Source organism: Fundidesulfovibrio putealis DSM 16056 (genome assembly GCF_000429325.1).
In the GTDB taxonomy this organism is placed as follows: domain Bacteria; phylum Desulfobacterota; class Desulfovibrionia; order Desulfovibrionales; family Desulfovibrionaceae; genus Fundidesulfovibrio; species Fundidesulfovibrio putealis.
The window spans coordinates 454,116-511,362 of sequence record NZ_AUBQ01000003.1 but is presented as its reverse complement, the minus strand read 5'-3'; the positions used below and the strand labels follow the sequence as shown (position 1 = coordinate 511,362).

Annotated in this window: 52 protein-coding genes and 1 riboswitch (2 of these 53 only partly in view); of the genes, 21 read left to right on the top strand and 31 right to left on the bottom strand. The window is 63.0% G+C overall.

The window, feature by feature from the left end; genetic code table 11:
• From G453_RS0102410 to G453_RS0102365, 10 genes are all read left to right on the top strand, one after another.
• Positions 1–293, top strand: partial view of a protoporphyrinogen/coproporphyrinogen oxidase gene (locus G453_RS0102410; RefSeq protein WP_027189758.1) — the end only. 1,087 nt of this gene lie to the left of the window's left edge; only the last 293 of its 1,380 coding nucleotides appear in the window; its start codon lies off the left edge, out of view; the stop codon is at positions 291–293.
• 8 nt (positions 294–301) lie between these two features.
• Complete coding sequence (locus G453_RS0102405; protein WP_205620042.1) at positions 302–1,402, top strand: M24 family metallopeptidase; 1,101 nt, start codon at positions 302–304, stop codon at positions 1,400–1,402.
• A 131-nt stretch (positions 1,403–1,533) separates the two neighbouring features.
• Entirely contained in the window at positions 1,534–1,803 is a 270-nt protein-coding gene (locus tag G453_RS0102400; RefSeq protein ID WP_027189756.1) for a DUF4911 domain-containing protein, read from the top strand.
• 277 nt (positions 1,804–2,080) lie between these two features.
• Positions 2,081–2,710, top strand: coding sequence for a hypothetical protein (locus tag G453_RS0102395; protein ID WP_027189755.1), 630 nt, complete (start codon positions 2,081–2,083; stop codon positions 2,708–2,710).
• Positions 2,711–2,831: 121 nt separating this feature from the next.
• Complete coding sequence (locus G453_RS21915; protein WP_235731669.1) at positions 2,832–4,091, top strand: DUF6599 family protein; 1,260 nt, start codon at positions 2,832–2,834, stop codon at positions 4,089–4,091.
• A complete protein-coding gene (locus tag G453_RS0102385; protein ID WP_043643961.1) occupies positions 4,088–5,116 on the top strand; it encodes a DUF362 domain-containing protein in 1,029 nt (342 codons plus the stop codon). Before G453_RS21915 ends, G453_RS0102385 begins: the two co-directional genes overlap by 4 nt.
• 17 nt (positions 5,117–5,133) lie before the next feature.
• Positions 5,134–6,894, top strand: coding sequence for a 4Fe-4S binding protein (locus tag G453_RS0102380; protein ID WP_027189753.1), 1,761 nt, complete (start codon positions 5,134–5,136; stop codon positions 6,892–6,894).
• Positions 6,891–8,153 (top strand): aldo/keto reductase, encoded by a 1,263-nt coding sequence (locus G453_RS0102375; RefSeq protein WP_027189752.1) that lies wholly within the window; start codon positions 6,891–6,893, stop codon positions 8,151–8,153. Before G453_RS0102380 ends, G453_RS0102375 begins: the two co-directional genes overlap by 4 nt.
• 220 nt (positions 8,154–8,373) lie before the next feature.
• Complete coding sequence (locus G453_RS0102370; protein WP_027189751.1) at positions 8,374–8,601, top strand: hypothetical protein; 228 nt, start codon at positions 8,374–8,376, stop codon at positions 8,599–8,601.
• 185 nt (positions 8,602–8,786) lie between these two features.
• Positions 8,787–9,350, top strand: a complete 564-nt coding sequence (locus G453_RS0102365) for a hypothetical protein (RefSeq protein ID WP_027189750.1) — start codon at positions 8,787–8,789, stop codon at positions 9,348–9,350.
• Positions 9,351–9,633: 283 nt separating this feature from the next.
• Here G453_RS0102365 and ldhH read toward each other — a convergent pair whose 3' ends face one another.
• The 5 genes from ldhH to G453_RS29090 all read right to left on the bottom strand — a co-directional run bounded on the left by ldhH (position 9,634) and on the right by G453_RS29090 (position 17,081).
• Entirely contained in the window at positions 9,634–11,769 is a 2,136-nt protein-coding gene (gene ldhH, locus G453_RS0102360; RefSeq protein ID WP_027189749.1) for an L-lactate dehydrogenase (quinone) large subunit LdhH, read from the bottom strand.
• Positions 11,769–12,320: a LutC/YkgG family protein gene (locus G453_RS0102355; RefSeq protein ID WP_027189748.1), complete on the bottom strand. Its 552-nt coding sequence runs from the start codon at positions 12,318–12,320 to the stop codon at positions 11,769–11,771. Before G453_RS0102355 ends, ldhH begins: the two co-directional genes overlap by 1 nt.
• 454 nt (positions 12,321–12,774) lie before the next feature.
• On the bottom strand, positions 12,775–13,407 hold the full coding sequence (locus G453_RS0102350; protein ID WP_027189747.1) for a hypothetical protein: 633 nt from the start codon (positions 13,405–13,407) through the stop codon (positions 12,775–12,777).
• 141 nt (positions 13,408–13,548) lie between these two features.
• Positions 13,549–14,541 carry a polysaccharide deacetylase family protein gene (locus tag G453_RS0102345; RefSeq protein ID WP_051271468.1) on the bottom strand — a complete coding sequence of 331 codons (993 nt, stop codon included), beginning with the start codon at positions 14,539–14,541 and terminating at the stop codon, positions 13,549–13,551.
• Positions 14,542–14,729: 188 nt separating this feature from the next.
• The gene (locus tag G453_RS29090; RefSeq protein WP_084502049.1) at positions 14,730–17,081 is read right to left on the bottom strand and encodes a lactate permease LctP family transporter; all 2,352 of its coding nucleotides are present in this window, start codon (positions 17,079–17,081) and stop codon (positions 14,730–14,732) included.
• A gap of 811 nt (positions 17,082–17,892) precedes the next feature.
• On the opposite strand from G453_RS29090, the gene G453_RS0102330 reads away from it, so the two are divergent.
• The 5 genes from G453_RS0102330 to G453_RS0102310 all read left to right on the top strand — a co-directional run bounded on the left by G453_RS0102330 (position 17,893) and on the right by G453_RS0102310 (position 22,573).
• On the top strand, positions 17,893–19,053 hold the full coding sequence (locus tag G453_RS0102330; protein WP_235731668.1) for an aminotransferase class I/II-fold pyridoxal phosphate-dependent enzyme: 1,161 nt from the start codon (positions 17,893–17,895) through the stop codon (positions 19,051–19,053).
• Between the two features lie 246 nt (positions 19,054–19,299).
• The gene (locus G453_RS0102325) at positions 19,300–20,037 is read left to right on the top strand and encodes a basic amino acid ABC transporter substrate-binding protein (protein ID WP_027189743.1); all 738 of its coding nucleotides are present in this window, start codon (positions 19,300–19,302) and stop codon (positions 20,035–20,037) included.
• A gap of 56 nt (positions 20,038–20,093) precedes the next feature.
• The gene (locus G453_RS0102320; protein ID WP_027189742.1) at positions 20,094–20,885 is read left to right on the top strand and encodes an amino acid ABC transporter permease; all 792 of its coding nucleotides are present in this window, start codon (positions 20,094–20,096) and stop codon (positions 20,883–20,885) included.
• On the top strand, positions 20,872–21,621 hold the full coding sequence (locus G453_RS0102315; RefSeq protein WP_027189741.1) for an amino acid ABC transporter ATP-binding protein: 750 nt from the start codon (positions 20,872–20,874) through the stop codon (positions 21,619–21,621). The genes G453_RS0102320 and G453_RS0102315 overlap by 14 nt, the downstream gene beginning before the upstream one ends.
• A 223-nt stretch (positions 21,622–21,844) precedes the next feature.
• Positions 21,845–22,573 (top strand): TerC family protein, encoded by a 729-nt coding sequence (locus G453_RS0102310; RefSeq protein WP_027189740.1) that lies wholly within the window; start codon positions 21,845–21,847, stop codon positions 22,571–22,573.
• 76 nt (positions 22,574–22,649) lie between these two features.
• On the opposite strand, the gene G453_RS0102305 is transcribed toward G453_RS0102310, so the two are convergent.
• A complete protein-coding gene (locus G453_RS0102305; protein WP_027189739.1) occupies positions 22,650–23,993 on the bottom strand; it encodes a TrpB-like pyridoxal phosphate-dependent enzyme in 1,344 nt (447 codons plus the stop codon).
• A 181-nt stretch (positions 23,994–24,174) separates the two neighbouring features.
• On the opposite strand from G453_RS0102305, the gene G453_RS21910 reads away from it, so the two are divergent.
• Positions 24,175–25,464 (top strand): YihY/virulence factor BrkB family protein, encoded by a 1,290-nt coding sequence (locus tag G453_RS21910; protein ID WP_051271466.1) that lies wholly within the window; start codon positions 24,175–24,177, stop codon positions 25,462–25,464.
• Positions 25,465–25,467: 3 nt separating this feature from the next.
• Here G453_RS21910 and G453_RS0102295 read toward each other — a convergent pair whose 3' ends face one another.
• From G453_RS0102295 to G453_RS0102280, 4 genes are all read right to left on the bottom strand, one after another.
• Positions 25,468–26,916, bottom strand: a complete 1,449-nt coding sequence (locus tag G453_RS0102295; protein WP_027189738.1) for a dihydrolipoyl dehydrogenase family protein — start codon at positions 26,914–26,916, stop codon at positions 25,468–25,470.
• 107 nt (positions 26,917–27,023) lie between these two features.
• Positions 27,024–28,046, bottom strand: coding sequence for an HlyD family secretion protein (locus G453_RS21905; protein WP_051271464.1), 1,023 nt, complete (start codon positions 28,044–28,046; stop codon positions 27,024–27,026).
• On the bottom strand, positions 28,043–28,744 hold the full coding sequence (locus G453_RS0102285; protein ID WP_156920763.1) for an ABC transporter ATP-binding protein: 702 nt from the start codon (positions 28,742–28,744) through the stop codon (positions 28,043–28,045). Before G453_RS0102285 ends, G453_RS21905 begins: the two co-directional genes overlap by 4 nt.
• Position 28,745: 1 nt before the next feature.
• Positions 28,746–29,876 carry an FtsX-like permease family protein gene (locus G453_RS0102280; protein WP_027189736.1) on the bottom strand — a complete coding sequence of 377 codons (1,131 nt, stop codon included), beginning with the start codon at positions 29,874–29,876 and terminating at the stop codon, positions 28,746–28,748.
• Positions 29,877–29,951: 75 nt separating this feature from the next.
• Between G453_RS0102280 and G453_RS0102275 the strand changes: the two genes are divergently transcribed.
• Positions 29,952–30,173: a rubredoxin gene (locus G453_RS0102275; protein WP_027189735.1), complete on the top strand. Its 222-nt coding sequence runs from the start codon at positions 29,952–29,954 to the stop codon at positions 30,171–30,173.
• 120 nt (positions 30,174–30,293) lie between these two features.
• Here G453_RS0102275 and G453_RS0102270 read toward each other — a convergent pair whose 3' ends face one another.
• From G453_RS0102270 to tssH, 6 genes are all read right to left on the bottom strand, one after another.
• A complete protein-coding gene (locus G453_RS0102270; RefSeq protein WP_027189734.1) occupies positions 30,294–30,494 on the bottom strand; it encodes a hypothetical protein in 201 nt (66 codons plus the stop codon).
• Positions 30,495–30,600: 106 nt separating this feature from the next.
• Complete coding sequence (locus tag G453_RS0102265; protein ID WP_043643956.1) at positions 30,601–31,464, bottom strand: PilZ domain-containing protein; 864 nt, start codon at positions 31,462–31,464, stop codon at positions 30,601–30,603.
• Between the two features lie 61 nt (positions 31,465–31,525).
• The gene (locus G453_RS0102260; RefSeq protein WP_027189732.1) at positions 31,526–32,188 is read right to left on the bottom strand and encodes a flagellar brake domain-containing protein; all 663 of its coding nucleotides are present in this window, start codon (positions 32,186–32,188) and stop codon (positions 31,526–31,528) included.
• A gap of 110 nt (positions 32,189–32,298) precedes the next feature.
• Complete coding sequence (locus G453_RS25910; protein ID WP_169725275.1) at positions 32,299–34,881, bottom strand: ATP-binding protein; 2,583 nt, start codon at positions 34,879–34,881, stop codon at positions 32,299–32,301.
• Positions 34,882–35,242: 361 nt separating this feature from the next.
• Positions 35,243–35,941, bottom strand: coding sequence for a CAAX prenyl protease-related protein (locus G453_RS0102250; RefSeq protein ID WP_043643954.1), 699 nt, complete (start codon positions 35,939–35,941; stop codon positions 35,243–35,245).
• 155 nt (positions 35,942–36,096) lie between these two features.
• Complete coding sequence (gene tssH / locus G453_RS0102245; protein ID WP_027189730.1) at positions 36,097–38,739, bottom strand: type VI secretion system ATPase TssH; 2,643 nt, start codon at positions 38,737–38,739, stop codon at positions 36,097–36,099.
• A 148-nt stretch (positions 38,740–38,887) separates the two neighbouring features.
• Between tssH and G453_RS0102240 the strand changes: the two genes are divergently transcribed.
• From G453_RS0102240 to G453_RS0102230, 3 genes are all read left to right on the top strand, one after another.
• A complete protein-coding gene (locus G453_RS0102240) occupies positions 38,888–39,505 on the top strand; it encodes a CBS domain-containing protein (RefSeq protein WP_051271458.1) in 618 nt (205 codons plus the stop codon).
• Positions 39,506–39,535: 30 nt separating this feature from the next.
• Complete coding sequence (locus G453_RS0102235; protein WP_027189728.1) at positions 39,536–40,084, top strand: HPP family protein; 549 nt, start codon at positions 39,536–39,538, stop codon at positions 40,082–40,084.
• Between the two features lie 82 nt (positions 40,085–40,166).
• Positions 40,167–40,255: riboswitch (cyclic di-GMP riboswitch) on the top strand.
• Positions 40,256–40,457: 202 nt separating this feature from the next.
• Positions 40,458–41,411, top strand: a complete 954-nt coding sequence (locus tag G453_RS0102230; RefSeq protein ID WP_027189727.1) for a chemotaxis protein — start codon at positions 40,458–40,460, stop codon at positions 41,409–41,411.
• A gap of 172 nt (positions 41,412–41,583) precedes the next feature.
• Here the strand turns inward: G453_RS0102230 and tssG are convergent, their stop codons facing one another.
• The 10 genes from tssG to G453_RS0102180 form a co-directional block, all read right to left on the bottom strand.
• Complete coding sequence (gene tssG, locus G453_RS0102225; RefSeq protein ID WP_027189726.1) at positions 41,584–42,627, bottom strand: type VI secretion system baseplate subunit TssG; 1,044 nt, start codon at positions 42,625–42,627, stop codon at positions 41,584–41,586.
• Complete coding sequence (gene tssF / locus G453_RS0102220) at positions 42,591–44,324, bottom strand: type VI secretion system baseplate subunit TssF (RefSeq protein ID WP_027189725.1); 1,734 nt, start codon at positions 44,322–44,324, stop codon at positions 42,591–42,593. The genes tssG and tssF overlap by 37 nt, the downstream gene beginning before the upstream one ends.
• Before the next feature lie 3 nt (positions 44,325–44,327).
• Entirely contained in the window at positions 44,328–44,744 is a 417-nt protein-coding gene (gene tssE, locus G453_RS0102215; RefSeq protein ID WP_027189724.1) for a type VI secretion system baseplate subunit TssE, read from the bottom strand.
• A 221-nt stretch (positions 44,745–44,965) separates the two neighbouring features.
• Positions 44,966–45,166 (bottom strand): hypothetical protein, encoded by a 201-nt coding sequence (locus G453_RS0102210; RefSeq protein WP_027189723.1) that lies wholly within the window; start codon positions 45,164–45,166, stop codon positions 44,966–44,968.
• Between the two features lie 65 nt (positions 45,167–45,231).
• Positions 45,232–45,429 (bottom strand): hypothetical protein, encoded by a 198-nt coding sequence (locus G453_RS0102205; protein ID WP_027189722.1) that lies wholly within the window; start codon positions 45,427–45,429, stop codon positions 45,232–45,234.
• Between the two features lie 44 nt (positions 45,430–45,473).
• Positions 45,474–45,617, bottom strand: coding sequence for a hypothetical protein (locus G453_RS27710; RefSeq protein WP_156920762.1), 144 nt, complete (start codon positions 45,615–45,617; stop codon positions 45,474–45,476).
• Positions 45,618–45,803: 186 nt separating this feature from the next.
• A complete protein-coding gene (tssD, locus tag G453_RS0102195; protein ID WP_027189721.1) occupies positions 45,804–46,289 on the bottom strand; it encodes a type VI secretion system tube protein TssD in 486 nt (161 codons plus the stop codon).
• Between the two features lie 24 nt (positions 46,290–46,313).
• A complete protein-coding gene (gene tssC / locus G453_RS0102190; RefSeq protein ID WP_027189720.1) occupies positions 46,314–47,807 on the bottom strand; it encodes a type VI secretion system contractile sheath large subunit in 1,494 nt (497 codons plus the stop codon).
• An 89-nt stretch (positions 47,808–47,896) separates the two neighbouring features.
• Entirely contained in the window at positions 47,897–48,379 is a 483-nt protein-coding gene (gene tssB, locus G453_RS0102185; RefSeq protein ID WP_027189719.1) for a type VI secretion system contractile sheath small subunit, read from the bottom strand.
• Positions 48,380–48,468: 89 nt separating this feature from the next.
• Positions 48,469–48,762, bottom strand: coding sequence for a late competence development ComFB family protein (locus G453_RS0102180; RefSeq protein WP_027189718.1), 294 nt, complete (start codon positions 48,760–48,762; stop codon positions 48,469–48,471).
• A 443-nt stretch (positions 48,763–49,205) separates the two neighbouring features.
• Here G453_RS0102180 and G453_RS0102175 point away from each other — a divergent pair, with 443 nt between their 5' ends.
• Positions 49,206–50,183 (top strand): chemotaxis protein, encoded by a 978-nt coding sequence (locus G453_RS0102175; RefSeq protein ID WP_027189717.1) that lies wholly within the window; start codon positions 49,206–49,208, stop codon positions 50,181–50,183.
• A gap of 284 nt (positions 50,184–50,467) precedes the next feature.
• Here the strand turns inward: G453_RS0102175 and G453_RS27705 are convergent, their stop codons facing one another.
• The 5 genes from G453_RS27705 to G453_RS0102155 form a co-directional block, all read right to left on the bottom strand.
• The gene (locus tag G453_RS27705; RefSeq protein ID WP_156920761.1) at positions 50,468–50,983 is read right to left on the bottom strand and encodes a hypothetical protein; all 516 of its coding nucleotides are present in this window, start codon (positions 50,981–50,983) and stop codon (positions 50,468–50,470) included.
• Between the two features lies 1 nt (position 50,984).
• The gene (locus G453_RS26945; protein WP_084502046.1) at positions 50,985–52,823 is read right to left on the bottom strand and encodes a glycosyltransferase family 39 protein; all 1,839 of its coding nucleotides are present in this window, start codon (positions 52,821–52,823) and stop codon (positions 50,985–50,987) included.
• A gap of 217 nt (positions 52,824–53,040) precedes the next feature.
• Positions 53,041–54,018: a UDP-glucose 4-epimerase GalE gene (galE, locus tag G453_RS0102165; RefSeq protein ID WP_027189715.1), complete on the bottom strand. Its 978-nt coding sequence runs from the start codon at positions 54,016–54,018 to the stop codon at positions 53,041–53,043.
• The gene (locus G453_RS21895; RefSeq protein ID WP_156920760.1) at positions 54,015–55,937 is read right to left on the bottom strand and encodes a hypothetical protein; all 1,923 of its coding nucleotides are present in this window, start codon (positions 55,935–55,937) and stop codon (positions 54,015–54,017) included. The genes galE and G453_RS21895 overlap by 4 nt, the downstream gene beginning before the upstream one ends.
• Positions 55,938–56,305: 368 nt before the next feature.
• Positions 56,306–57,247 carry the 3' portion of a glycosyltransferase gene (locus tag G453_RS0102155; protein WP_027189714.1) on the bottom strand. It continues 240 nt past the right edge of the window, so 942 of the gene's 1,182 nt are visible here — the last part of the coding sequence; the start codon falls outside the window, past its right edge; it ends in the stop codon at positions 56,306–56,308.

Here is a 57,247-nt window from a genome sequence, read left to right as displayed (position 1 = left end):
ACAGCGTGGTCGACGGTCTTGTAAACGTGTCGCTCATGTCCGAAAAGGACCGGGACGCCGTCGTCTCCACCTGGGAGATGCGCCTCGACTACTCCTACCCCATCCCCACCCTGGGCCGCGACGCGGCGCTCGGGGCGATCCAGCCCTGGCTGGAATCACAGGGCATCTTCAGCCGGGGGCGCTTCGGGGGCTGGAAGTACGAGGTGAGCAACATGGACCACTCCGTCATGCAGGGCGTGGAGTGGGCCGAGCGCATGGTCACCGGCAAGGCTGAAACAACGTACGCCCTTTAAGGATTCACGTGACCGACGCACCCTTCACCGCCGACGTGTACGCCGAGCGGCGCGAAAAGCTGCGCGCGCGCCTGCGCGAGGCGGGACGCACCGCACTTCTGGTATCCCATGCGGCCAACCGCTACTACCTGAGCGGCTTTGAACTGCACGACTCCCAATGCAACGAGTCCTCCGGGATGCTGCTCATCAGCACCACCGGACGCGACAAGCTGCTCACCGACCCCCGCTTCCTGGACGCCGCCCGCAGGCTGTGGCCGGAAGAGGACATCTTCATCTATTCCGGCCAGAAGAACGCCCAGGTGCGAGAATATCTGGCCAAGATCCATCCCGGCCCCCTGGCCTTCGAGAGCCGCGCCATGAGCGTGGACACCTGCGAGCAGCTTCGCGAGACGCTCACGCTGAACGCCTCCCACGGTCTGGTTGAAGGGCTTCGACGCATCAAGGAGCCCGAAGAGATCGCCCGCATGGACCGCTCCTGCGCCCTGAACGAGAAGGTGATGCTGGCCGCGCCGGACATCCTGCTCCCAGGACGCAGCGAGGGCGAGGCCGCCTGGCGGCTGGAGCAGCTCTTCCGCGACCTGGGAGCCTCGGAGCTGGCCTTCTCGCCCATCGTGGCCGTGAACTCCAACGCCGCGCTGCCCCACGCCGAGCCCGGCCGCGACCAGATCACCGAGGAGTGCATGGTGCTGGTGGACATGGGCGCGCGCCTGGGGGATTACAACTCCGACCAGACCCGCACCTTCTGGGTGGGCAACCGCCCCCCCGACCACTTCCGCAAGGCCCTGGAATTGACCCAGATGGCCCAGGCCAAGGCCATCGCCGCCATCCGGCCGGGTCTGCCCATCTCCGAGACCTACCGCACCGCGCGGGGCTATTTTGAGGAGTTCGGCGTGGAGAAGGCCTTCACCCACGCCCTGGGCCACGGCATCGGCCTGGAAACCCACGAGGCCCCCAGCCTCTCCCCCATCGCCGAGGGGGTGCTCGAGCCGGGCATGGTCATCACCGTGGAGCCCGGCCTGTACTACCCCGAGTGGGGCGGCATCCGCTGGGAGCACATGGTGGTGGTCACCGAAGACGGCTGCCGGATTCTGGGGCAGGACGGAGCCTAGCTCCGCGCGCAGGCACGGATTTGAACCAACACGGGGCCGTGGCTTGGGCGTGCGCTCAAGCCGCGGCCCTGACTTCATTCCAGCCGGACAGGTTTACTGCCGGTAACCACAGTACAAGGACACGAAGCGAAATGCCCTGCGAACCCCGCCCGCGCAAACGCAAGACCCCCTACCGCGCCCCCCGATGGTCGTCGCGGGTCTACGTGAAGCTCGAGCAGCGCCACATCGCGCTCTTCAAGTTCCTGCTGGAGGCCCACGGGCATCTGGGGCTCATGAGCGTGGCGGACCGTCACGCCGCCATCCTGAAAGTGAGCTATTCGCCCGACTGCCAACGCGAGATGCGCGAATTCCTGGACGAGGCCCGCGAGGCCCTGCCCCTGGAAGTGGTGGCCCTGCCCTAGCGTATCGGGGTAAGAAAGCCTCCGGCAGCCAAAGGGCTTCGCCCTTGTGGAATCCCTTATGGGTTCTGCTGGCTCGCAGCCGTGTCGCCCTGGCGCTCACAGGGCAGGTATCCGAACCGTTTCGATTCAAGAAAGAGGCTGACCGTCAGCCTCTTTTTCTATGTCTGGTGAGCCGCTGCATCGACTAACAAAAAAGTCACTTGACCATCTTCCGTGAGGTTTCTTAAACACTTGTTTAAGAGTACTCCATCCACCGCATCCCGTTGAGGAGGGTCGTATGCCCCGCGCCACGCTCTGCTGCCTGAGCCTGTTGGTCCTCACATGTCTTTTTGCGCCGACCCCGGCCAGCGCGATCAGCCCTCGCGCCCAGGAACTTCGAACCGCAAGCGGCCTCACTCCCTACACGCCTCCCGACGCCTTCCTGGCCGGGTTCTTCCTGGCGGACGAGATGGAACCCTGTTTCCTGTTCGGCTCCGTGAAGGACTTCGCCGCCTCCCTCAAGTGCCCCACGGCCTGGCTCATCGAGGAGGGCGAAAAAGCCCGCATCGCCAAGCCCCAGAAGCCGGACACACCCCTGGAATACACGCTCTATCTTGAAGTCGACTGCCCGGACGCCCCGGGCGGGGTGGCCTATTACGTGTTCGTGGACCAGTCCGCCATGACCCCAAAGCAGTGGATCGAGTGGCGCAAGCAGTTCCACAAGAACAAGGCCGAGGGCGAATACGGAGCCACCCGCGACCGCCTGGAAAAGGCCGTCACCGAGGGAATGAAGGTCGGCGGCGAGCTGCGCTTCATCATGAAGAACGGCGAACTCACAGGCGGAAAACCCCCCGAAGAGGTCCTGCGCCAGGACATGGCCTTTGCGCCGTGTTATGACCTGAAGCAGGGCGCGAAGATATCCAAGTAGCGAAGCGCTCGGCCTTGCGCGCAGGACGGGCAGCGTAGGCCGATTTGCATGCAGGCTTCAGGAGCGATTCCGCCATAGTTTGGAAAACGAGCGAATACCCGGAGAGGATGCCGTACTTTCCATGAGCCAGACGACACGTCAGATCCAGGGCCAGACCCTGGTCCAGCCTTTGGGCCAGAACTTGGGCCAGCCCCCCGGCCAAAGCCCGAGCCAGACCCTGGGCCAAGACTGGGGCCAAACGTCGGGCAGTCTCGCGGCTCACGCCGGGGAGCTGGGGAATACCAGCGCCGGACGGCCTGCCTCGTTGCAGCAGGGGCATCAGGGGCAGCCGGAGCGGCCTGGACGTCCGAAACGCTCCGGCAGGCGACCGGGGCCGGGCGAGCGTCTGGCCGGGTACGCCGTGCTTTCCGTGCTGGCCGTGCTGACGGTCTGGCTGTTTGTGCGCCAGGCCCAGTTCAATCCGGCGGTGGTCGTGGCCATGAACCACCCCAAGGGTGCGGCCAAGCTTGTCTCCCGGCAGCAGGGCGACGTGGCCTCGCTGACAGCGACCTTCCTGGAGGCGCTGGGCGACGCCGCCGCGCTTTCACCGGTGGAGAGCTACAACGCCGAGACGCTCTCGGACAAAATCGACGGCAAGGCCGAGCTGTATCTGGCTTCGGGCTTCCAGGAGATGTCCAACCGGGCGTTCTCGGCTGGCGACGCAGCCGGGGCGCGCGTGGACGTGTACCTCTACGCCATGGAGTCCCCCAAGGACGCCTTCGCCGTGTTCAGCGGCCAGCGCCGCCAGGGGGCGGACCAGCTGTCGCTCACGGCCAACGCCTACGCCACCGACAACGCCATTTTCCTCACCAAGGACCGCTTCTACCTGGAGTTTATCGGGGACCAGGCCTCGCCCCAGCTGCGCCCGGCCCTGGAATCCATGGCCAAGGCCCTGCTGGCTGCCCTGCCATCGGAGGACAGCCAGGGTTCCGGCGCAGACACGGACCTCTTCCCACCCGAAGGGTTGAAGAAGGACGCCGTGCGCTTGGCAGTGTCCGACGCGCTGGGGCTGGAAGGATTCCAGAACGTGTACACCGCCGAATACGTCCTGCCCCAGGGCGAGGCCGCAGCCTTCCTGGCCGTGCGCGCCACTCCTGAAGAGGCTGCCGCCCAGGCCAAGGCGTATATCGATTTCCTGGCCGCCAACGGGTTCAAGCCCGCGCCTGTGCAAAGCCTGCCCGGAGTGACCATCATGGCCATGGACACCCTGGTGCAGGTGGTCATGTCCAAGGGCCGCGCGCTGGCCGGGGTGCACGACGCGGCAAACACGGAAGCGGCGCTGGCCTTGGCTGCGGCGATGTCGCGTTCCCTTGATTCCGCCCAGGAGGCGTCCAAGCCGTGAGCAGCGAGACCAAGCCAGACCATACCCCTGACCGCAACTCCGAAATGGACCGCCGCGACTTCCTCAAGCGCGTAGCCGCCGCCTCGGCCATCGCCGTGGGCACAGGCGGGCTGGGGCTTGCCTTCCTGGACCGGGCCGGACCGCCGCCCGTGCCGGAGAGTAAAGTGCTGCCCGGCCTGGGGGACTTCTCCATCAAGGACCTCCCGGCGGGCACACCCCGCATGGCCGTGGTGCGCGGCAACGACCGCGCCGCCATGTTCGGGCAGGGCGTGCGGGCGCTGGGCGGCATGGAGGCCTTCATCAGGAAGGGCGACCACGTGCTCATAAAGGTCAATGCCGCATTCTCCTCGCCCGCCGCGCTGGGGGCCACCACCCACCCGGACCTGCTGGCCGCCGTTGCCGCCGCCTGCATGAAGGCCGGAGCGGCCAAAGTCTCCGTGACCGACAACCCCATCAACAACCCGGAGAGCTGCTTCGCCATCTCCGGGCTGTCCGAGGCCGCCCGGAGCGCCGGAGCCTCGCTCATCCTCCCGCGCGCCGGGCTGTTCGCTCCGGTGACGCTCCCAGGCGCGCACCTCCTGCGCGACTGGCCCGTGCTGGCCGGAGCCTTCACCGGGGTCACCAAATTGATCGCCCTGGCCCCGGTCAAGGACCATGCCCGCGCCGGGGCCTCGATGCTGCTGAAAAACATGTACGGGCTGCTTGGCGGCAGGCGAAACGTGTTTCACCAGGACATCAGCGCCATCATCACCGAGCTCTCCGTGCTGACCCGCCCCACGCTCTCGGTGCTGGACGGCACCATGGCCATGATGTCCAACGGCCCCACGGGCGGCTCCCTCTCGGACCTCAAGGCCACGGCCACCATGATCGTCACCACCGACCCCGTGGCCGCCGACGCGCTGGGGGCCGAGCTTCTGGGCCGCACCCTGGACGACATCCCCTACATCCGCATGGCCCAGGCCGCCGGGGCGGGAACCGCCGACTACAAATCCCTCAACCCCGCGTATCTGGACGCGGGAGCCTGAGAGGGGCCTCACCCGCCATGCGCATCGTCACTGTCCGGCGCATAAGCCAGGGCTTCTTCCTGGCGCTGTTCCTCTGGTTGTGCGTGGCGGCCACCGTGGGGCCTCAGTGGTGGCAGCTGCGCGGCTGGCCCATCAACTGGTTTCTCGGCCTGGACCCGCTCACCGCCCTGACCACCCTTCTGGCCACCGGGACGCTCTATGCGCCGCTGGCCTGGGCGCTGGCCACGGTGGCCCTCACGGCGCTTTTGGGTCGGGCCTTCTGCGGCTTCGTCTGCCCGCTGGGAGCGCTGAACCAGCTGACGGGCTGGCTGTCCCGACGCGGGGCAAAACCCCTGGAGCGCGCCCGCGACAACGCCCATCATCGGCTCCAGGGCCTGAAATACGTCATCCTGGCCTTCTTCCTGGCCTGCGCCGCGCTGGGCTCGGTGCAGACCGGGCTTCTGGACCCGCTGCCGCTCCTGCACCGCTCCGTGAACCTGACCATCCTGCCCGTGCTGGACGCCCGGACCACGGTGCTGAGCGACGAGCCGCGCGCCTACGAGTCCGCCTGGACCCTGGGCGCGGTGCTGCTGGCGGTGATCGGGCTGAATCTCGTCCGCCCGCGCTTCTTCTGCCGCTTTCTCTGCCCGTTGGGGGCGATGCTTGGCCTGGTGGGACGCTTCGCGCCCTGGCGCGTGGTCAAGGCCGATCAAGGCCGCTGCGGCGACTGCCGCCTGTGCGAGCAGTACTGCGAGGGAGCCTGCCGCCCCTCGGGGGAGCTGGTGCACAGCGAGTGCGTCATGTGCATGAACTGCCTGAGCCAGTGCCCCAGCGGACGCATGGGCTTCGCGGCCCGCCCGTCCGCCGCCGGGGAGCAGCCGGTCACGGACATCTCCCGGCGCGGAGCCATCGTGGCCGTGGCAGCCGGGGCGCTCACCGTTCCCTTGTGGCGGGTGGGGGCGCTGGCCGACACCGGGCGCAGCGCGCTGCTGATACGGCCCCCCGGATCATTGGACGAGGAGCGTTTCCTGAGCCGATGCATCCGCTGCGGCCAGTGCATGCGGGTGTGCCCTTCCAACATCATCCAGCCCTCGCTCTTCGAGTCCGGCGTGCAGGGGCTGTGGACGCCCTCGCTCAACTTCCGCACCGGGCGCTCCGGCTGCCAGGTGAACTGCATCGCCTGCGGGCAGGCCTGCCCCACGGCGGCCATCCGCCCCTTGAGCCTGGAGGAGAAGCATGGCGCGGGCGAATACGCCAAGCTCGGCCCGGTGCGCCTGGGCACGGCCTTCGTGGACCGCTCTCGCTGCCTGCCCTGGGTCATGGACCGCCCCTGCATCGTCTGCCAGGAGCTCTGCCCCGTGAGCCCCAAGGCCATCCACACCCGCACCGTGTTCGAGCCGGTGCGCGGCGGCACGGCCTCGGTTGCCCGTCTCCAGGGGGACGCGCTTGATCTGGCCACGCAGCCGCCCGTGGGCCTGAACCTTGGCAGCGGGGACTACGCGGTGCGGCCTCTTTCCAGGCCGGACGCCATCCCCCGGCGCATCCTGGCCCAGGCGGGCTCGCGCCTGACGCTGGACAGGCCGCCGCAGAACTGGCCGGGGCTAACGCGCGGAGAACGGGCGGAGATCGTGGTGCGCCTGCAGCGGCCCTACGTGGACCCGGCCCGCTGCATCGGCTGCGGCATGTGCGAACACGAATGCCCGGTGTCCGGGCTTCGGGCCATACGCGTATACAGCGAGAACGAATCCCGATCCACCAAAGGACGGATGCTCATCGAGCAACGGAGGACCGAGGCATGAAAGACAAAAATACCGAGTCAGGACTCTCCCGCAGGGATTTTCTCAAGACCGCGAGCCTCACCGGACTTGCGGCCACCGTCGCCCCGGCAGCGGCCCTGGCCGCCACGCAGCCGACTGCAAGCCAGGCATCCGGCCTGACCGCCATCCCCAAGCGCAAGCTCGGCAAGACCGGCGTGGACGTCTCCGTGCTGGGCCTTGGCGGCATGTTCGACACCATCAACAACCAGCTGCTGCTCAAGCAAGCCCACGCCTGGGGCGTCACCTACTGGGACACCGCCGAGGCCTACGGCAACGGCTTGTCCGAGGAGGGCTACGGCCGCTACTTCGGCCGCAACCCCGAGGCGCGCAAGGACATCTTCCTGGTGTCCAAGTTCACCCACAGGCAAGGCTCCGGCGACAACTTCTCCGGCGGCAAAGCCGGTTCCGTAGACAACACCGCCAAGCTCGACGCAGCGCTTAAGCGCCTGCAAACCAGCTACCTTGACCTGTTCTTCATCCACGCCATCGGCAGCGTGGACGAGATGAAGCCCTACAAAGAGTGGGCCGCCGAGATGAAGAAGGCCGGAAAGATCAAATTCTTCGGCTTCAGCACCCACACCAACATGGAAGACTGCATGCTGGCTGCGGCCAAGCTGGACTGGATCGACGCCGTCATGGTCACCTACAACTACCGGCTGATGCAGACCCCCAAGATGAAGCAGGCCCTGGCCGACTGCGTCAAGGCGGGCATCGGCGTGGTGGCCATGAAGACCCAGGGCGGCGGTCCGGTGAAGACCGACACCCCGGAGGAGCTGACCCTGGCCGGACGCTTCCTGGAGCGGGGCTTCACCGACAAGCAGGCCAAGCTCAAGGCCGTGTGGGACAATCCTGAAATCGCCAGCATCTGCTCCCAGATGCCCAACCTGACCATCCTCTCGGCCAACGTGGCCTGCGCCCGCGACAAGACAACGCTTGCCCGCGAGGACGTGGACGTGTTCACCCGGCTGGCCGAGTGCACCAAGGGCGACTACTGCGCCGGATGCGGCAGCATCTGCCAGGGCGCGGTGGGCGGGCTGGTGCCGGTGAACGACGTGATGCGCTGCCTGATGTACTACCGCGACTACGCCGAGCCGGAGCTGGCCCGCGAGGTGTTCGCCGCGCTGCCCGAGGAAACCCGCTTGAGGCTTCTGGACGTGGACTACTCCCAGGCGGAGAAAGCCTGCCCGCAGGGGCTGGCAATCGCGCAGCTGATGCGCGAGGCGAGCACGCTTCTGGCGTAAGGCCGGGGGCGGGGCGGCTGTCCACTGATAATGCCGGCAACATGCGTAACATTCCAATGTTGTCTGGCACATGAGGTGAAGGGAACGTGGCGGCTCCAGACACAGAACGGGCGGTAAGGATTACTTTCATGAAACATGAACATTCGTTCATGAAACTTCTTGCCGCTAGGCTTCGGCTTGGCTAAGATGCCGGAAAACCTTTCGATAGGAGTCTATCGCCATGAAGAAGCTGCTTGCAACCGCCCTGGTCCTTGCCATGTCCCTTTCCGCCGGAGCCGCTTTCGCCGCCAAGGCCAAAGCCCCCAAGGCTGCCCCCAAGTGGGAATGCTCCGTGGGCGACAAGAAAGTCATGACCGCCACCACCAATGACTGCATGAAGATGGGCGGAATCGTCATGAACTACCCCGCTCCCGGCAAGGAAGCCCCCAAGGCCGCCAAGAAGAAATAAGTATTTCTTCCGGTTTGTTTGAATCGGCGGGAGCAGTCCGTGCTCCCGCCGATTTTTTTGGCCTTGCTTGGTCGGCGCATCCCTCGTTGCGGCTTACGCCCGGCGGCACGCCTCTCGTTGACACCGGCGCTGCAAAGAGGCATTTTCATACTACGCTGGAATCATCACCCCCATGGAGGCTCTCTATGATGCGCCGCTTTCCCCTGGCTTCGGCCCTCGCCCTGATGGCAACCTTGCTTTCCTGTTCTCTGGCATTCGCCCAGGGAGGCAGACCCAACGACCTGTCGGAAATGCACGCCGGGTTTCGCGGCATTAACTGGGGACAGAGCATAAGCGACATCCAGGGCAGGGGCATCCAGTTCGGAGGCTTCGAAGCGTCCGGCTCGGCCATCAATGTCCCGGTACAGGGCGGAACGGCCATGAACGTGAACAACATCCCCGTTAAGATGAGCTTCACCTTCATCGACAAGAAATTCGGCGGGATCGTGATCGTTCCCGCTGACGAGAGCAAGGCCAAGGACCTCACCGCGTTCTTCATCCAGCAGTTCGGCGCGCCGGTGTTCATGGACCAGGTGAGCCAGCGCAACGCCTGGCAGGACGACAAGATCACCATCATCATGCGCGAGACCAACAAGGTCATCACCTTCATCATCATGAACAACGACATCTTCAAGAAGGCCAACCTGCCCGTGGAGGACTACGTGGCCAAGGGCAAGCCCCTGACCTCGCCCAAGCCCGGCGGCATTTAAGGGATCAGGATGCGAGTCCTATTGCCCGGACTGAGCCGGTGGGTGGGTGGTTCGTAAGGCTGGAGGACGGGGAAAGTTTGCACGGAGCCTGATCTTTTGGGGCGGGAGCATCGGATTGCTCCCGCCTTCTCATTTGGACGGCCTTCACAGGCAGTCGGGCGTGCCCTCAAAGAGACGGCGGCCCCCGCAGGGCGACCGATTTCCCTGCGAGGGCCGCCATTCGACCGGGAGATATCTTGCCGGACGCTCCGCCGCGATGGCGGAGCGTCCGGTTATTCATTCGTTATTTCAGCTGGTCGGCCAGGAGTTCCACGGTGTGCTTCACGTTCACCCTGGCGCCGTCCTTGTCGAAGCCGCCCTTGATCTGCATGACGCAGCCGGGGCAGTCCATGGCCACGGTCTGGGCGCCCGAAGCCTTGATGTTGCCGAGCTTGCGGGTGAGGATGGGCTTGGAGATCTCCGGGAACTTCAGGGAGTAGGACCCGCCCATGCCGCAGCACATGTCGCACTCGAACATCTCTTCGATCTGGTAGCCAGCCTGGGTCAACAGCTCCCTGGGCTCATTCTCGGCGTGCAGGGTGCGCTTCAGGTGGCAGGAGTCGTGGTAGGTGATGGTGCCCAGGCTCTGGCCTTCCTTGAAGCTCAGCTTGCCCTCGTCCACCAGCTGCTTCACCAGGGTGGAGAAGTCCACGGTCTTGGTGGCCAGGCGGCGGGCCTTGGGCAGCATGTCGCGCCTGCCCACGCTCTCGTAGACCTCGATGAACTCGTGCTTCAGGGCGCAGGTGCAGGTGGGGCAGGCGGAGACAACGTAGTCCACCTCTTCCGACAGCAGGGCCTTGATGTTGTCCGTGGCGTTGTCGGCGGCCACTTCATAGGCGCCGTTGTAGCGCGCAGGCGCGCCGCAGCAGGTCTGATCCTTGGGGAAGGTGACGTTGTATCCGGCCTTGTTCAGGATCTTGACCAGCTTCACGCCCATCTCGGGGTAGGCGAAGTCGATCAGGCAGCCGCCGTAGAAGGCGATCTTCTTCTGGAGAACGGGCTGCTGGATGGTGTCGAACACGTCGCGGAAGGGCTTGTCCGCGATGGCGGGCAGGCTCCTGAACTCGGAGAGCTCGGACAGGAACATGGGCAGGTGGCGGATGAAGCCGTCCTTGGCCACCAGTCCCTGCACCTTGGAGGCGGCGCGCAGCATGCCGTGGAAGATCTTGCGGTTGTTGACCACCGAGAAGATGGTCTTCTGGACCACGCCCTGCCCCTGCTCCTGGGTCAGCCTGCGGCGGATCTCCAGGATGAGGGCCGGGATGTCGATCTGGCCGGGGCAGACCTGCTTGCAGTTGCCGCACTGGATGCACAGGCTCTGGATTTCCTCGCTGCGCTTGAGCTCGTCGAACCAGGCGGTGAGGATGGTGCCGATGCCGCCGGTGTAGACCTTGCCGAACACGTGGCCGCCCACCAGACGGTAGACCGGGCAGACGTTCAGGCAGGAGGCGCAGCGGATGCACTGCAGGGCCTGCTTGAAGATGGGGTCGGCCGCCATCTCGGAGCGCTTGTTGTCCATGAGGATGATGTGCATCTCCTTCATGGAGCCGTCGTCGTTGGGGGTGGGGCCGGTGATCAGGCTCACGTAGCTGGTGAGCTGCTGGCTGGTTGCGCTCTTGGGCAGGGCCACCAGGATGGGGGCGGCGTCGGCCCAGTTGGGCACCAGCTTCTCAAGGCCCACCACGGCCACGTGGATCTTGGGCAGGGTGGTGGTCAGGCGGGCGTTGCCCTCGTTGGTCACCAGGGCGATGGTGCCGGTCTCGGCGATGGCCATGTTGCCGCCGGTGATGCCCATGTCGGCCTGGAGGAACTTGGTGCGCAACTCCTTGCGGGCCACCTTGACCAGCTTGGGGATGTCGTTGGACAGGCGCTCGTCAATTTCCTTGCTGAACAGGTCGGCCACCTCGTCGCGGGTCATGTGGATGGCGGGCATGACCATGTGCGAGGGGGTCTGTCCGGCCAGCTGGATGATCCATTCGCCAAGGTCCGTCTCGTTCACCTGAATGCCCTGCTTGATCAGGTGGTCGTTCAGGTGGATCTCCTCGGTGGCCATGGACTTGGACTTCACGATGCGCTTGACGCCCTTCTCGCGGCAGAGATTGGCGATGTACTCCTTGACCTGCTGGGGGGAGTTGGCGCGGAACACCTTGGCGCCGCGCGCGGTGGCGGCCTTGGTGAACTGCTCGGCCAGCTCGTCCATGTGTTCGGCGGCGTAGCCCTTGATGGCGGCGACGCGTCCGCGCAGCTGTTCGAAGTCGATGCCTGCGTAGGCGTTCTTGCGGGCCACGGCGTAGGCTTCGGAGAAGCGGCCGAGCGCGCCGGTCAGGTTGGCGTTTTTAAGCGCCTTGTCTACCGATTCCTTAAATTCAGTGCTGGCCATTAGTTCGCCCCTCCCAGGTCGTCGATGCAGACAATGATCAGTCTCTCAGGGCCGTGGACGCCGATGGTGAGCACGCGCTCGATGTCAGCGGTGCGGCTCGGCCCGGTGATGAGGGCCAGATAGGCGCAGTCCTTGGGGTGCACGGTCTCCAGAAGCGCGGGCATGTCGGGCAGGATGTTGGCCGTGCCCACGATGGCCACGTGAATCCAGGACAGCGAGGACGCCAGGCGCTCGGCGGCGGCGGTTGAGTTCTGGGCCACGGTGCCCGTGTTGGCCAGGCCCCACTGCATCTGGGTGACGCCGATGTGGGACTGCTCGGCCAGGTCGCGGGTGACGTTGAACTTCAGGCCGGGAAATTCCTTGGCCATCTCGTCCTTATCGACGCCTTCCAGGATGGGGCAGTCGGTCCAGACGGCGTACTTCTTGGGCTCGTCCGCGATGCCTTCGGTACGGAAGGTTTCCTTGATGAAGGCCAGCCCTTCGCTCTTGGTGGCGAAGCGGTGAACCTCGGCGCTGACGGCCTCGGCCTTTGCTTTGAAGAGATCAAACATGTTCGGTCCTCCAGGGTGGGGGGCGTCCGGTCGGTCCGCCCGTTTCCAGCGCGGCTCCAATGGTGGCGCGCCGCCTTGCAGACTCTGCTACGCCTTCCGGCAAAAAAAAGGAAAAAAAAATTCAACCAGCCGGATTCGGCCCTGAATGGCATGTTTTCGCGGTTGAAACGCGATTGCGGACCGCACTGGTCAAGAAAGCAAATATAAAACTTTAATTCCAGCACGTTAAATTATCGCGCAAAGTCAAATGGCGCGATTTTGCACCTCGTCGCGCCGCTATTTGCGCACTGGAGCGAGGCTTTCAGCCACGTTTTCCGGTGTGCGGCCCATGAGCCGCACCCGGCGGGGAGGCCTGCGCGTGCAAGGAGCAGGAGCGCCCTATCGTCTCACACAGGAAACAGGACGCTTGCCGTATGGAGCCCGCCCTGGTCTCCCAAACGCTCCAAAGGCCGCATCAATCGCCGAAGTTGAAGCTGAAACCTGAAATGGACAAGGTAAAGCCATTGTTGGTGGTGGTGTTCACCGAGGACGCGCTGCCCTGAAGCGCCGTGACCGGTTGCAGGGCGCTCAGGTTGTTCTGGACGCTGGTCTGGAGGCCCGCCCAATCCTGGCCGGAAGTCCCGGACGCAAGCGGCGAGAGGATGTTCTGGATGGACGAGGAGAAGCTCGGGGCCAGGTTCAGGTTCTGCTGGGAAAAGAGCTGCGACAGCGACGGCGTGCTGCCGGACGTGCCACTGGACACGGCGCTGGCCAGCGTGCCGAAGAGCGACTCGAACAGGCTGCCCAGCGATCCCGTGTTCGCCTGGGTTGAAGAGAGGTCCAGCGTGCTGGAGCCCGGATTGAACAGCGAGGACACGAACCCGGACAGGCTGCTGGATGTGGAGGACGCCCCGCTGCCGATGGCAATGCTGGGCGCGGACACGCCGGAGACATTGTTCAGTCCGCCAAGGGAGATACCACCCAGTAAGCCAAGCGCGTCCTGGATTGATTCGTCGCTCAGGGACAGGCTCCCCGATTGGGCGCGGGCCTGAACGCCTGAGAAGCACAGCATGGCCAGAACGGCCAGGACATAGATCAGACGCGGCATGACGGCACCTCCAGCGATTCGGGATAAACACGAGCCGCCTGCAAGGAACGTCCTGCCGACGACTTCTGCATGCCATACCAAGCGGATGCGTACCTGACAACAATCAGGACGGATTTCCGGCCCTTCTCATCACCCGCGCGCTTACTTGTTTCGCCGATGCACGGTACCGTCCCCGAACAGGACGTCGTACACGTCCGTGTCGCCGGGGCGCGAATCATAACACTGTGCAGCGGTCACGGCGCGCCCTGCGTCCAGCAGCGCGCTCACGGTGACGAACCGATAGCCCTTGGCGCGCAGGGCCGGGACGATCAGCCGCAGAGCGTCCGCCGTGGCGTAGCCGAATCCGTTGGCATGCCCCAGCACGATGGAGCCGGGCTTTACGCCGCGCTCCACGTCCCTGGCCACGGTCTGGGCGGTGCGCGTCTTGGCGGCGTCCATCATGTTCACATCCCATTGCACGGCGGCGATGCCCATCCCGGCCAGCAGTTCCAGGGCCTCGGCCCGGCAGCGCCCGTAGGGGAAGCGGAACACCCGGATGCTGGCAGGCGACGCCGCAGCCAATTCCGGCAACCCGCGTTTCGCGGCCAGCTGCACCATGGCCTCGCGGGTCAGCTCGTACTGCGCCTGGGTCCAGGCGATCTGCTCGCGCATGCGCTCAGGAGAGAGCACCCCGAAGTTGCCGTGGGTCCAGGCGTGGCTGCCCACCTCGAACAGTGGGTCAGCCAGAAGCTGCATGGAGCGCTCCGGATGCGAGCGCAGCCACTTGCCGCTGGCGAAGAACGTGGCGGGAACGCCCTCGGCGCGCAGGTAGTCGACTATTGCGCCGTCATAGCCTGCGCGCTGGTCCGAGAGCTCGCACAGGTCGAAGGTCAGGGCCACCAGCTTCTCGCCGCCCGTGTCCACGCGGCGGATGGAGCCGCGCCTCTCTGGCGGGAGAGGAGCCAACGCCGCCAGGGGGGCTGTACGGTCGGGAGGGGTCAGGTCCGGCGCGGTGAGGCGTCCGGCCTTGCGTTCCTCCGGGGTGGCGGCCAGCTCAGCCGGGCTCCACAGGCTCGCCGAAAAGGCGCGAACAGGCAGAAAGCCCGTCAGGCCCAGGACGAAAATCAGCAAGGAAGCGGTGAATATGCGGCGCATGGTGTCTCCAGCGGGTGATCTACTCTTGTGGAGCGGCAGGAGCAAGCATGCGCAGGGACGCCATGCCCCGCTCGAAACGAAGACGGCAGCCTACCCTGCGCCCACGAGTGGTCATGCGACCATCGAGGCCTGGAAAGACTGCCGCCGGTTCGATTCATTGCGCCGGTTCAAGGCGGCGCGCCATGCAACTACCTGGGGATGATGAAGAGGCTCCCCGCATAGACGAACACACCCAGTATGGCCACATAGACTATGCAGTACTTGAGCGTCTGGTTCAGGATCTTGCCCTCGGACCCCACGAGTCCGGTGGCTGCGGTGGCAACGGCGATGCTCTGGGGCGAGATCATCTTGCCGCCCGTGGCCCCGGCAGTGTTGGCGGCCGCCAGCCAGTAGGGGTCGACTCCGGTTTTCGAGGCGACCTCCACCTGGAGCTTGCCGAAAAGCACGTTGGCCGAGGTGTCGCTGCCTGTCACGAACGTGCCGAGCGCCCCGATGAGCGGAGAGATCGCCGCAAAATACTGCCCCGTAGCCTTCACCAGGACCACCGCGATGGCGGAGATCATGCCGCTGTAGGCCATGACCTTGGACATGGCCACGATGCACAGGACCGTCAGGGCCGACTTGGACAGTTTCAACACGGTACGCCCGAACACCATGCTGATCTCGCCGAACTTCGCGCCCTGGATCAGGCCGCCGACGATGGTGGCCAGGATGATCAGCGTGCCGGGAGTGGCGATCCATTTGAACACGAACGGCGTCGCGCCCTTGCCCTGGTAGATCATGACCGAAGTCTTGATGTTGGACAGCACGTTGTAGACCGGCTCCACCACGGGGCTGGTCCCCACGATGAACACCAGCACCAGGATGTACGGCAGCCAGGCCAGGACTCCGCTCTTAAGCGAGACCGTCTCATGGGCGGACTTACCGACCTGCTCCTCTTTGTAGAATGTTTTTGCGATGAAGATGGTCACACCCATGCTGCAGATGCTTCCGGCCAGCGCAGGGAGCTCCGCGCCCAAAAATCTGGCCGTCAGCAGTTCCGGAATGGCAAAGGCCGCACCGGAGGCCAACGATATACCGACGACGCCTTTCAGGCCCTTCAGGCTTCTGGTGGTCAGCACCACCAGCAACATGGGGATGATGACGATGAACAGGGTCAGTTGCAGCGCGATCTGGTAACTCAGGATGTTCACGTCCAGGTTGGTGATCTGCGCCAGCGTCAGCACGGGGATGCCGATGGCTCCGAAAGCCGTAGGCACGGTGTTGGCGGTCAGGCAGATGAGCGCCGCGAACAGCGGCTCGCAGCCCAGGGCAGCCAGGATGCTGGCGGGGATGGCCACGGCGGTTCCGTAGCCCGCCACGGCCTCCAGGAAGCCGCCGAACCCCCAGGCCAGGATCAACACCTGGATGCGGCGGTCCGTGGTGATGTTGGAGAGCATGGTTTTGATGGTGTCCATGCTCTTGGTGTACAGTGCCATGTTGTAGGTGAATATGGCAGCCACGATAACTATGACGATGGGCCAGAGTCCCAGCGCCACGCCTTCCAAAGTAGCTGTCAGCACTGCGATGTTGGACATCTTGAAGGCGACGCTGGCCAGGACGATGGTCAGCACAAGGGAGATCATTGCCGTGGTGTGCGCGGGCATCTTCAGGACGCCAAGCGACATCATCAGCCAGACAATGGGCACCAGGGCGATGAGGAACAGGGAATAGACCTTGAACGTATTCTCCCGGTATTCGCCGCAGCCGATCCACAGGGAATCGTTCACCTTGACCACATACGAGGACTTTTCCTGGCCGTCCCAGATGTAATCGTACCACCCCCCGCCACGATTGACGATCTCGATCATGTCCTTGATGATTTCGCGCCCGTCGGCGTCCTTCATATCAAGAAGGTCCTTGCCGACCATGGAGGGGTGGGTGGCCAAGGCCTTGTTCACGCCGTTGAAGTCATACGCGAAAATGTACAGTCCACGATCCACGAAGAGGCCGCCGGGATTGTTGAACTCGGCCAGGGCCTTATCCTTGCCTTTGTCGTGGATGAACTTCAGCGCCTTCTCCACCATGGTGACCGCTTCGTTCTTATAGTCTCCGCAGCCGATCCACAGGGAGTCGTCCACCTTGACAACATACGAGTACTTGTCGTGGCCTTCCCACTTGTATTCGTACCAGCCGCCGCCGCTCTTGGCGATGGCGATCAGGTCCTTGATCATATCCTTGCCGTCGGCGTCCTTCATGTCGATGAGGTTCTTGCCGACCAGCGCGGGGTTTGTGGCCAGGGATTTGTTGACGCCATGGAAGTCGTACGCAAACACGTACAGGCCATCCTTCACGAACTCGCCATCGGGATTGTTGAACTCCGCGAGGGCCTTTTCCTTGCCGTATTTCTGAATGTACGCCTGAGCCTTCTCCACCATGGCGACTGCCTGGCGGGCATTCTCCGGCGCTTCGATTATTGATTCCACCGCAAAGGCCTGGGGAACGGCAAAGACTGCCAGGACAAGGATCATCAGTGCAGCCATCGCGAAGCCGTTCGCCATGCACGCCGCCCTCTTCACATTCAGAAGTGAGCCGGTGACGCCTGTCAGAAAATCTGGACCGATACCAATAAAAGAACGCACTCTCACAACGTATTCCTTCTCTGCTGTTCACATTTCATGATGATGGGACAACCAGAATCGACATAAGCTCAAAAGAGCAACGACACTTCAGACCTGCTTCTCGTCACGCTTCAGCAGGAGTCCGGGCAGCACCGCTCCTCGCCCCCTGAAAGCAGGGTTTCAGGAGCACGGCGGCAACGCCAGCGCCATGAACTCGCAATACCTCTGCGCCTCGCTGAGCACGCTCCATGTGCAGGCCGCATTGCGCTGGCGAGCGCGGGATGATGCCAGACTCAAGGGCCTGACCGCGAGCAACCTGCGTGCCAGTCGGCACAAAATTGACAAAATAGTGTAATTTCGAGCAAATACAACAACAACGTCACCTGAACTGATGCTCATGTGAGAAATACGGGTACGGAAAATAAGACAACATGGTGAAAACGGCAGACAAGGTCCAGACAAGTGCTGAATCAGGCAGAATATTTTTCTGCTCCGGCAAAACGGGGCCAGCCGGAATGCAAGTCTTGGAAAACAGACGCCCGTATTGTTTCGTTTGCGTCTACGAGCACTCCAAGAATGACGAACCATTACAACCTCGAATAGTTTGCCAGGCTTCTTACTTCGCGAAGTGCTCAAACCATCAGATCATCTTTTCAGAAAACCGTCCGCCCATGATCGCAATACCGCAAGCATCCGACCGGACTCTCCCATCACGAGCGGCTTGCAATCATACGAAGAGGGAGTGAAACTCATGGGCGTCCACCGCAACCCGCAACACTCTGGAGCCGCCGTGAAGTTTCCCCCGTTTCTCCTGGAGCGTTATTTTGCGCAGCACGAGTTCTCCGTGCCACACCTGCTGTGCGTTTCCGACTGCCAGACCATGACCGCAGGCGAACTGCTGGACCTGGAACCCGGCTCGCGCGAGGCCCTCGAGCGCCTGCCCCTGGGCTACACCGAAGCCCCCGGCGGGGCCGGGCTGCGCGCCGAAATTTCAGGCCTGTACGAGAACCTGCCGCCGGACAACGTGCTGGTCCACGTGGGCGCGGAGGAGGCCATCTTCACCTTCGCCACGGCCTGCCTGGAACCCGGCGACGAGGTGATCGTCCACACGCCCTGCTACCAGTCGCTGCACCAGATCGCCGCGAGCAGGGGCTGCACTGTGATTCCCTGGGTGGCCCGCCCGGAAAACGGCTGGGCTCCCGACACGGACGAACTGGCCCGGCTGGTGACGCCGCGCACCAAGGCCATCGTGGTCAACTCGCCCCACAACCCCACGGGCTTCTGCCTGGACCGCGCCGCCATGGAGCGTATCGTGGCCGTTGCCGCCCGCCAGGGCTGCCTGCTCTTTTCCGACGAGGTGTACCGTTTCCTGGAGTACGGCGTGGACGAACCGCCGCGCCCGGCCTGCGACCTGTACGAACGGGCCGTGTCCCTTGGCGTGATGTCCAAATCGCTGGGGCTGGCCGGGCTTCGCGTGGGCTGGGTGGCCAGCCGCGACAAGGCCGCGCTCTCCGCCATGGCCGCCGTAAAGGACTACACCTCCATCTGCGGCAGTGCGCCCAGCGAGTTCCTGGCCGCGCTGGCCCTTCGCAGGCGCGAGGTCATCCTCGCGCGCCAGTACGCCCTGACCACCGCCAACCTGGAGCTGCTGGAAGCGTTCATGTCCCGCCACGCCCACCTGTTCGACTGGGTGCGCCCCTCGGGCGGCCCCATAGCCTTCCCGAGGCTGGCCTCCGGGCAGGACGCCGAGCCCTTCTGCGCCGAGGTGCTTTCCGGCTCCGGCGTGTTGCTGCTGCCCGGCAGGCTCTACGGGGACGCCTGGAAAGCCCACATGCGCCTGGGGTTCGGTCGCGCGGACTTCGCGCAAGGGCTGGGCGCACTGGAGGATTTTCTTAAGAAGGGCGCAGTCTGACCTGGGAAATTGCGCCCTTTTTGGAAGGAAAAGCCTCTCACGGAAATGTCCGGAGAGGCTTTTTCAAGGATGGCGAAGAGTTAAGACGTGGGGCGAACCACGTCACTTCCGTTTGAATTCTCTTGAAATTTTCCGAAAATGTGGCAATCGTGTCCGGTCGCGTAACGAACGCGCCGCATGCATACCAAGCGGCGGCCAACCATGGCCCTCGTAGCCCTAACCAACGTCCTAACCACGGAGGAAATCATGCGCAGAATCGTCGTCCTGGCCGCCCTCATGCTGACCCTGCTCGCCCAGTCTGCCTGGGCCAAGACCATCATTTTCGCTTCCGACGCCACCTGGCCCCCCATGGAATTCGTCGGCCCCGACAAGGAAATGACCGGCTTCGCCATCGATTACATGAAGGCAGCCGGCAAGGAAGCCGGATTCACCCCCGAATTCAAGGCCGTGGCCTGGGACGGCATCTTCGCCGGTCTGGCCGCCAACAAGTACGACGCCATCTGCTCCTCCGTGTCCATCACTGACGAGCGCAAGAACGCCATGGACTTCTCCGTGCCCTACTTCAAGGTCCGCCAGGCCCTGGTGGTCCCCGCCGACTCCAAGGCCAAGACCCTGGCCGACATGAAGGGCAAGACCCTGGGCGCCCAGATCTCCACCACCGGCCACTTCGCCGTGAAGAAGGCTGACGGAGTCAAGGACAAGTCCTACGACGAAGTGGGCCTGGCCATCGAAGACCTGTTCAACGGCCGCATCGACGGCGTTGTCTGCGACGACCCCGTCGCCGCCCAGTACGCCCTGCAGAACGACAAGTACAAGGGCAAGCTGAAGATCGCCGCCGTGCTCGAGACCGGCGAGGACGAGTTCTACGGCATCGCCCTCAAGAAGGGCGACAAGGCCAACCTGGAGCTCATCAACAAGGGCATCGAGGCCGTCAAGGCCAAGGGCATCGACAAAGAGCTCATGAAGAAGTGGATCGGCCAGTAGACCTGTAACTTCCGAGGGGAAGGGCGCAATCGTCCTTCCCCTCATTTTTTCATCCCATGCAAACCAAACCACCCGTTCAGATCATCGAACAGCACGACGGCCCTGCCATCCCGAGAAAGTCCGACAAGGGGCTCGTCTCGGCGTGGTGGCTGTCGCTCATCGCCGCAGTGGGCACGCTCCTCTACCTGATCCTTGTGGAACAGGGGGCGTACCTCCGGCTGATCAAGTTCGTCCCAGACGGCATCGTCATCACCTTCCAGGTGACCATTTTTTCTATCATTTCCGCTCTGTTCCTGGGCCTTCTCACCGGCCTGGGGCGTGTGTCGCGCAACCGCTGGATCAACCTGATCGCCTCCACCTACGTGGAGATCGTGCGCGGCATCCCGCTTTTGGTGCAGTTGTTCTACATCTACTACGCGCTGGGCCGTTTCGTGCGCGTGCCGGACATGGTGGCCGCCGTGGTGGCCATGGCCGTGTGCTACGGCGCGTACCTGGGCGAAATCTTCCGCGCGGGCATCCTGGCCATCGACAAGGGCCAGACCGAGGCCGCGCGCTCCCTTGGCTTCAGCCGCGCCCAGACCATGCGCTACGTCATCCTGCCCCAGGCCATGCGCATCATCCTGCCGCCCGTGGGCAACGAATTCATCATGCTCCTGAAGGACACCTCGCTGGTGTCCATCCTGGCCGTGGCCGACCTTTTGCGCCGGGGCCGTGAATTCGCTTCAGAGACCTTCCTGTATTTCGAGACGTACACCGTTGTGGCGCTCATCTACCTGATCATCACCCTGATCCTGTCCAAGATGGTGTCCAGGCTCGAAGAGAGGCTTTCGTTCTATGTCCGCAAATAACGCAATCGAACCCATCATCTCCATCGAGCGCGTGGGCAAGTTCTTCGGCAAGCTCCGCGCCCTGAATGATGTGTCCATGACCGTGCGCCCCGGCGAAAAGGTGGTCATCATCGGGCCTTCCGGCTCCGGCAAGTCCACCCTGCTGCGCACCATCAACCGCCTGGAGACCATCGACGCCGGACGCATCGTGGTGGACGGCATGAACATCTCCGACCCCGCAGTGGACATAAACCAGGTGCGCATGGAAGTGGGCATGGTGTTCCAGTCCTTCAATCTGTTCCCGCACTACACGGTGCTGGACAACGTGACGCTCGCCCCCATGAAGCTGCGCGGCGAGCCCCGCGCCCAGGCCGAGGAAAAAGCCATGGCGCTCCTGAACAAGGTGGGCATCCAGGAGAAGGCCGGCGTGTTCCCGGCCATGCTCTCCGGCGGGCAGCAACAGCGCGTGGCCATCGCCCGCGCCCTGGCCATGAACCCCAAGATCATGCTCTTCGACGAACCCACCTCGGCGCTTGACCCCGAGATGATCGGCGAGGTCCTGGCCGTCATGCTGGATCTGGCCCGCGAGGGCATGACCATGGTGGTGGTGACCCACGAGATGGGCTTCGCCCGTCAAGCCGCCGACCGCATCGTGTTCATGGACCAGGGGCAGATCATCGACGAAGGCGCGCCTGCGGAGTTCTTCGAGAGCGCCGTGCATCCGCGCGCCCAGAAGTTCCTGGAGCAGATTCTGTAGCTTTTTTGGATGATCGGGCGCATATAAGCGGAGGCTTAAGAGAATATGCCTCCGGCGGCCAAAGGAACTTCGTTCCTTTGGAATCCTCTATAGCTTCGCGTCGTTCACTGGCTGCCGTTCAGAGAGCGGTCCATTAAACGGACACCGCTCTTTCTGGTCCGCACGGGCACGTTCCGTACGCCACTGAAGCCATGGCGCGTGAAGCATCCGAACCGGGAAGATCATGGAACTATTCACCGTTGCCAATGCCATCGCCTTTCTGACGCTCTCCGCCCTGGAAATCGTCCTCGGCATCGACAACATCGTCTTCATCGCCATCCTCTCCAACCGCCTGCCTCCGGAGCAGCAGAGCCGCGCCCGCCGCGTGGGCCTGATACTGGCCATGGGCACCCGCATCCTGCTGCTTTTGTCCATCTCCTGGGTGATGCGCCTGACCACGCCGCTCTTTAGCGTGTTAGGGACCGACTTCTCCGGACGCGACCTCATCCTGCTGGGCGGCGGCCTGTTCCTCATCGCCAAGTCCACCTTCGAGATCCACGAAAAGACCGAGGGCGGCGGCCACGGGCCGGACTCGCCGGGCCAGAAGGTCCTGACCTACGGTTCCGCCGTGGCCCAGATCGCCGTTCTGGACATCATCTTCTCGCTGGATTCGGTCATCACCGCCGTGGGCATGGTGCAATCCGTGACCATCATGATCGCTGCCGTGGTGGCGGCGGTCATCGTCATGATGATCTTCGCGGACCGCATCAGCGTCTTCGTGAAGAACCACCCCACCATCCAGATGCTGGCCTTGTCGTTCCTCATCCTTATCGGCGTGTTCCTGGTGGCCGAGGCCCTGGGCAAGCACATCGACCGGGGCTACATCTACTTCGCCATGGCCTTCTCCCTGGGCGTTGAGCTCCTGAACATGAAGGCCAGGAAGGCCTCCACGCGGAACTCAAGCGGCCACTAGGACCCATTACCAAGCAAATCAAAGGCCGCCGGAGCGCTCCGGCGGCCTTTTTTGCGTTCAGTGGGTGTGTTCGAGCTTAGTCGAAATCCGGGCAGGCTTTCAGCGACTCCTTGATGTCCGCCTCGGAGTGCTCGAAGTCCACCAGACCGCCCTGCATGTAGGCATCGTAGGAGGCCAGGTCCAGAAGTCCGTGCCCGGAGAACAGGAACACCACCACCTGGCCCGGCTCCGCCTGCCTGGCCACGTCGATGGCCGCCTTGATGGCGTGGGATGTTTCGGGCGCGGGCAGAAACCCTTCCGTGGCCTGGAAGAGACGCGCGGCCTCGAAGCAGTCGTTCTGGAAGTAGGCGCGCGCGTCGACCAACCCTTCGGCGGCCAGGTTGCACACGATGGGGGCATCCCCGTGGTAGCGCAACCCGCCCGCGTGGATGGGCGCAGGCATGTAGGCGTGCCCGAGGGTGTGCATCTTGAGGAGCGGCGTGAGCCGGGCCACGTCGCCGTAATCGTAGCGGAACTGTCCCCTGGTTAACGTGGGGCAGGCCTTTGGCTCCGCCGCCACAAAGGTGATCTTCTCGCCGGAGAGCTTGCGCGGCAGGAACGGGAGCACCAGTCCGCCGAAGTTGCTGCCGCCGCCCACGCATCCCACCAGATAGTCGGGCTTCTCACCCGCCATGGCCAGTTGCTTCTCCACCTCCTGCCCCACGATGGTCTGGTGCAGCACCACGTGGTTCAGCACGCTGCCCAGCGCGTACTTGGTGTCGTCGTGAGTGGCTGCGTCCTCCACGGCCTCGGAAATGGCCAGCCCCAGGCTGCCCTGGCAGTCCGGGTCGTTTTTCAGCACCTCGCGCCCCACCTGGGTCCTGTCGGACGGCGAAGGGAACACCTCCGCCCCGTAAGAGTGGATGAGGATGCGCCGGTAAGGCTTCTGGTTGTAGCTGACCTTCACCATGTACACGGTGCAGTCCAGCCCGAACATCTTGCAGGCGAAGGACAGGGCCGTGCCCCACTGGCCCGCGCCGGTCTCCGTGGCCAGACGCTTCACCCCTTCCAGCTTGTTGTAATACGCTTGGGGAACCGCGGTGTTCGGTTTGTGCGACCCGGCCGGAGAGCGGGATTCGTCCTTGTAGTAGATGCGGCATTTGACGCCCAGCGCCTTCTCCAGTCGAGCCGCGCGCACCAGCGGGGTCGGGCGGAAGAGGCGGTACACGTCCAGCACGGGTTCAGGGATGTCGATGAAGCGCTGCGAGCTCATCTCCTGCTCGATGATCCCCATGGGAAAGATGGGGGCCAGCATATCGGCGGTAACGGGCTGCCCGGTCGCGGGATCGAGCGGAGGGGCCAGGGGCGTGGGCAGGTCTGGCAGGGCGTTGTACCACTGGCGGGGCATGTCTCGTTCCGGCAGGATGATCTTGGACTCCATCGAGCTTCCTTCCTTGTGCTTGCGGTTGCGGCTGGATGCTTTGGAACGCTTGGTATCAGGGGTGGCTACCTGGGGCCACGCGAGATTGTCAAGAAAGGCCAACCCGCACTTCACGGCAAATAACCGTCGTCATCCGCGCCAACCCCTGGTATGCGTTCATCAAATCAAACAGGAGACGCGCATGCCCCGCTCCCCGATCGTCCTCTCCTGGCTCGTGTTCGTGGCCTCCTCGTTTCTGCGAAATCGCGGACTCCTGCTGGCGGCGTCGCTGTCCTACACCACGGTGTTGTCGCTGGTGCCATTTCTGGCCGTGGCCTTTTCCGTGGCCAAAGGATTTGGCATCTACGAGACCCCCCTGCTGCGCGACGTGCTCCTGCGGCTCATGGCCGAAAAGGCCGACGTGGTGGACGCAATCCTCGGCTACATCCAGAATACCAACGTCAAGGCCCTGGGCTTCATCGGCGTGGCCACCCTGTTCGTCACCTCCGTAAGCCTCATGACCACCATGGAGGAGGCCTTCAACATCATCTGGCAAGCCAAGACCCAGCGCGGACTGTGGAACCGCTTTTCCAACTACATCACCGTGATCCTGGTGTGCCCCATATTCATCCTGGCGGCCTTCAGCGTCACGGCCACGTTGCAGAACGCGAGCGTGATCCAATGGATGCGCGAGATTGAACTTTTGAACCGCGCCCTGACCTTCGGCCTGAAGGCCGTGCCCATGGTGATGGTGTCCATCTCGCTGTTCATCGTCTACAAGTTCCTGCCCAATGTACGCGTCACCGCCTTCGCAGCCATGGTCGGGGCAGGGTCAGCCGGGCTGGCCTGGCAGAGCACCCAGACGCTCTACATCAAATATCAGATCGGCGTTACCGGCTACAACGCCATTTACGGCAGCTTCGCCCAGATCCCGCTGCTGCTGATCTGGCTGTACATCAGCTGGCTGATCGTGCTGGCTGGGGCGGAAATAGCCAACGCCAGCCAGAACTTCAGCCGCATACGCCTGGAAGACTCGGCAAAGAGCTACTCCTTCGCCGATCGCCGCGATCTGGCGCTGATCCTGGCGCTCATGCTCACCGAGCGCGCCGAGAACAGGCAACCGCCACTCCAGGCCATGGAGGCCGCCCTGGCCGTGGGCATGCCCGTCATGCTGGTGGAGGAGGAGCTGCGCAGGCTGGCGCGGCTGGGAGTGGCTGTTCGGACCGAAGAGGGACAAGAAGAAGACGTGCCGGACACCGGCGGGGAGAGCTACGTGCTGGCCGCCGCGCCGGACAAGATCACCGTGGGGGAACTGGTGGTGGGCTGGGAAGGTCTGCGCGGCGAGGAAGGCGAGGGCGATCTGGCCCAGCGTTACCCGGCCCTGTCCGCCATCAAGGAGAGGTTGCACACGTCCTGCCTGGAGGGTTCCAGGCAGACGCTCCGGGACGTGTGGCTCGGCATGCCCGAGGATGGCCGGAGCGAAACGGCCTGAACACTACCCGCAGGCGCGGCCCTTCAGGCCGAACAGGGCCTTCAGTATCTTGGGTGCCATGCCGTCGAAAATCTTCGGGGCCAGGTACTCCCCAACCACCCGTTTGTTGATCTCGGCCAGCGTCGGATAGGGATGCACCGCCTGGGCCATGGCCGAGAGCTTCACGCCGCCGCCCAGGGCAGTCACCCATTCGCCCAGCAGGTCGCCCGCGCGCGAGCCCAGGATCTGAACCCCCACCACCTTCTCACGGCTGTCCGCCAGCATCTTGATGAATCCGCGCGGCGTTCCGTCAGCCAGGGCGCGGTCGTTGTCCGAGAACTGCTGTGTGTGCACGGTCACGGCCACGCCGGCCTTGGCGGCTGCGGTCTCGTTCAGTCCCACGCTGGCTAGCTCCGGGTCGCAGAAGGTGGCCCTGGGCATGAGGGTGTAATCGGCCTTGCGCGGCAGGTGCGCCACAGCGTTGGTCAGGGCCACGCCGCCCTCGTAGCCCGCCGCGTGGGTGAACTGCCACTTGCCCAGCACGTCGCCCGCCGCGAACACGTTAGGCCCGGTGGTGCGAAGCCGCGCGTCCGTGGGGACGCCCTTCTCCGTATAGGCCACCCCGGCGTTTTCCAGCTTCAGCCCCGCCACGTTGGGCTTGCGGCCCATGGCCACCAGCAAGGCCTTGCCGGACACCTGGCTCTCCTGCCCGGAGGCGTCGCGCAGGCCGATGTGCCGCAGGCCGTAGGACACGCTGGCGTAGCGGGCCTGCACGCCGGTGAGAACGGTCACGCCTTCGGTCTCCAGGCGCTCGCGCACCAGGGCGGCCATGTCCGGGTCTTCGCTTGAGAGCAGCTGGGCCGACCGCTGGATGATGGTCACCTCGCTGCCCAGGCGGGCAAAGGCCTGGGCCATCTCGACGGCGATGGCCCCGCCCCCCAGCACGATCAGCGAGGACGGCAGCTCCTCCAGCGTGAAGAGGTCCAGGTTGGTCAGATGCGGGGTCTGGCGCAGGCCAAGAATGTCCGGGATGGCCGGGGAGGAACCCGTGGCCACGATCCAGCGGTTGGCCGAGACGGTCTGGCCGTTCACGCATACGCAGTGCTCGTCCGTGAACTCCGGAGTGCCGAACTCGACCTTGACCCCAAGCGAGCAGAAGCGCTCAGGCGAGTCGTGAAGCTGGATGCGCTCGATGACTGAGGCGATGCGCGCGGCGATCTGGCGGAAATCCACGGGGGGCATCTCGCAGGCGGGCAGGCCCCAGTCTGTTGCGCGGGCCATCTGGTGGCGCAGCTTCGCCGAGGCGATGAGGGTCTTGGAGGGCACGCAGCCGTGATGCAGACAGTCGCCGCCGAGATGCGGCGACCGTTCGATCAGAAGTACCTTGGCACCCAGACGCGCCCCGCCCGCCGCCGCAGTGAGACCCGCCGCACCGCCGCCTATAACGCCCAAATCGTAGTCGAACGACGCCATGTGAACTCCCCCAAGCCGCTGAATTGCGTTTCAATACACACGATTGGGCAGGCGTGTCCATCGGAGGAGGCGCTGGCTGAGCATTGCGCGCCCAAGGTCAGGCGCGCTTATTTCCCCGCGCCATCCAGCAAAATGAACACATCCATGCGCATCCCCACAGGGATGGACGTTCCCGGCTCGAATTCGATGAGCGTCTCCAGCACCTTGGTATCCAGGCGTTCTGCCGGGTCGTCGGTGCGGATGTTCTTGCGCCCGAGCATCCTGGCGATGCGGATCACCTTGCCATTGAAGCGCTTGTCGCCGTAGGCGTCGGCCATGGCGTAGGCGCGCTGCCCCACTTCAATGCGGGCCACGTCCTTCTCGTCCACGTCGGCGCGCACCCGCAGGGTGGACACGTCGCCCACGGTGACCACGGGCGTGTCGAAGTTGGTGGATACCATCTCGCCAGCCCGGCGGTGCTTGCGCAGCAGCACGCCGTCGATGGGCGAGCGCACCAGCGCCTTGTCGGCGTAGGCCTGGGCCTCGGCCACCTGGGCCTGGGCCTGGGCGTACTGTGCCTGGGCGTTGCGGATGTCCTCCTCGCGGGCGGGGTCGTCCACCAGATGGAAGCGCTCGCGCAGCTGATTGGTGCGTTGCAGCGCAACCAGATACTCGCGCTCGGCTCGGTCGGCCTCCTCGCGGGAGATGACGCCGCTGGCCACCAGCTTGACGCGCCGCTCGTTCTCGCGCCGAGCGTTGCTGAGCACGGATTCGGCCTCGCGCAGGGCGGCTGCGGCCTCGGTGCGCTCCATGGGGCGCGCTCCGGCCAGCACCTTGTCCAGGGTAGCCTTGAAGGCCGCCTCGTTGGCCTTGGCCTGGGCCAGCCGGGCCTTTATGTCGTCGTCCACCAGCCGGGCCATGGGCTGGCCCTTCTTCACCAGGTCGCCCTCCTCCACGTAGACCTCGAGGATCTTGCCGGGGATGTCGAACCCCAGGCGCATCTCCTCGCTCACGGGTTCCACGCGCCCGGCGGCGGCCACCCAGGAGCCCTCCTGGGGGATTCGGCTTATGATGCTCTCGCCGTTCCAGGCGGCAACCGGGCCGATGAGGGTTCCCGCCACGCAGGCCAGTATCGCAAGCAGCCGGGTCATGATTGCCCCTCCGCAGTATGTATTCGCCCATCCTCGATGCTCACGATGCGGTCCGCGAACTCGAAGATGCGGTTGTCGTGGGTGACCACCACCACGCAACGTCCGTGGGTGAGGGCCAGGTCGCGCAACAGCCCGATGACCAGGCGACCGTTGACCGAATCGAGAGCCGCCGTGGGCTCGTCGGCCAGGATGATGCCAGGATCGGAGACCAGGGCGCGCGCGAAGGCCAGCCGCTGCTTCTGGCCGCCGGAGAGGTCGCCGGGGAGGCTGTCCAGCTTGCTGCCCAGGCCCACGGATTCCATGACCTCGGCGGCGCGGTTGCGGGCCTTGGCCCCCCGGACGCCCTTGAGGTCCAGGGCCACCATGACGTTCTCCACGGCGCGAAGCGTGGGAAACAGGTTGTAGTTCTGGAAGATGAACCCGATGTGCTCCAGGCGCACCTGGCAGAGCTCGCGGTCCGAAAGCCCGGCCACGTCCTGCCCGTGGATCACCAGCCTGCCCGCGTCGGGCCGAAGGATGCAGCCCATGATGGACAGGAGCGTGGTCTTTCCGCTGCCGGACGGCCCCATGAGCAGCACCAGCTCGCCAGGGTGCACGTCCAGGGACACGTCCTCCAGCGCGGTGGTGCGGGCCGAGCCCGTGCCGAAGGACTTGCTCAAGCCGCTGACCGATATGGCCGACGAGATGAAGTCGTCCATCTCAGCGCCCCTTGAAGACCATCACCGGGTCCAGCGTGGTGACCTTGTTGATGGAGATGAGGGCCGCGCCAACGCACATGCACACAGTAACCACGAACAGCCCCGCCGCCAGCCACGGCGGCAGCAGGATGGACGCCCCGCCCTTCTCGGAGAACTGCACGATGACGTAGGCGACGGATATTCCCAGGGTGTAGCCCGCCACTGCGCTGGCCAGGGCCTGGATGACGATGATGCGGTAAATGTAGGAGTTGGGCGCGCCCATGGCCCGCAGGGTGCCGAACTCGGCCAGGTGGTCCATGGTGGTTGCGTAGAGCGTCTGGGCAACCACCACCACGCCGACAACCAGGCCCAGGGCGGCGGCGATCAGCAGGGCCAGCCCAGCGCCCGTGGTGAACATCCAGTATGTCTGGGTCTTCTTGGAAAATTCGCTGCTGGTGAACACGTCCACCCCGTCCACGCGCGCAAGCAGCGCGCGCCGGACCGACTCCAGCGAGCTGCCCGGCGAGAGCTTCACCAGGGCGTAGGTGAACTTGCCCTCGCGCAGTCCGTTTATGGTCTGGGCGATGGGCAAGGAGCAGAAAATGTAAGGGGAAGTCGTGAAGGAGCGGATGCCCCGGGTGAAGGCCACCACCCGGACGCGGTGCCCGTTGACCTCCACGGTGTCGCCGAGCTTTTCCACGCCAAGCTTGTGCTTGTATACTTCGTCGATGACCACGGTGTCGGTCATGTTCAGGGCGTCCAGCGTGCCTTCCACCACGTTCCAGGGCTTGCCCAGGCCGGCGTTCAGGTCGTAGCCGACCACCTCCACGCTCTCCGTGCCGCCGTCGGGCTTTTTCCAGTTGGCGAACTGGACCACCAGCCTGCGCACGTCCAGCACGCCCGGCGTGGAAAGCGCCTGGTAGTAGGATTTCTGGGGCAGCGGCGAGGTGACGTCGAAGTTGCGCATGCCGCGCGCAGTGATCCAGATGTCGGCCTCGGTATTATCGATGACCGTGGCGGTGGCGGTGGTGAAGCCCACGAACAACCCGGACTGCACGGCAATAAGCACCACCGCGAAGACCACGCCTGTGAGCGTGACCACCAGGCGGACCTTGTCGTGCATGAGGTTTCGCAGCGCGATAAGATACGTCATGAGGCTTTGCGTCCCGGCGCTGGGTGGGTTAGAGAGTGATCTACGTCCCCTCACCGCGAGCTAAGGAGTGGAATCATGGCCAGACCGGAAGACATGTACCGTTGCCAGACCACCAACTGCGGCTACGTCTATGACCCGGACCGTGGCGACAGAAAGAGCAAAACTCCCCCCGGCACGGCCTTTGCGGACCTCCCCGAAGACTGGAAGTGTCCCGTCTGCGGGGCAACCAAACGGTGCTTCAGGCCTGTGGCCGGCCCCGGCTCCACAGCGGAAGTGGTCTGCGAGACGCCTCGATAACCTCAGGAGCGCGGCTGGGAGATGCCCCGTTCCGTCAGGCAAACCGCGTTCGGAGTCGCACCGCATGTCCACGCGGAAACGTCCGCGACATGCACAAACCGTTCCCCGCAGGCTCACGGCCTAGCCGTTTGAGGGAATCTTCTCGCAGTCCGGACGGAAACAACAGTCGGGCTGGCCGCACACGGAGTACAGGCCCCGTCCGAAACAGTCTTCAAAGCCCTCGGCCGTCTGGATGGCGCGGATCGCGGTGGTCTTGGTCCAGCCGACTGCGACCTTCACGCCTACTGTGCGGGCCTTGTCGCGAATATCCTTCATGTTCATGGCAGGCAGTCCCTCCTTGGAGTTCTTAGCCCACTCTGTAGACCATCTGCTGCCCAGGCGCAATGCGGGAGTGAAAAAAGACGTGTGATTGCAACGTGGGGCTGCATCACTCCACGGTGCCGGCCCGCTCCCGGCATATTGCGGCGTGCCACTCGAAGATGCGCGTGATGAGCTCCTCGGCAACGTTCTCCTGAACCGAGACCCACTCCATCTCCTCGTCCGTGGCGGGTTTTCGCCCCACATGCCGGAATTCGACCCCGATGTCCGTATCCCTGGTGACCGGGTCCTCGGAAACACGCACGGCTTTGCCGGTGAACCACAGCTCGCGCGGCTGATTGCGCATGTCCTGGGCGAAACGCAGGTACACGGTGAATTCGTCGTGCATGGATGGGCAGAACTGGGACTGGCGGCAGAACTCGCGCTCCAGATGCAGGCCCACGCCCCCCGCCGAAATGTTCTCCAGGCGGCACAGTTTGCCCTGGCGCAGCTCGTTCAGGCCGAGCAGGATGGCATCCTTTTCCGGATTCTGGAGTTTGGCCCCCCGCCAGAACATGAGCTCTTCGAACCAGCCCAGGTCCGGGCGCACGCGCATGCTGCGCCGCCGTTGGGATCTGTCCACTCCGCTCGGCAGGGACACGACAAACACTATGCCGCCGTTCTTGGCCTGACGCACTTCGAGCACTTTCGCCCGGAAGGAATGGAATGCGAATCCAGTCTTGCCCTCGCGGATGCGGAAATAACAGCTGAAGTACCTGCCTGAGAAGTTGCCGGGTTTGGTCAGCCCGTACACATCCAGAGCCATGGACTGCTGACCGATGGTGTTCACCGCGCAGCTGAGCCCCGTGATGGAGGTTACGGACTCCTCAAAGACCAGATCCATCTTGGAGCGCTGCAACTGGGCCTGCTCCAGGACCTCCCGGTGAGCGGGATCGAGTGGGGATTTTTTTTTCTTGAAGAGATCAAGTATCATGATTGCACGGCGTAAAGTGTTGACGGTTCGCTACACGACGCCGGGCCGGTCGGTCAACACATCAGTCCTTCAGCATCTGGACGACATACTGCAAGAACGTCGCCAGCAAAGAGAGCTCCTTTTCCTGCTCCTTGACGAAAGTCACCCGGCATTTGACCTTCTTGCCTTCGCTGTCCACCTCCACCAGCATGCCCCTGAGTGCGATCGGCACGTCCTCCTCCATGCTCATGGAGAACTCCACCACCACCTCGCCTCCCGCCGCCAGGGCCAGGGAGGATTCCGAGCGGGGCAGCTTGACCTTGCACCCCCCGCAGCTCACGTCGGTCATCACCCCCTCCAGGCGCGTCCCTCCTGCCGAGAGCACCGCCCGCTCCAGGAGGGCGAGGCGTTCGCAGGCCCGCACCGTCACCTGATGGACGCGATGGGGATACGTGACGAACAGGAGCGGAAAGGGCTTTCTGATGGCGGCCACGAAGTGGCACTCGAAACCGTAGGCTTGGCCCTCGTGGACGAAGCGGATCACGATGGAATACGCCTCGGCCAGGAGCTGGGTGACGCCGGGGTTCATGGGCAGCGCCATGATGACCGCGTCGCCCGGCGCGGTGCCCACGTAGCTTGTCTTGTAGCTGGATTTCTGGCCGGGGAATTGGAACAGGATGGGCAGCCCAGGGGGCAAGGTCTTGAAGATGTCCCGACCGTCGGAAAAAGCCTGCCTGGTGTCCATTGGTCAGTCCTGGTCAGTGGATTTGAGCGGCCAGTAAAACCGCGAACAACACGTGGAAATCATGTGTTGTTCAATTGAAAAACACGTTCATGTCCTGCAGGGGCGCGACACTAGCGGCACCTCGCGCCCTTCACGGGAAGCCTCACCGTGAAGCGCGCTCCCTTGCCCGGCTCTGAGTCCACGTCGATCTCGCCGCCGTGGTTCTCGCGCACGATGAAGTAGGACACCGACATGCCAAGCCCCGTGCCCAGGCCCGGCTCCTTGGTGGTGAAGAAAGGCTCGAACACCTTGCGCTTAGTGGCTTCGTCCATGCCCGGCCCGTTGTCCGACACCTGGATGAACACGCACTCGTCGCTTTTGCCGGTGCGCACGGTGATGGACGGTTCGGAGGTTCCCGCCTCGGCCATGGCCTGGGCGGCGTTTCGCAGGATGTTGAACACCACCTGCTGAATCTGCTGCGCGGAGCAGGGGACGCTCGGGTTGGCCGCGTCGAACTCCCTGTGGATGACGATCCTCTTGAAGTCGTACTTCTCCGAGAGGTTGTAGTCCTGATGGCAGAGATCCAGGGCCTTCTCCACCAGCGCGTTGACCTCCACCGGCAGCCACGCGGACGAACTGCGCCTGCTGAACTCCAGCATGTTGGCCACGATGTCCGCCGCCCGCTTGGCGCACTCGCGCAGGTTTCCCAAAAGCTCCGGGATGTCGCGCGCGTCCAGGTAGGCCCGGATGGTCTCCATGGGGCAGTTGAGCTTCTCGGCCTCGCGGCGGTTGGCCGCCAGATCGACCCGCATGCGGTTCATCACCACCTGGGCGCTCTGCATGATTCCGCCCAGGGGGTTGTTGATCTCATGGGCCATGCCCGCAGCCAGGCCGCCCACGGACATCATCTTCTCCGACTGCACCAGCATCTGCTGCATGCGGTGGCGTTCCGTGACGTCGTCAATGCACACGACCGCCTCGCGCAGGCCGATGGCGTAGAGCGGATAGATCACCACGTCCTCGGCGTGAGGCGCGCCGTCCACTTCCGTCACCTGTCTGGGCAGCGCGTGCAATTCTCCGGTGGCGATGGAGTCGCGCACCGAATCCATCAGGAACCCCATGCGGTCCAGCGCTTCCTGCAGGCGGGTGAGGGGGCGCCCTGCGCACAGTTCGCGCGCCTTGAGGTTGGTGTGGGTGATGACGCCCTCCTCGTCCACGCAGAAGATCGCCAGGGGGGAGGAGTCCAGGATGGCTTGCAGGTAGCTGCCGGTCTTCTGCACCTCGCGCTCGGCGCGGCGCAGATCGGTCACGTCCACGAATACGCCCACCAGCCCGACTGACTTGCCTGCGGCGTTGCGGTACACGGCCTTCTGGATCATCACCTGGCGAACTCCGTTGGGGCTCGCCTTGTCGAATTCGTAGCGCTGGGGAGCCTGCGCGGCCATCAGTTCGTCGTCCTTGCGCTTGAACACCGCCGCCTCCTCGGGCGGATAGATGTCGAAGACGCTTTTGCCGATGAGATCCTTGCGGGGGGTCTGGAAAAACTCTTCAAAGGCCCGGTTGCACCCCTGGTAAAGCCCGTTGGCGTCCTTGTAGAACACCGGCGTGGGCATGGCCTCCATCAGCGACTGGGTAAAGTTCGCCTGGGCCGCCAGGAGGTCCTGGGCTCTTCGCCGCTGCGCCACATACAGCGCGAGCGCCGCAGAGATCACGAACAGCAGGGCCGTCACCAACCCCCAGACCCAGACCAGATGGCGGTTGGTCTCGTAGAAGGACACGGGCTTGTTCAGCACCAGCGCGTCCGGAGGCAGTTGTGATTCGCGCAAGCCGAAGCGCTCCATGACGGTGTGGTCGAAAACATACCTGCCCGCCTGCTCCACCCTGGGCGGGAGCTGATCGGCGGACCTTCCCCGCAGTATTTCAGCAATAAGCTCGGCAGCCGCCTCGCCCTGATCCTCAGGCACGATGATCTTGCCCCCCACGGGGCCGTGCCCCATCCAGGAGCGCCACATCACGAACACGGGAACGCGGCTGGCCTTGGAGATCCGCGCGGCGGCGTCAGTCTGGTACATCACCTTGCCGTTCTGCTCGGGGCGGCCCACGGTAAGCACCAGCCAGCCGGGCTCCAACTGGCTGAGCCTGCGCTCTATGGCCTCGATGTCCCTGTCGGGCAGGTATTCCACCTGAAGCTCGGACTTGAACGCATCCACATCGGCGTGCAACAGCTTCCTGTTCGCTTCGAACATGAGCCCCGGCTCGCCGACCACCAGCAGCCTGTCGGCCTTGGGAAACAGCCGCCTCGCCTCGCGGATGGTATCGCCGAAACCGGGCCGCTCCACCACGCCGGTCACCCGCTTCAGGGCCAGAATCTCCGTCGGGATGGAGTCCCCCACCCCGCAGTAGACAACGGGGATGTCCGGACCCAGCCCGGCGCTGTTCTCCGCCCAGAAGTTCATGGCCACGAGGTCGGTCAGAAGCACCGCGTCCACGGGGCCAGCATCCAGCAAGGCCTTGACCGAGGCCCGCTTGCCTTCAAGAAAGGCGGAAAACTGCGGCGTGTTTCCGAGAATAGGGAGGTCAAGGTATTCAGTGGCGGTCTGGATGCCCAGCCCGCTGGCCTGAAACGCGTCGGCTATGCCCCTGGCCAGGCCGTCGGTCCTGAAGTTGCCCTGGTTGAAGGAGTGCAGCACCAGCACGCGATGCGGCCTTTTCATGACGGCAGAGTCGGCGGTTTGTCCCGCCTGGGCCGGATATTGAACAAGAACGCCCGCCAGGAGCAGCAGCGTCAGGATAAAAACTCGTATGGCAAAACGATTCATGGGTGACCTGGAGAAGGGACGAACTCTGCCCAAAGGCGTTTTGCGCGCTTGGGCAGATGTTCTCCTATCATGGCAGGATACGAACTGAGCGTCAAAAGCAAAAACGACGCATGTAAAACTATTCCTGCCACGCGCCCGGACAACGCGGCCTCTTTAAAGCAACCGCACACCTGTTCAAACCACGACATGCTGAAACTCTCGGCCTATGTGCAAAACACATGGCCGCCACGCCTGCGGACGCAGATCCGCCCCGGCATCACCAGAACTGCCAATTGCCTGTATTCAGGACGTACACGCTCAGGAGCAGGTTGGTAAGCGCGTGGGAGAAGATGCACTGCGACAGGCTCCTGGTGCGCCAGAGCAGCAGGTTGTAGGCGCACCCGGCCACGATTCCCGAAAAAACGAACGTATGTTCGAGCCCGAACAAGAGGGCAGTGCCCGCGAAGGAGAACAGCGTGAAGTGCCCGATGGGCACGCTGGTGAACTTCTCGCTCACCAGATAGCGGGCCGCGAAGGACCGCCAGAAGATCTCCTCCATGATGGGCACCACGACCACCGCTCCAAGCAGGCGCACGCCCATGAACGAATACCGCAGGGATTCCGGCTGGATCGCGTTGAAGTCGGGCGAGTTGGTGCTCCCGAAAACGAGGATGTGCTGCCCGAAGGTGACCCACACGCCGAACACTGCCACGGCAGCGGCGATGGAGAACAGCGAATCGCGGACGTTCAGCAGATCATTCCAGACTATCTCGATATATTTTGCGTAGTACAGGATGAGCGAGACCGCGACCATGCCGACTTGCAGAACGTAAGACACCGCGTACGCCTCGAAAGGAAGCGCTCCGGCCACATGCGAGTAGACCTCGCGCGCCAGGATGAATACAGCGAAAATACAGAACGGAACGACCCGTGGAATCATCTGCGAGTATTTCTGAACCGGCACTGCGTCATCCATATGCTGTCCTTTTGCATATATGGTTCCATTACATCGTACATATGCCCCAGCCGACAAGATGGCGGAGCCTGGCTGGCTCCGCCATCCGATTGCCTGTCCCGTCATTGAAGCTTCATGTCATCGACCAACGCCCGCCTGTGCCGAGGCCCGCGCTATCAGGCGAACTCGATGGCGAACGAGCCGTCCTCGGCCACATCCAGGGTCACGGCCGCAGGCATGCCGCCCGTGGTCATGTGCCCCAGGATCTCCTGGGACATGCGCGGCAGGACGTTGCCGTTCAGTATGTACTCTATGTTGCGTGCCCCTGTCTCCACCTCAGTGCAGCGCGCGGCCACGGCGTCCACAACCTTCGGGGTGTAGGACAGCTTCATCTTGTTGTTTTCCAGGAGCATCTTCTTCAACTTGTCGAGCTTTAAAATCACGATGTTCTTCATGGCCTCGGGCGAGAGGCTCACGTAGGGCGCGATGGACATGCGCGCCAGCAGCGCGGGCTTGAAGTACTGCGAGAGGATGGGCCGCACGGCGGAGAGCACCGCGTCGTAGGGCACGCCCGCTCCCTCCTTGGTCATCTCCTGGATCACATCCGTGGCCAGGTTGGAGGTCAGGATGATCAGGGTGTTCTTGAAGTTGATCTCCTTGCCTTCGCCGTCGGAGAGCATGCCCTTGTCGAACACCTGATAAAACAGGTTCAGCACGTCCGGGTGGGCCTTCTCCACTTCATCCAGCAGCACAACGCTGTAGGGATGCTGGCGCACGGCCTCGGTGAGCATGCCGCCCTCGCCGTAGCCCACGTACCCCGGAGGCGACCCGATGAGCCGCGACACCGTGTGCTTCTCCTGGAACTCGCTCATGTTCACGCTGACCACGTTGCGCTCGTCCCCGAACAGGATGTCCGCCAGGGTAAGCCCGGTCTCGGTCTTGCCCACGCCAGACGGCCCCACCAGCAGGAACACGCCGGTGGGCTGGTCGGGGTTCTTGATGCCGGACTTGGCGGCCTTTATCACCTGGCTCACCACGTCCAGGGCCATGTCCTGGCCCTTGATGCGCACCTTCAGGCGCTCTTCCAGGTTGACCATGGTGGCTGCCTGGTCGCGGGCCACCTTGCCCACAGGGATGCCGGTCCAGTCGGCCACGACCTGCGCCACCAGATCCGGATTGACCTCGATCTGGATCATGGGCGCGTCGCCCTGCAAATCCTTCAAGGCCTGGTCAGCTGCCTGGAGGTCGGCGGCCAGGGCGGCCTTGGCCGCGTCGTCCGCCGCGTCGGCTATCTGGGCGCGCACGGCCAGCACCTTGTGGGCGGCCTCGCGCTCCTTGTCCCAGGCAGCCTGGAGGTCAACGGCCCTGGCCGTGCACTCGGCGATTCCCGCAACCACCTCCGCCAGGCGCTCCTCGTCGATGGGCACGTGGTTGTCCTTGTCGCGCTCCAGGGCCTTTTTCTCGCGCTCGAAGGCCTGCACCCTGCGCTCGGCGTCCTCCAGGGAGGCGGGCTTGGCCGTAAGGTTCACCTTCACCCGCGCGCAGGAGGTGTCCAAAAGGTCGATGGCCTTGTCGGGCAGGAAGCGGGCCGCGATGTAACGGTCTGAATACTCGGCGCAGGTCTTGATGGCGTCGTCTCGGATGATGACCTTGTGGCTCTTCTCGTAGCTGTCGCGAAGCCCGCGCAGGATGAGCACGGCGGATTCCACGCTTGGCTCGTCCAGCTTCACCATCTGGAAGCGCCGGGCCAGGGCCGGGTCCTTCTCGAAGTATTTCTTGTACTCGCTCCAGGTGGTGGCCGCGCAGGTTTTCAGCTCGCCGCGCGCCAGTGCGGGCTTTAACAGGTTGGCCGCGTCCGAGCCGCCCGCCGTGCCGCCCGCGCCCACCAGGGTGTGGGCCTCGTCGATGAACATGATGATGGGCTTCTCGCTCGACTTCACCTCGGTGATGACGCCGCGCAGGCGGTTTTCGAACTCGCCCTTCATGCCCGCGCCAGCCTCCAGGAGGCCCATGTCCAGGTTGATGAGCGTGACCTCCTGGAGCGATTCGGGCACATCGCCCTGGGCGATGCGAAGCGCCAGCCCCTCGATGACGGCGGTCTTGCCCACGCCCGGATCGCCCACCAGGATGGGGTTGTTCTTGCGCCGCCGGGCCAGGATGTCCACGATCTGGCGGATTTCGTTGTCGCGCCCGAACACGGGGTCGATGCCCCCGGCCCTGGCCTTGGCCGTGAAGTCCTGGCAGAATCGGGCGATGAAGCTGCCTTCCGTCCCGCCGGGGCCGCCGGGTGCGCCAGGAGCCCCGGGAGCCGCAGCGCCCCCGGCACTCTCAGAAGCGGCCTTGGCCTCGGAGGAGGCCTTGGTGGCGTTCCAGAAGTCTTTCAGCAGGCTCTCGCGGTTGACGGGAGCCAGAAGGTCCAGGTACGGGCCAGAGCCGAAGAAGGTCGGCCTGGCCAGGAAGGCCAGCAGCACAGCACCGGAGCGGACGCGGGCGTCGCCCAGGTCCACGGAGCCCACCAGCCAGGAGTCCTCAAACAGCTCGATCAGGAGCGGCGAGAACGTGGGTTTGCCGGAGTTGCCCGTTTTCAGGTCCTCCAGCGAATCGGTCAGCCCGGCCACAAGGCGTCCTGAATCCACGCCGCTTGCGCGCAGCACCGTGGGGATGTCCGAGCCGGTGTCCTCCAAGCACTTCAGGAGGAAATGCTCCACGGTCACCTCGTACTGCGTGCGCGACACCGTGAGCCCTGCCGCGTTGTGCAGGGTGTTGGTGCAGAAACCGTTGAGCTTGGCCAGCAGGGACTTCATGTTCACATTTATCATCTGGAGACTCCCGGAGAACGGATAGGGTTGCTGGATTTTCCCGTATCCGTACATCAATGCACTGGTATTTGGGAAGGATGCGCGCGACTATTTCCCGCAAAAAACCGTCCTGACCACGAGGCGGCCCTTTCCGAAAGGAGCGTAAGACATGCCCTCCCCCGACAGACTGAGCACCGCGCCCACTGACGCGGACATAATCGAAGCCATGCGGGAGCTGGACTCCTTCATGGACATAACCCCCTCGGACGCCCGCGAGCTCTTTCGCGTGGCCCACGTCCAGACCCTCAGGCGGCTGCGCGAGGCGGTACGCGTGCGCGACCTGATGACGCGACAGGTGGTCTCGCTGGAGCCGGAAACCCCCCTGCCGGAAGCGGCGCGGACGCTGGCCGAGGCAGGGATATCCGGCGCGCCGGTCGTCTCCCGGGGCCAGCTGCTGGGAGTGGTCTCGGTGAAGGACTTCCTGGGCGCGCTGGGCCTGCCCAAGAACGCCCCGCCCGTGGCCCTGGTGGCCCAGGTGCTGGGCCGCCAGATGCAGACCGGAAACGCCTGCGCTCCGGCGGACCTGGAGCGGCTCCTGGTGCGCGACATCATGACCGCCCCTGCCCTGGCCGTGGACGCAGGCATGGCGGCCTCGGACGCGGCGCAGCTCATGTCCGCCAAGGCCATCCGCCGCCTCCCCGTGACCGAGGCAGGCAGCCTGGCAGGCATGATCACCCACACGGACCTGCTGCGGGCCTTCGGCGTCACGCTGGGACAGAGCGCCTGAAACATATCCGTGAACGAAAAGGACGTACGCGTGAACGGTTACTTCTCCAAAATGCGCGGCAACGGGCCAAGCCCGCCGCGCGTCTCCTGGGCGGAGATCGCCCGCAGCTGGCTGGGTTCCTTCCTGGGGCTGGCGGCCTTGGGCCTGATCCACTCCACCACCGCCAACTTGATGGAAGCGTCCCTGCTGTTTGGGCCGTTCGGCGCTTCCGCCGTGCTGCTGTACGCCGCGCCCAGGAGCCCGTTGGCCCAGCCGCGAAACCTGATCGGCGGGCACGTGCTGTCGGCGGCCGTCGGCGTAGCCCTGGCCCGCTGGATGCCAGGCTCCGTCTGCCCCCAATGGCTGGTGGCCGCTGCCGCCGTGGCCACGGCCATCGCCCTGATGCACGCCACCAAGACGCTGCATCCTCCCGGAGGGGCCACGGCCCTGGTGGCGGTGATCGGTGGCACGCCAATAACCGGAATGGGCTTTCATTATGTGCTGTATCCGGTGGCGGCAGGCACGCTTATACTCCTGGGAACTGTGCTCCTGGTGAACAACGCCATTCCGGGCAGGCGCTATCCCGAATACTGGTGGTGAACATCCCGCCTGGATGAAAATGCTGCTGGAAATCATCACAATGCAGTTGCGTTAAAATGATTTTTTCTATTTAGTTGGGCTGCCTAATCTTCGCCACCCCTGTCGTGAGGCAGGCTCGGAAAACCACGGATCTCGACCTTCCTTCAGGCGCGAGAAAGCCGGGTTGCACAGGCACACCATGCGGGTGCGCCCTTCTCGCGGCCTTTCGCTTCGTGTCGCCTCAGCAGCACGAGTTGAGCAAACGCGGCAGAACGCGCACTTCACGACACGGTAACGTCGATTCAATGCAGCCGGCACGCGAAAACCGTTTTGCGAACACATGGTCTCCACCGGCTTAATCGTTTTCACACAGCGTCCAAGACAGGAGGCCGCCATGTCGCGATCAGACATCTTGCTGGAGTCCGGAACGAACGAGTTCGAAGTCGTCGAATTCTACGTCGATGAGGAGAACACCGAAACGGGCAACGTGAGCAGGACCTACTACGGCATGAACGTGGCCAAGGTGCTGGAGATCATCCGCCTGCCCGAGCTCACGGACATGCCCGACGCGTCACACCCGTCGGTGATGGGCGCCTTCGACCTGCGCTCGGAGATCGTGCCGCTCATCGACCTGAGCCAGTGGGTGGGCAAGAAACTCCAGAAGACCGGCGTGCTGAAGGTGATCGTCACGGAATTCAACCAGGTCATCACGTCTTTTCTGGTGTCTGGCGTCACGCGCATCTACCGCCTCAGCTGGAACGAGGTCAAAGCGCCCAACATCCAGCTCTCCTCGCTCACCTCGAACTCCATCACGGGCATCGTCCGGCTGGAAGGAAAGATCGTGTTCCTTCTGGACCTGGAGAAGATCGTCGCCAAGCTGAACGAGCAGACCGTGGTGAACACGACCGTCAGCAGCGAGATGAAGAAAGAGCTCGAAGGGACGTCCTACAAAGCCGTCATAGCCGACGACTCCACCATGGCCCGCAACATGGTGTTCCAGCTGCTGACAGACAACGGCTTCGAGGTTCATCAGTTCGAGAACGGCAAGACGGCCTGGGAGTATCTCGAAGAGGTCAAGGCGAAAGTCACAAACGAAGGCGCAAACCTCAAGGATCTGGTCAACATCGCCATCCTGGACATCGAGATGCCCCTGATGGACGGCCATCACCTGACACGCAAGATCAAGGAAGACCCCATCCTGAAGTCCATCCCCATCATGCTGTGCTCGTCCATCATCACGGAGAGCCTGTACCACAAGGGGGTCTCGGTCGGGGCCGACGCCCAGATTTCCAAGGCCAAGATCGGCGAGCTGATCGAGAAGGCCATGGATTTGCTGCGCAAGGGGTAGCCGGGAAAGAGACGTTCGGCGCAAACTGTCGGCAAGGCGCGTTCATCATCGACGCGCCCGTGCCGGGGCCTGATGTCCAGAACCTCCGGTTCGCGCCACCACAGCCCTCCTGCCGGCCGCTTCCAGGGCGGAACGGCGTTGCGTCCATGGCGCCACACAACCAGCAACGGCCTCAGGCCGGAACGCCGCTCAGGCCGGGGAAGGTCACTTCGGCCTCCCCGGTGAAGCCCTCGCTGAGAATCCAGGTGTCGTAACCCAGGCGCGACCACTGCGGCTGCCCCGGACGGGCGGGCTGCACCTGCCCCGGCAGGAGCTTCAGGCGCAGGTCGTGCTCCACGGGTTCCACCAGATACATGCCGATCAGACTCTCCACGTGGTAGTTGAGCTCCCGGCCCGGCAGCAGTTCGTGAAACTTTGCCGCCTCCAGCCCGCCGAACTCCACGATGATCTTGCCCATGCGGTCCTCCACCAGCCCGCCGACCCAGCAGTCCTCGCCCAGGGTGCAGCCGCCCCCTCCCAGGGAGTTGCGCTGGTCCTCCGGGATAGGCACCCAGCGGTGCACGCACTGCTCCACGTCCACGCAGCTGCCCTGGCCCACGGCGTCGGCCAGCATGGTTTTCAGCCCCAGGGCGGAGCGCGGGTACTGGGTGAACAGCCCGATGTAGCGGAGCGCCGCCGACGGGCGCGACAGCTTGGAGCGCAGTTCCTCGTGCCCCAGGCCCAAAAGGCAATAGAGGCGGTCCAGGTAGTCCCGGTCCTCCTCGTCCACGGCCTTGACCAGCAGGCGGTACTTGGCCCAGGCGCGGTAGAAGTGGACGAAGGTCCGGTTGCCCAGGATATCCAGGAAGTCGCGGGAGACGCTCTTGTCGTCGGAGCGCTCGTCCAGCAGCTCCTCGGTATAGAAGGTCGGCAGGGGCGAGCCGGTGCCGTAAAGCCCCAGGAAGGTGGCAGTGATGTCCACGCGCGCGGCCTGGCCCCCGAGTTCCGGGTCTGCGGGGTCCAGCAGGATCTCGGTCATGTCCGAGCCGGGGAAGGACAAGGACAGGTGCGGGCGCACCCGCAGGGTGTCGTCGTAGAAGCCCTGGGCCTCGGCCTCGCCGGTCTTGCCGGTCCAGAGCTTCAGCAGGCGCACGGCCTGGAAGTAGGAGTAGACCTGGGGCTTGTCGGCCAGCCCCTGGATTACAAGAGGAAGCGTTCCCCGATCCTGGCCGGCCATTCGTAGCGCTCCTTCTTGAAGACGTCCTCCACGCCGAGGCGCGTGAAGCAGTTCACTGCCGCGTAGCCCGCCAGGAAGCTGTCCAGCACCGAGCCGAACAGGTACATGTCGCCCATGCTGGCGAACCCTGTGGGATCAAGCTTCATCTCGATCAGCTGGCCGCGCATCATGATGCCCTGCACCAGCCGGTTGGTGGTCTGCACGTTCATCTCGGCCACGGCCTCGGCGCGCTTGATGCCCGCCAGCACTCCGGCCCGGTCTTTGGTCTCCGGGAAGATGTACAGCTTCACCAGGGCCTTCAGGTTCTCGGTGTCGGCCAGGGGCAGATAGTTGAGATACAGGTGCGACAGAAGCCGCCACAGGCTCTCCTTGCCGATGGGCGGCTGGCGCGTGGCGGTGGGCGGGCGGATGTTGGAGAAATCCGCCAGCACGGGAGAGGTCTCGGTGGGCTTGTTGATGTCGCCTATCTGGAGATTCTCCGGCAGCGTGGCGTTGGTGCAGCGGATGGACATGGAGAGCGTCTCGGTCTGCGGATCGCCCGAGCCCTTGGGGTAGGCCACGGACAGATACAGCTCCGTGCGCTCCTCCAGGGCGCTCTGGCGGTGGGTCAGGGAATAGACCGGGCGCGCCTCGCTCATGGGGTTGAACATCTCGAAGGGGAAGTATTCGCGCTGCCCCGCCGCGCCCTGCATGAACCCGATAACCTTGTCCACCGAGTACACCTGGAAGTGCCCGGAGGACTCCCCGCCCGGAATGACCCGGTATTCGGGCATGCGGTGGTCCAGCAGGATGGGGTCGGCCTCGTGCGGGAACAGGTTGATGGCCGGGGTGGCGAAAAGCGCCAGGCTGTCCTTGTTGAACGAGGGTGGGTCGGCCACCTGGCCGTCGAACTCGAAGAGCATCTCGAAGGCTTGGCCCGGCCCGCGATCCTGCCATGTGTCCAGGCCCTTGACGTCAAAAAACAGGAACTTCTCCGGCAACGTGAAGTATTCCTGAAGGATGCGATAGCCCGGATAGGACTGGCTGGGGTACGGGATGGCCGCCTCGTCCGCGCCGAAGCCCACGGGAACCAGGCTCGAGCGCGGCAGCACCACGGGCGAGCCGCCGTCCTTGGGCCGCAGGGTGATGCGCGCGGTGCGGCGCATGAGCAGCAGGTAGCGGTCGGCGGCGTGGCCGAAGTCCCCGGCCAGATGGAAGCGCAGGCTCTTGGAGTTCCACTTGGAGAGCTGCATGCCTTGCAGCTCGAAGGTGACGCGCAGCGCCGTGGCGCGCCCGCCGGTCATGAGCAGCGTGGTCTCGCCGATCACCAGCGGCAGAAGCTCCACCCCGTAGCAGGTGGTGAAAGTGCAGTTGGTGCCCTCCACCGGAATGGACGAGGCCTGGGTTCCGGGCGGGACGTGCAGGGGCTCCATGAGCGAGCGCTTGGGCGTGTACGTCAGGATGGTCATGGACGGCACGGGGCTCAGGTAGTGCGGGAACACCAGCCGCATGAGACCGTGGATGATCTCGGGAAATTCGTCGTCCAGCTTCTGGGCCATGAGCCCCGACAGGAAGGCCGAGCCTTCCAGCAGGCGCTCCACGTCCGGGTCCTGGCTTGGGCCGGAGAGCATGGGGGCCAGCGCGGGGTGCTTCTTGGAGAACTCGGCCGCGAGGCCGCGCAGGTTGGCCAGTTCGCGCTGGTAGTAGCGGTTGATCACGGTCTACTCCTTGACGCTGACCTTGCCGTCGGGGTCGATGATGGTCTCGAACACCACGGGCACCTCGCGCGATTCGGTCTGGATGACGGCTTCGAGCTTGAAAGCCACCTGGAGCACGTCGTCGCTCTGGGGGATGTAGGTGACGGCCACGCCTTTTAAGCGCGGCTCGTATTTACGCACCACGTCCGCGATGGAGTGCTGGATGTCCGGGATGGTGTCCTGGCCGAAGGTGGAGCCCAGGTTGGTGAAGTCGGGAACGCCGAAATCGTCGTCGATGAGCGCGGTGCCCTGCTTGGTGTTCAGGATCTTGCGCAGATGGTTCATCACCGAGGCCACCACGACCTCGGGGTCCGGGTTGCCGCGCAGTTCCGGGTGCTTCTCCACCTCGCGGATGCGTTCGAGCAGGCGCTGCTGGTACATGGACGGTCCTTTCTTTTCGGAGTGTTAGAGGAACCGTCCGCCCGCGTCAATGCAGGGGCGCAATGGAAGCTGACAGCAGCGGAGGAAGTCGATTCTTGCAGCCTGTTCAAAAAACGCGCTGGCAAGGCGCAGGAAATAGTCAAGCCCGATGCGTATTCGGCATACGTGAGGGTTTGGCTTTTTCCATGCAACGTAGCCAGCGAGGATTTTTCAACAGGCTGCTAGCAGTCGCCCCCGCGCTTCTTGCAAGGCTCGGCCTCTTTCTTCCAGTCGTCGCCGGGCTTCATGCCGATAGATTCCCAGAACATCTGGATGTTGTCGCGCCCGGTGGCCGGGGTCAGGTCGGGGCAGGTGCGGTCCTCGGGGGTGGTGTCGTCGTCGCCGCAGGAGCCGCGTTTGAAATCGTCGTCGTCGCCGCGCATGGTGCTTCCTCCTGAAAGAGGCAGGGGCTTAGTGCGGTATGGGGTTTGGGTCAAGCGGCGTGGCGCTAGCCGCTGCTCGCCTGACCGCCCTGCTTGGCGCCGCTGTCCGGTTCGGGCGCGGCGGCCTGGGCCTGCGCCTGTCCCTCTTCAGCGTCGCACCCGTCGCCGGGAACGAACACGGGGTCCTTCACGTAGTCCTCGGGCAGGACGAACAGCTCGTCGGACGGATCATCCGGCGAGAAGTAGGATTGCGCTTCGGCCATGCGGACCTCGACTGTTCAGGTTGTGCCGGTATGCCGGGGGGACCTTACGGGGTCGTGCTGGGTGACGCACCGCCGTCAGGGGTCCAGGACTCGCCGCTGATGGGATCGATGATGGAATCGCGCTCAGGGTCCACGATGACGTCCACAATCGGATCGACCAGTGGAAAAAGCGACATGGAAACGAACATGATGAACTCCTGGGGCGACGCCCCCGATGCGGTGCATGTGATGCGGCGGGTTCACCGCGACTCGCCCGCCCTGCTCCAATCGACGCCTGCCAGGCCTGAACCCGACAAATCGCCTGCTGCCTGATCTCAAACGTGCTGCCCGTCAAGTCCCGGCGGCCCATGCGGGCCGCCGGGGGGATATCCGGCTTACGCGCCCTTCCAGTCGTCGGTGTATTCGATGTTGCCGTCGTTGTAGGTCCAGGTGATCTTCGAATAGGTGAAGCTCACCTCTTCCATATCGTGGAAGGGCTTGTTGTCGGGCAGGAAGGTCATGGGAGTGTATTCCCGGAACATGACGATGATGGCGTCTTCCATCTTCACCGTGTAGTAGTTCTCTTCCTTTCCGTCGGGCTTGATGCGGAAGTAGTTGATCTCCACGGTGCATTGCTCGCCCTTGCAGCAGGCCTGGGCCAGCTTGGGAGAGCCGTTGTTCTTGTGGATGGTCACGGTGAAGGGATGATGGATGCGCTGGCCGGTGGGCAACCCGGTGTGGGTATCCTTGGGGATCTCCACATAGTGGTTGGACTGGTACGCCAGCATGGTGTCCTTCTTCTTGGAGTCGGACTGGTCGCAATCTCCCTTGATCTGCCCCTGAGTCTTGCCCGTGACCTTCATGTACGCGGTAAGAGCCATGACTATACCTCCATGGTGGGTTGGTTATTTCTTGTCCAGCTTGCCCACCAGGGACAAGGTGAACGACGCGCCCATGTACTTGAAGTGCGGCCTGGCCAAAAGCGACACGGAATAGAATCCGGGATCGCCGGGCACGTCCTGCACCTCGATCTTGGCCATGCGCAGAGGACGCCTGGAGCGCACGCTGGGCGCGGGGTTGTCCATCTCGGTGACGTACTGGCTGATCCACTTGTTCAGTTCGTCTTCCAGGTCCGAGCGTTCCTTCCAGGTGCCGATGTTCTCGCGCTGGATCACCTTGATGTAGTGCGCCAGGCGGTTCATGATGAACATGTAGGGCAGCTGCGTGGAGAGCTTGTAGTTGAGCTCGGCCTCCTTGCCTTCCTTGGAGATGCCGAAATACTTGGGCTTCTGCACGGAGTTGGCGGAGAAGAAGGCCGCGTTGTCGGAGTTCTTGCGCATGGTGAGCGCGATGAAGCCCTGCTCGGCCAGCTCGAACTCGCGGCGCTCGCTGATGAGCACCTGGGTGGGAATCTTGGTCTGTATCTCGCCCATGGCCTCGTACTGGTACAGGGGCAGGTCTTCCACCGCGCCGCCGCCCTGGGGGCCGATGATGTTGGCGCACCAGCGGTACTTGGCGAAGGAGTCCGTCAGGCGCGAGGCGAAGGCGAAGGCCGCGTTACCCCAGCAGAAGTCGTCGTCGCCGCCGGACACGTCTTCCTTGAAGGTGAAGCTCTTGGCGGGCGCGGTGTCCGGGCCAAACGGCAGGCGCAGCAGGAAGCGCGGCAGGGTAAGCCCCAGGTAGCGGGCGTCTTCCGACTCGCGCAGGGCGTTCCACTTGGTGTACTGGGGCATCTCGAAGATGGATTGCAGGTCCTTCAGGTTGGGCAGGTCCTCCCACTTCTCGATGCCGAACATCTGCGGCCCGGCTGCGGCGATGAAAGGCGCGTGGGCCATGGTGGCCACCGAGGCGCAGTATTGCAGCAGCTTCACGTCCTGGGGTCCGGGGCCGAAATCGTAGTTGGCGATCATGGCGCCGAAGGGCTGGCCGCCGAACTGGCCGTATTCCGCCGTGTAGACCTGCTTGTACAGGCCGGACTTCACCACCTCGGGCGCGTCCTCGAAGTCGCTCAGCAGGTCTTCCTTGCTGACGTTGACGAACTGGAGGCGCACGTTCTCGCGGAAATCGGTGTGCATCACCAGATACTTGAGCGAGCGCCAGGCGGACTCCATCTTGCGAAAATCCTGATTGTGCAGGATCTCGTTGACCTGTGCGGAGAGCTTCTGGTCCAGCTGGGAGATCATGTCGTCCACCAGCGCGCCCGAGATGCGCGCACCGGCGCGCTCGGGCTTGACCAGCTCCTCCAGGAAGGCCTGGAGCCCCTGCTTGGTGGTTGAGAAGGCGTCGTCCGAGGGTTTTAGCTTTGTCGCCTCGACGATATCGTCCAAAAGCGAGGCGTCGGCAGCAGCCGCAGCGGCTTGCGCCGGGGCTTCCTGGGCCTGTGTCGCTTCGTCGGCCATCTGAAATCCTCCTTTGTGGCGGCCTCGTCCGGGGCGGCCGCCCTGCGTCAAGAACGGGAAATATCAGCCAGCACGGGCAGGACCAGGGCTCAGCCCAGGCCGAGTTCCTTCAGCAGGCGGTCCCGAAGGCCGGGGTCCTGCACCATGTCCTGAACCTTCTTGCGGAACTCCGGCACGTTGGCCAGCGGCCCCTTGAGGGCTTTCAGGGCCTCGCGCAACTCCATGAGCTTCTGGAGTTCGGGGACCTTGGCCGCGATGGCGTCCGGCTCGAAGTCCTTCAGGCTGTTGAAACCCAGGTGGACGCCCAGTTCCTCGCCTTCCTTGCCGGAGACCTTGTTGGCCACGGTCATGTTCAGTTCGACCTTCTGGGCCTTGAGCACGTCGTCGAAGTTGTCCTTGTCGACGCTTATAGGCTCGCGGTTTTCCAGAGTGCGGTCATCGGCGCGATTGACGAAATCGCCAAGCACCAGGAGCTTCAAGGGAAGTTCGATCTCTTCCTTGGCGTCGCCGGTGGCGGGCTTGTAGACGATGTTCACACGTTCCTTAGGGGCGACGGACGCTTCCTGAGCCATGATACCCTCCTGAAGGGATTGGGAGTTTCAACTTCTTCCTACCAGAAACCCGTTGGATGGGAAGTATTTTTTCCGCTTTGCCCACAGGCCTAATCGGCAGGGCGGCTGGGGCGCTCCTGCACGGTGCGCATGGCGCGGCGGATGGCCGATTCGATGTGGGTGTCCTTGACCGGCTCGGACAGCACGATGGTTCCCGCCTGACGATAGCGCGACGGCAGGATGTTCAGAGCCAGGGCGTAGACATCCTGGATGTCCAGGGGGTCCGTCACGGGATCGCCCTCCGCCGCCAGCACCTTCTCCATCAGCCTGGCCACCCGTACCTCATTCTTGTTGCGGATATTGGTCAGGTTCACGCCTTTCACCAGCAGGAGCTCATCCTTCATAACAGCAAGCCTCCATGGGACCGTGTGCCGGAACTTTTCTCTAACCTTGAGCCTAGCAAAGATTTCTGCCGGTTCAAAGAGCCTGTGTGGAAAAAAGACGGAAAAGGTTCCAAGAAGACGTGGACGCAAGTCAACGCCCGCCGGGCGGCACGCCAAGCGCCTCGCGCTCCTGGCAAGCCGGTGGCTCTCACGCCGCAATGTTCCCATGTCCATGCGCGCGAGCAACCGGACTCTCGCCGCCCCCCGGCTGCCCAGGCCCGCAGTCGCGCCGACGCTTTTTACCACTTGAGCAGGATGTTCGATAGGCATACGGTCGTCCGGGATTCGTACACGTCCCCTGTTTTGCGCTCCCCATCCGACGGCATGCAGGACGCGAAGCGGCCAGCTCCCCGCCTGCGCATGCGGCGGGCCTTCCCCCGCCACCACCCAACTCGAGGTCGTACATGAGCACTGACCGCAAGCTGGCCCTCACCGAAGTCGGCACCAACGAAGTCGAGATCATGTGTTTCTATCTCGACATCCCGGACGGGGACGCCGTCCACCGGGCCTACTACGGCATAAACGTCGCCAAGGTTCTGAAGATCACCCGCCTGCCCGACCAGGTCATGCGCCCGCCCGGCACCACGCACTCCTGCGTGTGGGGGGCTTTCCACTTCAAGGACCGCGACAAGGTGGTGCCCATCGTGTCCCTGGCCGGATACCTGGAGCAGGACCTCCCTGACGATCACTCCACCCTGAAGATGATCATCACCGAATTCAACCAGGTGATGACAGCCTTCCTGGTCTCCGGCATCACCCGCATCTACCGCCTGAGCTGGGCCGACGTGGAGCAGCCCGACAAGCACATCAACGAGTACTCCCGCAACGCCTTCACCGGCATGGTGAGCCTGGAAGGACACATCGTGTTCATCCTGGATCTGGAGAAGATCGTCATCGAGCTGAACCCGCAGGCCGGGAAGGACTTCTTCGGGGTGTCCACGGGCGTCACGTCCGACCGCAACATCAACGTCCTGCACGTGGACGATCAGGCGCTGGTGCGGCGAATGGTGAAGAAAGCCCTGGAACAGGATGAGGCCTTCACGGTCATCTCGGCGGACAGCGGGCAGGCCGCACTGGACATCCTTCGGGCCAAGAACCAGGAGGCAAGGGAACAGGGGCTGACCATCTGCGACATGCTGGACGTGGTCATCTCCGACGTGGAGATGCCGGTGATGGACGGCTACACCCTGTGCAAGAACATCAAGGACGACCCGGCACTGGCGCCCTTGCAGGTGTATCTGTTCTCGTCGCTCATAACGCCCGAGACCGAGCACAAAGGGCACTCAGTGAAGGCCGACGGGCAGTTCCCCAAGCCCCAGACAGAAATGATGGCGCGCGAGATAATGGCCGATCTGGCCAGGAAGTGCATCGCCACGAGGTAGGAGCGACAATTGTCTCCATAGCCAGACGGCATGGCGATTTCATTTATGTGAAAGAATGATTTGCTTGGCGGGATCAATTGACTGACGAGCAAGGTTTCGACGTTTTGCACACTACTCGCGCGAAGATCAGAATTGACCAAAATCTTACCGTAGCCTGCCATCATCGCCAAGCGAATGCCACGCTCTTAGACGTCATCGATTGAACAGAAAACGAAGAAGGTCTACTGATAGGCGCAGAAATAAAGTGCAAGTGGGAAAAGCGACACTACCCCAAAGTAACGCTATTAGTTTATACGAACTATTTGCAATTCTCGAAAGTTAAATGCATAGGGATTGCCATCCGGATTAGATTCTTCCCTATTGAACTTCTCTGATTCAAATTCAATCACATTGAGCCCAGATTGCGAGTCAAATTCAAAAGAATCAGGAATGGTGTCCATAAGCCAAGGGGTTTGCGGAAGCGCCTCATAACGTCGCTTAAATTGCCCATTGGCAAAAATAGTTATGCGCTGGTTTTCGATTGCATTGTTGATTTTAAATGAAACACGGTAAACAGACTGCTTGTTGCTTATAAAAGCTATGTAGGTTCTCGGACCCAGAGCCCATCTCCAGCGAAGTGACTTGTCCCGTTCGACACCCAGCAATCCCTGCGAATAAACAAGCGGCGTTGAGGTAAAGCGTACAAAATCAACAGTGTCAAGCTCAGCACAAGTGAGAGAGCTTGAATTGTCACGCGAACAGGAATTGCAAGAAAAAAACAACGCAAGAAACAACATCAAACAAGAAAAGGACTTTCGCATCTTATTTTTCCCTAACATAAACATCGAAAGACTTGAATTGCAAAGTTTCCTGATTTCCACCAGCATATGCAGGTGAAATATCGTTAAGACTCAATGCAACGCGGACATGAATTTTACTATAATACTTGTTCCTATCGATGACAAATGCAATGTCTTCTTGAACATCAGGCCCAATACTTGTCTTATAGTGATGCTCCACTTCATCATCAAACCAAACCTCAAATGTAATTTGACTATTCCTGCTCCGATTAGAATATTGAAATATCAAAGTTACAACCTGTGGAGAAACCACCCCTGAATCATTCAAAATCAAGCTTTCAAACGAACCCGGCAAACCGTGAAACACCGGGACAAGAGAATTGGACATCAGAGCCAGATCAGTACTGCTATAAACAGAACGAGTAAACCCTGATATTGTCATTGGCACATGATCCTCAAAGGGAAGATGCGTAAAAGCCACTCCGTGAGGGCGGAGGTTATTCCAAGAATAAAGGTTGGTATTTTCGACAACATGCACCCTGCGCACTTCACCCGCCACAGCATGCAAATCTTCATCCTTAACAGTTGCCTCCTGGAAGCGCTTTTCATCAGCTGCGAAATATATATTGAACAACTTCAACGGCTCCACTCTTGGCGCAGAAAAGGCGTTATAGACTTTTTCACGAGACAAGTGCCAAGAAAGAACATTTAGCTGAGACGGTTCTGCGTAAACAACTTGACCATAAAAAGAAGGATCTCGCAACACAGCGACCTCTTCCTTCACAATTCCCCCTGTACCTCGCAAATCATACTTCCCCACCAAGAGTGAAGAGACCCCACTGTACAGAAATACTAAAAATAGCAAGCCAAGTACATATTGATACTTTCGTGAAACAACCTTCCAACAAAAGGCCGACGTAAGGACCACCAAATATGTCGGAAGCAAAAAACTAAGGTGCCATGGATTAAAGAACGACCCATACTTCATAGTCAAAAGAGCAACCAGTGTGAATAACGGAACTGACAAACCCACAACAAAACTAGCCACATCCCGCTTTAGAAGAGCAAACAACCCCAGAGAATACGCCACGACAAGAGGGACGGGCGAAAAATAGAAACCACCAAGAAGGGCAGCAACAGAGTTTCTCGAAAACGACACCACAATATCCCAATGAGTTGCCGAATTAACGATCCCCCTGTGTGACTGAAAATATGGGACAGCAAAGTAGGACATACCAACGACAGCGACAAGCGTCATCAACGCAAGCACGGCGTTTTGCTTCGACATTACAGGCCGACGAAACGCCAGACTCACCACAACAACCACAGCGCATTCTGCTGCAACAAAAAGCACAGATGTATAATGCAGAAATATTAACGCACAATTTGCGAGCGCAAGCTGAACAGCACTCCTCAGCCTTCTATCATCCAAATAATTCTTCAAGTAATATAAGCTAACAAAACACAAACATATCACCAATGTATACGGCCTGACTTGACGAGAAACAGAAACAGCAAACGGATCGACTGCGAGCATAACAGATGCCAGCGATCCAGCAACTTGCCCTGCATATTTTGTTACAACAATGTATGCCAAATAAATGGAAGCAACGCCAAAGAGCGCAGGCAGGAATCGAAGAGCAAACTCAGACTCTCCAAAAATCAACACTCCTTTTGTAATAATATAAAACAAAGGAGGGTGTATTTCGCAATAACGGCAAAAATCTAGAATGTACTCAAGTGAATGCCGGGATGTGAGCGGAACAAGAACCTCATCCCACCACATTGAAGGAGTTCCAAGTGCGTAAAAACGCAAACACGCCCCCACAACGACAGCGAGGGTAACTAATAAACGGCTCATATGACTTGTGCCGACCCCTTTGTGACGGGCATTATTTGAGGGCCAGTTCCTCCGGCCTACAGATACGAACAGGTCGTCGGCAACTCTATCAAACCTCAGGCCCTCGAAAGGGCCTTTCTTGATATTGCTGGCGCTTGCCGCGCACCACGCCGTTTGATTCAGTCGTGTGCCGGGTGCGTCGAACGACGATGCAAACCCGGCACAGACTGCGCAGGTGCTACTTGTTCTTCTCGTGCCACTTCCAGGCAGTGTCCACGATGGTCTCGATGTCGCCGTAGCGGGGCTTCCAGCCAAGCAGCGAGTAGGCCTTGTCCGCGTAGGCGTAGAGTCCCGGCGGGTCGCCGGGGCGGCGCGGGCCTTCCTTCACGGGCGTCGTCTTGCCGGACACCTTCTCAACCGCCCGGATGACCTCGCGCACGGTCTGTCCGTTGCCGGTGCCCAGGTTCACGATCAGGCTTTCGTCTTTGTCCTGGAGGTACTCCAGGGCCTGGATGTGGGCCACGGCTAGATCGGTCACGTGGATGTAGTCGCGGATGCAGGTGCCGTCCGGGGTGTCGTAGTCGGTGCCATAGATCTCAACATGGCCGCGCTTGCCCTGGGTGGCCGCGATGACCAGCGGGATCAGATGCGTCTCGGGGTCGTGCTCTTCGCCGATCTCGCAGTCGGGGTCGGCCCCGGCGGCGTTGAAGTACCTGAGCGCGGCGTGGCGGATGCCGTAGGCCGTGTCGAAGTCCTGGAGGGTCTGCTCCATCATGAGCTTGGTCCAGCCGTAAGGATTGATGGGCTTCTGCGGGTGATCCTCGCGCAGCGGAAGCTCCGTGGGAACGCCGTAGGTGGCGCAGGTGCTGGAGAACACGATGTTCTTGCACTTGCCCCGGCGCATGGCGGACAGAAGCGAGAGCGTCCCCACCACGTTGTTGCGGTAGTACTTCTCCGGATCGGTCACGGACTCGCCCACGTAGGCGAAGGCCGCGAAGTGCAGCACGGCCAGGGGCTCATACTGCTTGAACACCGCGTCCAGGGCCTCTCCGTCCAGGATGTCGCCCTTGATGAGCGGTCCCCATTTCACGGCCCACTCGTGGCCGTAGACCATGTTGTCGAAGGTGATGGGCTGGTATCCGGCCTGCTTGAGGGCCTTGCAGGTGTGCGAGCCGATGTAGCCCGCGCCGCCCGTCACCAGGATGTTGCCTTTCATTGCGTGGCTCCCGCGTTGTCCACGGCCTGCCCGAGCACGGCAGTGCGCCCGTGCCAGACCATGGTCAGTTCTCGATAGAAATTCGTCACTTCGATGGTCAAAGCCACTTCCTGCCCCGGCTTCAGGGCGTCCACGCCCAGGAGCCCGGCGGGCAGAAGCCCTTCCACCTGGATGTGCGGCAGGGGCTTGTCCAGGGCCTTGAGCAGGCCAGCAGCCTCGATGCGCTCCACCGGCGCGCCGTTCTCGTAGCGCCACAGCTGCGGCGCTATCTCGAAGCGCCCCGGCCAGACGCTGTGCGGCCTGGGGGCCAGATGCACCCCGAAAGAGTGCGGTCCGCCGCCAGCGTCCACGGTTATATGGATTTGGTACGTCTCGGACAAGGGAAACTCGCCCTGATAGTCGAGAAGCGCCAGGTCCACGTAGTTCTGGCCGATGTTGAAGAAGTAGAGTCCCTTCTCGTCCCAGCTCAGGTGGATGTCGCCAAAGGGCATGTAGGGTTTGGGAGCGCTGAACCCTGTCAGGCGCGTGCCGACCTTGTCCACCCAATCCTGGAGCGAGCCGTCGGCCACGCTCTTGCCAGCAGCTGCGCGCAAGATCACGGGTTTCGCGTCTGCGTCCCGCTTCCCCGTCCAGCGGCTGGCCGCATGAATGCCCGCGACGGTCGGGTTCAGCTTGGCGAACGCCTCGGTGAGCAGCTCATAGGGCTTGTTGTGGATGTCCACGAGGCCCATGTTGAAGTCCTCGCCGTCGCTGCGCCCGCCGGTGGGCTCGTCGAAATACTGGAACCAATGCACGCCCGCCACGTTGGGAAACGAGGCGAAGTTGCGCATGGCCGCAGTGGCTCCCCTGGTGCGCTGCTCCTGGGTCTTCACGTGCATGAGGTGGCCGTTGTTGGCGTTGCCGCTGCGGTTCTCCTCGGCGGCGAAGAAGTACTCGGAGATGAGCACCGGCGCGGGCGAGAGTTCGCGAAGGCCCTCGAAGTAGTACGGGGCGACCCAGCCGTCCTCGCAGTCCACGTTGTAGTTTGTGGAGAGCACGTCCACGAAGCCGCGCTGTGCCAGCACCGCGTCCTGGTTGTAATAAAGCGGCAGGCGGTCGCCGATCACCAGGGCCTTGGGGTCGGCCTTGCGCATGGCCCGGTAGGCCAGCTCGTAGTAGCGGCCCGCGATCAGGCGGGTGAACGCGCCGATGGCCTTGATGCCCTGCCCGCCGGGGCGCAGCTTCAGCGCCGCGCCGTCGTCTTTCAGTTTCTCGAACGAGTCGAACCCGGCTGCAGGGACGAAGTCTTTCAACAGCCGATCCCACTTCCCTTCATACCGATCATACAGCAGCTGCCACAGCACCCGCTTGGACGAAAACGCCCAGCCGCGCTCCAGGTGCCACAGGAACAGCGGCGAGTTCCACCACCCCACTTCGTTGTCGGTGAAGTAGCCCAGCACGCGGGGGTTGTCCTTGTACTTGGCCACGATCTCGCGGGCGATTTCGTCGGCATTTTCCTGCATGGAGGGGTCGAAGATGTCGTACCAGTGGAGCTTGGAGTTGCGCCCCAGGTCGATCTCCGGGATGATCGGGAAGCTCATGACCCCGGACGGGTCGGACCAGCCCCCTGCGGTGTTGAATCCCCACGCCGCAAGCCGCTCCTGGGTCTCTTTTCCCCAGGCTTCCATGCTGGGGTAGAACCGCTGCCAGTAATAGCCCTGAGCAGCCTTGGACTTGGCGTCGTTCTCGCCGCCGCTGGTATTATTCGTTCCAATGGAGAAGAATTTGCCGCCGTCCGGGCCAACCAGCCAGCGCACGCCGTTCTGTTCAGTGGTGGACCAGCCACGCGCGTGGGACAGCGCCGGGATCAGCAACGCCGCCAGCAGCGCGACGGAAACAACAAGTCCCCATTTCTCGACTCTGACACGTCTATTATTCACGGAAAGGCTCTTTGTTCTCTTAAAGTATTGTCATTCGGCTCAAGTGAATTCAGTGGAGAAGAAGCCTCCGGCGGCCAAAGGGCCCAAGCACCCACGGGCTTTGGAAACCCATACCGGCTTCGCCACTTCAAGCCGTCCCATGGCCTCGCCCGCTGGCCCCGGAATCCGTTTTCCCGCTTCACTTCGGCCCAAGCCGCAGGGTGTGGCGCGAACCGGTGAGCGCCGGGAGGGCGCGGGGCGCAAACTCGCAGCGAGTCTTCGAGCGAGTAATGTTTGCGTCACGCGACCGGACGGGGCTCGACGGAGCGCGCCGCACCCTGCGGCCCACGCTTGCCCAGCCCCGGCCCATCCCCGCCAAAAGCAGCGCCCTACTCCGTCGCCTCTTTCAGCAGCTTGCCGAGCACCACATCGGAATCGAACCACTGCTCCGCGAACTTCCGGGCGGCACGCGAGTGCTTGTCCCAGTCGCCCCGCACCGCTTCGATCCCGGCCAGCGCTTCTTCCTCAGTCGAGAAGGCAAGCACGCCCTCTCCCACCGGCATGAACCCACTGAATCCGGTGTCCTGCACCACGCAGGGCCGCCCCGCCGCCAGATAACAGGCGCTACGGCAGGAGAACCAGCCGCTCCTGGAGGCGACGTACGCGTTCTTGGCCATGCTGAACTCGGCAAACGAGTCCCAAATGTAATCGCGATACAACCAGGGCGTGGTGGACTTGGCGAAGCCGTCCTCCAGCTTCCAGCCTTTCTCCTCCAGCATCTCGCGCGGGGGCCTGCCCTGCCCCAAAGCCAACTCCAAGGTGGCCCCGGTCTTGCTGGGCAGATCGATGAACTTGGCGAACTCCATGTTCTTGCCGCCGTACTGCACGCCGCCGATCACCGGGCCGGACTCCTTGGGCTGCCAGGAGAGCACCGTGGTGAAGGCGTTCCCGGCGGGCCTGCGCGGCGCGTCCCAGCACTCCAGCACGATGGGCTGGCGGGTGGGCTGCCAGTCGAACACGCCCTTGGGGATGATGCAGCCTTCCTTGCCGAAGTTCTCGGCGAAGCTGAAGAAGCGGTCGTGCATCTTCATGTGGTCGATGTTCTTGACGTCTTTTTCGTTGGCCGTGCCTGCCAGATAGTCCGGGATGCCCGCCTGGGTGTACATGGGGTCGGAGTCGATCAGCACCTTCACCGGGATGGACTGATACTCCTCGCGCATCCACAAGGTGGTGGAGATGTTGAACACCACGTCGGCGCGCTTGACCACGTCCGCCAACTGCTCCTGGCTCAAGCCGTGAAAGTTGTCGCCGGGGTCGCGCACGCAGAAGCG

Bases quoted from the DNA above. Each gene is read 5' to 3' on its own strand.
- G453_RS0102400 (WP_027189756.1), top strand. From the start codon at position 1,534: ATGCCCTGCGAACCCCGCCCGCGCAAACGCAAGACCCCCTACCGCGCC.
- G453_RS0102395 (WP_027189755.1), top strand. From the start codon at position 2,081: ATGCCCCGCGCCACGCTCTGCTGCCTGAGCCTGTTGGTCCTCACATGT.
- G453_RS21915 (WP_235731669.1), top strand. From the start codon at position 2,832: ATGAGCCAGACGACACGTCAGATCCAGGGCCAGACCCTGGTCCAGCCT.
- G453_RS0102380 (WP_027189753.1), top strand. From the start codon at position 5,134: ATGCGCATCGTCACTGTCCGGCGCATAAGCCAGGGCTTCTTCCTGGCG.
- G453_RS0102375 (WP_027189752.1), top strand. From the start codon at position 6,891: ATGAAAGACAAAAATACCGAGTCAGGACTCTCCCGCAGGGATTTTCTC.
- G453_RS0102370 (WP_027189751.1), top strand. From the start codon at position 8,374: ATGAAGAAGCTGCTTGCAACCGCCCTGGTCCTTGCCATGTCCCTTTCC.
- G453_RS0102365 (WP_027189750.1), top strand. From the start codon at position 8,787: ATGATGCGCCGCTTTCCCCTGGCTTCGGCCCTCGCCCTGATGGCAACC.
- ldhH (WP_027189749.1), bottom strand. From the start codon at position 11,769: ATGGCCAGCACTGAATTTAAGGAATCGGTAGACAAGGCGCTTAAAAAC.
- G453_RS0102355 (WP_027189748.1), bottom strand. From the start codon at position 12,320: ATGTTTGATCTCTTCAAAGCAAAGGCCGAGGCCGTCAGCGCCGAGGTT.
- G453_RS0102350 (WP_027189747.1), bottom strand. From the start codon at position 13,407: ATGCCGCGTCTGATCTATGTCCTGGCCGTTCTGGCCATGCTGTGCTTC.
- G453_RS0102345 (WP_051271468.1), bottom strand. From the start codon at position 14,541: ATGCGCCGCATATTCACCGCTTCCTTGCTGATTTTCGTCCTGGGCCTG.
- G453_RS29090 (WP_084502049.1), bottom strand. From the start codon at position 17,081: ATGGCGAACGGCTTCGCGATGGCTGCACTGATGATCCTTGTCCTGGCA.
- G453_RS0102330 (WP_235731668.1), top strand. From the start codon at position 17,893: ATGGGCGTCCACCGCAACCCGCAACACTCTGGAGCCGCCGTGAAGTTT.
- G453_RS0102325 (WP_027189743.1), top strand. From the start codon at position 19,300: ATGCGCAGAATCGTCGTCCTGGCCGCCCTCATGCTGACCCTGCTCGCC.
- G453_RS0102320 (WP_027189742.1), top strand. From the start codon at position 20,094: ATGCAAACCAAACCACCCGTTCAGATCATCGAACAGCACGACGGCCCT.
- G453_RS0102315 (WP_027189741.1), top strand. From the start codon at position 20,872: ATGTCCGCAAATAACGCAATCGAACCCATCATCTCCATCGAGCGCGTG.
- G453_RS0102310 (WP_027189740.1), top strand. From the start codon at position 21,845: ATGGAACTATTCACCGTTGCCAATGCCATCGCCTTTCTGACGCTCTCC.
- G453_RS0102305 (WP_027189739.1), bottom strand. From the start codon at position 23,993: ATGGAGTCCAAGATCATCCTGCCGGAACGAGACATGCCCCGCCAGTGG.
- G453_RS21910 (WP_051271466.1), top strand. From the start codon at position 24,175: ATGCCCCGCTCCCCGATCGTCCTCTCCTGGCTCGTGTTCGTGGCCTCC.
- G453_RS0102295 (WP_027189738.1), bottom strand. From the start codon at position 26,916: ATGGCGTCGTTCGACTACGATTTGGGCGTTATAGGCGGCGGTGCGGCG.
- G453_RS21905 (WP_051271464.1), bottom strand. From the start codon at position 28,046: ATGACCCGGCTGCTTGCGATACTGGCCTGCGTGGCGGGAACCCTCATC.
- G453_RS0102285 (WP_156920763.1), bottom strand. From the start codon at position 28,744: ATGGACGACTTCATCTCGTCGGCCATATCGGTCAGCGGCTTGAGCAAG.
- G453_RS0102280 (WP_027189736.1), bottom strand. From the start codon at position 29,876: ATGACGTATCTTATCGCGCTGCGAAACCTCATGCACGACAAGGTCCGC.
- G453_RS0102275 (WP_027189735.1), top strand. From the start codon at position 29,952: ATGGCCAGACCGGAAGACATGTACCGTTGCCAGACCACCAACTGCGGC.
- G453_RS0102270 (WP_027189734.1), bottom strand. From the start codon at position 30,494: ATGAACATGAAGGATATTCGCGACAAGGCCCGCACAGTAGGCGTGAAG.
- G453_RS0102265 (WP_043643956.1), bottom strand. From the start codon at position 31,464: ATGATACTTGATCTCTTCAAGAAAAAAAAATCCCCACTCGATCCCGCT.
- G453_RS0102260 (WP_027189732.1), bottom strand. From the start codon at position 32,188: ATGGACACCAGGCAGGCTTTTTCCGACGGTCGGGACATCTTCAAGACC.
- G453_RS25910 (WP_169725275.1), bottom strand. From the start codon at position 34,881: ATGAAAAGGCCGCATCGCGTGCTGGTGCTGCACTCCTTCAACCAGGGC.
- G453_RS0102250 (WP_043643954.1), bottom strand. From the start codon at position 35,941: ATGGATGACGCAGTGCCGGTTCAGAAATACTCGCAGATGATTCCACGG.
- tssH (WP_027189730.1), bottom strand. From the start codon at position 38,739: ATGATAAATGTGAACATGAAGTCCCTGCTGGCCAAGCTCAACGGTTTC.
- G453_RS0102240 (WP_051271458.1), top strand. From the start codon at position 38,888: ATGCCCTCCCCCGACAGACTGAGCACCGCGCCCACTGACGCGGACATA.
- G453_RS0102230 (WP_027189727.1), top strand. From the start codon at position 40,458: ATGTCGCGATCAGACATCTTGCTGGAGTCCGGAACGAACGAGTTCGAA.
- tssG (WP_027189726.1), bottom strand. From the start codon at position 42,627: ATGGCCGGCCAGGATCGGGGAACGCTTCCTCTTGTAATCCAGGGGCTG.
- tssE (WP_027189724.1), bottom strand. From the start codon at position 44,744: ATGTACCAGCAGCGCCTGCTCGAACGCATCCGCGAGGTGGAGAAGCAC.
- G453_RS0102210 (WP_027189723.1), bottom strand. From the start codon at position 45,166: ATGCGCGGCGACGACGACGATTTCAAACGCGGCTCCTGCGGCGACGAC.
- G453_RS0102205 (WP_027189722.1), bottom strand. From the start codon at position 45,429: ATGGCCGAAGCGCAATCCTACTTCTCGCCGGATGATCCGTCCGACGAG.
- G453_RS27710 (WP_156920762.1), bottom strand. From the start codon at position 45,617: ATGTTCGTTTCCATGTCGCTTTTTCCACTGGTCGATCCGATTGTGGAC.
- tssD (WP_027189721.1), bottom strand. From the start codon at position 46,289: ATGGCTCTTACCGCGTACATGAAGGTCACGGGCAAGACTCAGGGGCAG.
- tssC (WP_027189720.1), bottom strand. From the start codon at position 47,807: ATGGCCGACGAAGCGACACAGGCCCAGGAAGCCCCGGCGCAAGCCGCT.
- tssB (WP_027189719.1), bottom strand. From the start codon at position 48,379: ATGGCTCAGGAAGCGTCCGTCGCCCCTAAGGAACGTGTGAACATCGTC.
- G453_RS0102180 (WP_027189718.1), bottom strand. From the start codon at position 48,762: ATGAAGGATGAGCTCCTGCTGGTGAAAGGCGTGAACCTGACCAATATC.
- G453_RS0102175 (WP_027189717.1), top strand. From the start codon at position 49,206: ATGAGCACTGACCGCAAGCTGGCCCTCACCGAAGTCGGCACCAACGAA.
- G453_RS27705 (WP_156920761.1), bottom strand. From the start codon at position 50,983: ATGCGAAAGTCCTTTTCTTGTTTGATGTTGTTTCTTGCGTTGTTTTTT.
- G453_RS26945 (WP_084502046.1), bottom strand. From the start codon at position 52,823: ATGAGCCGTTTATTAGTTACCCTCGCTGTCGTTGTGGGGGCGTGTTTG.
- galE (WP_027189715.1), bottom strand. From the start codon at position 54,018: ATGAAAGGCAACATCCTGGTGACGGGCGGCGCGGGCTACATCGGCTCG.